Consider the following 56067-nt stretch of genomic DNA (forward strand, 5'->3'; position numbering starts at 1 on the left):
TTCCGGTGAAGCCATCGCTGGTGCATTCGGGAGCCCACGCATCGACGCCGCGTGGATTGCGAAGGGGAATACGCCAGTTCCGTTCGGTACCCGAAGCCGCACTGTAGCCCCAGTAGAAGCGGATCACAGGCGAATGTCCGCGCTTTGTCGGATCGAGCTGGCGTGGAATGGGGCGACCTTCGGAGTCCGCAGTGATATACGCATTTGCCTTTAGCTTCGTTTCTTCTGTTCGGTGCAGACGATCATTCAGTCCGGCACACAACGCCTGTTCCGCCGCGTCATACCACTCGCCGGTGGAATTGACGCCATGCACGAAGATGATGACGCCCGGCATGTGCGGCGGTATCCGGCACTCGGCGCGCACCTCGAAGCTCGACGGCGTGTGATAGGACTCCCAGTACGGCCGCCCCAGGTGATCGCGTTGCATCGGCACGACGCGCGTGGCGATTGAATGCCGGTAGGGCTTCGGCGCATCGGCACTGTCTGCCGCGCTATCGGGCGAATTGGTCTTGTCGTTCATGAATCAGACTTCCTTGTGGTTCGGCAAGGTCAGCTTGAGTCCCTGGGCAACGTCCTTGCGGCTCAGCGAGGTCTCGCCCTGTTCGCCAGTCATGCCCTCAACGATCTGCCCATCGGCAAGCTCGATCCGGTAAGGGCGGTTCGCGACAGGGCGGCCCGTGATGCCGTCGCTCAGGATGAAACGCTCGTCGTTTGCGATATCCATCCGCCCCAACTTCGGCACCGGCAGCGACAGAGCCCCCGGCCCCTGCTTGCTGATGTCCGGCACCTTCAGGATCAGGCTGCCCGCCCCGCCGATCTCCACGTGGTCGCCGTGCACCTTGATATAAGCCGTGCCGCCGCCGCTCAACACCACACCATTGGCCGCATTGACCGTAGCCGTGCCATCCGCACTCGTGATCTGCACGTTTTTCTGCGCCACCAGTTCCATCGCATCGGACTGCGCCTGTATCTGCACCTTCCCGCGCGCCGCGAAGATCCTGATGCCGTGCCGGTGCGCGAACAACGACAGCACCTCGCCCGCCGCAACCGCCACGTTGCGCAGCGCCGTGACGTTGAATCGTGAATCGCTACGCGACAGGTCGTGCCGGGGATGGGTGAACTGGATCGTGTACTTCGTCGGCTCGCCGATGCCGCGCTCGCCGTCGAACGCGTAAACGTCCGCGAGCGCTGCGGCTGGTGTGCCCTTCAGGTCCAGGCTGTAGAACGGGTGGATGTTGATGCCCGCGCGTGCGGCGGCATCGGAATACGCTGTTGCAGGAGTCAACGGTGCTCTCCCTGTCCGGCAGGAAATGAATGACAGATCAGCTGTCAGTCATACCGGAGCAGGTGCGGGGGTGTCTATGGCCGCTAACCATCTTTGACAAAGACGGTGCCCGTTGCATCGGACGGCGCGCCATCGGGACGCATGGTCCGTTCGCGGGGAAAGGCGGAAGACGGCCTGGGCTCCCTCGCAGCCCCATGCGTCAGCGCGGGGCCTCGCGGTCAGCCAGGTCGCAGGCCAGCCGTATCAGGTCCGCGCGTGCCGCCTGAATCTGCTCATGCAGTTCATCCGTTGAGAGGGAGGCCCCGTCAGGCGCAGCCGGACTGGCCGGAATGCCGGGGATGGGTAGTCCCCTCTTTGATTTGTATTGGTCGTAACCGAGTCGCTTCGCGAAGCGACGGCGGCGCCGAGCGTTCGGCCCCACGTCGCGGCTCAAGTTAACGATCGATTCGTCTGAGGCTTTAATCAACCTAATCAACCGCCAAAGCCTGGGAGGCCCACCCTGCTCACATCTGCCAGAACGCGGCCCCCATCAGCCGCGTTCCACGCACCATCCGCCGTCCTGCACATACTCAGCGACTGCCCGCCGCCTCCGCGTCATACCGCACGACCAGCACCGGCCTGTCCACGGTCCGCAGCACCGCCTCGGCCACGCTGCCCAGCAGCAGGCGCCGCAAGCCGTGCAGCCCGCGCGTGCCCATCACGATCAGGTCCGCCTCGGTTTCATCCGCGGCGCGGCGCAGCACCGTGGCCACGTCTTCGCCGTAGGCGTCCACGGCGCGTGCCGTGCCCTGCACCTTCTGCTGGCGGAAGCGTTCTTCGGCGTCCTCGAGCGCGGCCGTTGCCGAGCCCCCGCGTGTGTCCGCCGGCACGTCCTCGGCGAACGGCGTGTTGACGTCCACGAGTTGCGCGTGGTGTTCCGCCACATAGACGGCCGCCACCACGGCCCCGCTCGCCTGAGCAATCTTCACGGCCTCGTCCAGCGCCCGCCGCGCGCTGCGGCTGCCGTCGATCGCTACCAGAATCCGCTTGTACATCTTGCCTCCCGGGCCAGGCCCTTGACGTTGAATGCAGAGGGCGCGTCGCATCTCCCATCACGACGCGATGATGCGCAGTGCGCTTAACGAGCAGTCTGGCGATGGGGCCGGCCGCGTCGTTGACGAGGATCAAGCGGCAAGAGGGGTCAAGGCCCTCGCGTGCGGCCCGCAACGAACCAGAACAGAAATGCGGCAGAAATGCATTCCCTATGCATCCGCTTTCCGGCAGACCGCCGGCGCGCGCCCCGCGCAAAGCGCGCAAGAAGCCTGCGAAAAGCCGCCCGATCTCCCGCTGACCGGCGCAGGGCGGCCTTCGGACTGGCGCAAGCCGTGTAAAACAGTCACAATTCGCTCACAATTTCCTTGATCGAAGTGGGTATTGCATTCGCAAACCCGCGAAGACGTACATTCACACCGCATCCAGACATGAGACTGCGTCCCTATGAGCTCGATACGGCGGGAATCACATGACCGCTAGTCCCCAATCCGCCGGCCCCGCGGCGGCCAGAAACGGCCCGCGGTTGTCGCGGCAACCCATGCTGGCAGCCACCGTGGCACTCGTGGCGGGGCTGCTCGCTACGCTCGCAACCTTGTGGGTCGTGCAGCAGGAACTCTCGCATGCCGGAGAAACGCGCTTCGAGCAGCGCACGACGCGCGTCACCGCAGTCCTTCAGCAGAAACTCGCAGCCAGCGCCGCCGTGCTGAACGGCGCACGCGGGCTGATGGGTGCCGTCCCCGCGCCCACGTCGGCGGCATGGCGCGAATATGTCAACCGGCTCGATCTCGAGGGCGGCCGCTCGCCCGTACGCGTGCTGGGCTACGCCGACGTGCGCGGCCGCACCTTCCCCGGCGCCGCGTCCGAAGCATCCGTGCCCCTCACGGCGACGCTCGTCGCCCCCGCGGCCGAAGACGCCCCGGCTTTCGCGCTGCCCAATACGCCGGACAGCCGCGTCGCGCTTTCGCGCGCGGTGGAATCGGCGCAGGTAGCGCTGGCCGCGCCTGGCCCCGGCCAAGGTCCGCAGGACAACGCCGACGAGCGCCCTCCGCTGTGGCTCTATCTGGCGGTGTACGGCACCCCGGCCACGCCGGCAACGGCCACGGACCGGCAGGCCAACCTCGCCGGCATCCTGTTCGCCCGGCTCGACCCCGACCGCCTGTTCGACCCCGCCCGCTTCGGCGAGCGCGGCCTCGACCTGCAGGTCTACACGGGCCAGGCGTCCGCGCCCGTCTTCGCGACCGCGAGCGGCGACGAAGAGAACACGTCGTCCACGAATGCGCTGCATCGCTCCACCGTGCTCTCGTTCGGCGGCACGACGTTTACGCTGGCCTGGTCGGCGGCCGGCAGTGCGGCTGCGGCCGCCAACGCCAGCGTGGAGACGACGGTAGCGGTAGCCGGCGTGGTCGCTTCGCTCGTGCTCGCAGCGCTCGTCCTCGTGCTCGCGCGCCTCTACGCCGACTCGCGCAAGGTGGCGGGCGAATCGCGCACCCAGTCGACGCTCAACGAGGCCCGCATGATGGGCATCATTCGCTCGTCGATGGAAGCCATCATCACTATCGACGAATCGCAGCGCATAGTGATCTTCAATCCCGCGGCGGAACGCGTGTTTGGTTGTTCCGCGATGGACGCCATCGGCGCCCCGCTGGCGCGCTTTCTGCCCGAGCGGTTCCGCGAAGGCCATGCGCGGCACGTCGAGCAGTTCGGCGTGACAGGCGTCTCCGACCGTCAGATGGGCCGCCAGCGCGTGCTGTATGGCCTGCGCGCGAACGGCGAGGAATTCCCCATCGAAGCCTCGATCTCGCAGATTCGCGACGCCACCGGCAAGCTCTATACGGTGATGCTGCGCGACGTGACCGAGCGCGTGCGCGCTGAAAACGATCTCAAGCAGTCGCGCGAGGAATTGCGCGAACTCTCCGCCAACCTCCAAAACGTGCGCGAAGAGGAAAAGACCCGCATCGCGCGCGAGTTGCACGACGATCTGGGCCAGCAGCTCACCGCCCTGAAAATGGATCTCTCCGCGCTGGAACACATGGTGGGGCCCGATTCGGGCGCAAGCACCGACACGCTGGAGCAGCTTCGCAGCATGCGGCGGCTCATCGACGCCACCGTGGCTTCCGTACGCCGCATTGCCGCCGACCTGCGTCCGGTGATGCTCGACGACCTGGGCCTGTTGCCCGCCATCGACTGGCTCGCGGGCGATTTCACGCACCGCTACGGCATCGAGGTGGACCGGCGCATCGCCCCCGGCGACACGAATTTCTCGCGCACGAGCGCGACCACGCTCTTTCGCATCGTCCAGGAAGCCCTCACCAATGTCGCCAAGCATGCCGAGGCCACGCGCGTGGAACTCATGCTGCGCGTGGAGGGCAACTTCTGCGTGCTGCGCGTGAGCGATAACGGACGCGGCAGCCACCCTGCCGGCGCAGACGGCGCCAACGCCCCGGGCAGTACCCACTTTGCGAATGGGACGAACGGTCGCGCCGGCAAGTCGTTCGGTATCATCGGCATTCGCGAGCGCGCCCATATGCTGGGCGGCTCGGTTGCGATCGACACGGCCGACGGCAAGGGCTTCGCCCTCACCGTCACCTTCCCTCGCGAGGCCGTGCAACAGGAAGAGACACTTTCATGATCAAGGTACTGATCGCCGACGACCATACGCTGGTACGCGACGGGCTGCGCCATATCCTGCAGAACGCCAGCGGCTTCGAGGTGGCCGGCGAAGCGTGGGACGGCGCGACGACGATTGCGCTCACACGCTCCACCGAAGCGCAGGTGCTCGTGCTCGACCTTTCCATGCCAGGGCGCAACGGCGTCGAACTGATCCGGCAGATCAAGGACGAGAAACCGAATCTGCGCATTCTCGTGCTCACCATGCATGCCGAGCAGCAATACGCGGTGCGTGCGTTTAAGGCGGGTGCGTCGGGCTATCTCACGAAGGAAAGTGCCAGCACGGAGCTTGTTTCCGCGGTGACGAAGGTGGCCGCGGGCGGTGTCTACGTGAGCCTTGCCATGGCCGAGCGCTTCGCGCAGAGCCTCAACGAGCCCGCGGACACGCTGCCGCACCAGCGCCTCTCCGACCGCGAGTTCGACGTGTTCCGCCGCATCGCGGCGGGCCAGAGCATCTCCGAAATCGCGCAGGAGCTATGCGTGAGCGCGAAGACCGTGAGCACCTACAAAACGCGCATTCTCGAAAAGATGCAGATGCCGCACGAAGCCGCGCTGGTGCGCTATGCGATGCGGCACAAGCTGTTCGACGATAACGACGAAGTCTGACGAAAACCGCAAGGCGCGAAGGTATGTCCTGCGTCGTCGCTTTGCGTTCCGCTGCCCACTCTCCTGCCGTTGCGCGGGCAACCTGTTCCGGTTCGTTTCACGCTCGCCTGCGCAACACTCCTCAAGGCGCTCATAAAAGCGCTGATTAAAAGACCGACTAGAAAGACCGACTAAAAAGATCAACCAAAGCGCTGATGAATCGCGCATGAAGCGCAGTAAAGCGCGAGCCAGCCGAACGGCGGCATATCGCCGCATTCAAGGCCTCACAGGGCACACCGGCCGCCCGGCAAACACCCCGCCCGCTGTAGGAATCGACCTACACGCATTCCTTCCGCCCTACTGAAAGTTCAACCGTCGCCGATTTAAATTCCGTGAATCGCAGACCATACTTGCACCCATGAAATCAGAACGGTCCGCCAAGCTGAAAGTCTTCCTCGCGGAAGACTCGGTACCGGTGAGGCGAAGAATCTCGCTCTCGCTCGGCAGGATCGACGGAGTGTGCGTGGTGGGAGAAGCGGAAGACGTATCCGCCGCGCTCGAAGGAATTGCAACATCCTGCCCGGATCTCGTGATCGCCGATCTACGGCTCGCGCAAGGCAACGGCCTCGAACTGATTGAAGCCGTTACCGCAGCGAACCAGCCTGTGGTCACGATGATGTTGACGAATCACGCAGGTCCGGCATTTCGCGAAGCAAGCCTCGCGGCGGGAGCGCAGTACTTCTTCGACAAGACAGCCGAATTCGAAGAAGCCCGCAGCGCCGTTGAAGCAATTGCCCGCACGCATCGCACGCGTGCTGTCGCCTAGGAGATTGACATGTATTCGAGTACCGCCTGCGACGTAGCTGTTTCGTCTGGCTCGCCCCACACCGGCTATCAGACGTACCCGATTGCCCCTGTCGACGCACCGGCCGATACGCGTGCCGACACCGCCAAGCGCGCCGTGACGCGCTGCTCCACCTGCTCGATGCGCGCCATCTGCCTGCCGCCCAGCCTGACCACGGCGGAGCTCGAACGGCTCGACTCGATCATCTGCACCACGCGCAACGTGCGCCGCGGCGAAGCGCTGTATCGCGGCAACGATGCGTTCCAGAGCATCTACGCGGTGCGCGTCGGTTCGTTCAAGACCGTGGTGATTCATCGCGATGGCCGCGAGCAGGTAACGGGCTTCCAGATTGCCGGCGATGCGATGGGCCTCGACGGTGTCTACGCGGGCCGCCACAGCTGCGACGCCGTCGCGCTGGAAGACAGCCAGGTCTGCATCATTCCGTTCGGCCTGCTCGAAGTGGTGTGCCGCGAAGTGAAGTCGATGCAGCATCACGTGCACCAGATGATGAGCGGCGAGATCGTCCGCGAGTCGGGTCTCATGATGCTGCTGGGCACGATGAGCGCGGAGCAGCGCCTCGCCACGTTCCTGCTGAATCTGTCGAGCCGCTTCAAGTCCCGTGGCTACTCGGCCTCCGAATTCCACCTGCGCATGACGCGCGAAGAAATTGGCTGCTACCTGGGCATGAAGCTCGAAACGGTCAGCCGGATGTTCTCGAAGTTCCAGCGCGAGAAGCTCGTCGATACGCACGGCAAGCAGATCCGCATCACGAATATGGAAGGATTGGCTCGCGTGTGAGCGTTGCACGCGGCAGTACGCAGCATGTCTGTTGGCCGCGCATGACAGTGCGGCCAATGTTGAGGACGTAAGGTTAGCCGGATGGTTCCGGCGAATGAGTGGGTGCAAGTGCCTCGAAAGAGGTGTGTGCTTTGACGGCGCAGCAATGCGCCGTCTTTTTTTTGGGCTGTTGATGTCGACGGAGATTCTCGTAGCTCTTGATCGCCGGCCAAGGTCTCAACTCGCGCCGGCAAGCGCATCGAGTTCGACTTCCAGCTCCTCGAGTTCGAGCCAATGCGTGCGATCGTGGTCGAGTAGTTCTCGCACGAGTTCTTCGAGCGTCATTCTTCGTACGCCGTCGCGCAATCCGCAGCGAACAAGCTCCGCAGGCTTGAGCTTCCTGACCGAGTCGCACAGGCGCTGACGTGAGAGAACGAAAGTCGCCTCGGCCTCGCGCAGATTCGCGGCCAGATAATTCCTTTCCTCGGCGAGCGCCGTGCCATCCACCGATTCGATGCGTGGCAACGCTCTTGTGCGCACAGCGCGGATTCTCTCGGCAAATACTGCATCGAGGTCGCGAAGATGGCATACGTGTTCGACGAGCGAAAAGCCCGTTCCGCGCGGCCGAAGCGTCCAGCACATTTCCGGTACGCGCGAAACGAAGCCAGATAGCTTCTGTGGCATGACCGCCAGCGCGTCGACCACTTCCGCGAACGGCAGCGTCACGGGCCGCTGACTGAACACGGCGCCGTAGCTGAAAAGCGGTTGCCCGACGCGCCCTCTCGCCTGAACCACTTCATGGCCGTGGCGCCGCATCACCTCGGCCACCATCGCCCCGCAAAACTGCCGCGCGGTGGTGTCCTCCTCTATCTCGGGAAATTTCTCGGCGAGTTCGTCCGCGATTGCGGCGATGGCGGCCATTCCAACGCGGGAAAGCGCTGCGAACTCGATATAGCGGTCGGGTGACTCGATTAGCGCTTCGAGTTGTATCCCGATTGGGGTGGCGCGAAAGCGGTCAAAGCGTGAATGCATGGGAGGCAGCCCGGCTTAATAACGTCGCATAACGATACGTTACAAAAAGCCACGGGTCAAGAAACCCCATTAGGAAGGGCCGTCGATGAACGCGGCACGGGCGCGCTCACGTGCAATAACCGACCTACCGGCCATTCGCCCATCACCGCCCGCCCAATCACTCGCCGCTTGCCGCGTGAAACCCGAGGTATTCGTGCAGGTCGGGCAAGGCGTCCGGTGCGCGTGCTTCTGCATCGACGGAAGCCAACGTGTCACGTGTGCTGCGACGGTTCGAAATCAAGGTCCACGATGCCGGGTTCGCATCTTCGCCAACGACTTCGTCCTCGCGCATTGCCGCAGCGATTGCATTCGCCATCGCCTCGCGCCCCGGCGCGATCACCACAAAGCCCTCGTTCGCCAACGCCGCCGTGCGCACGCCCAGCACGTCGCAGAGTTTGCGTTTAGCCCCGACGTCGTGGATATCGGCCTCGCGGAAAGCCTCGATAGTCGCCACGAGCGACGGGTCCGCATAACGCCCCGCCACTTCGAGCACGGGATGACGTTCATCCCATGCCTCGGGTGGACACAGTTTGGCGGCCGGCTGAAGCTCGATGAACGGATTGATCTCCGCCGGATAAATGCGACATACGCGCGGCCGGCGATCGTACGCACCGCAGCGCAGGTCGGCTTGCAGATGCGGGCACGGCCCGTCGAACGCGGCCACGACGGTCACGATTACGCGTAACGGCAGCGTGCCGCTCATCGCCGGGAAGGAACGCCTGAACTTGTAGGCCGCGAGGCGATCGTCGGCGGCCGGCTCGACGGGCCACGGAATCGCGTCGCAGAGCAACTGTGTTTCTCCGCCGTCGCGCAGCCAGCCCGCCGCTTCGGCAAGGCTCAACGGAAGACGTAGGTCCCGGCAGCAGCGGCCGCACATCGTGCAGGAGAAATGTGAGGGCATGGCGGTCCAATTCGGGAATGACAGGCGGGCAGGCTCTGGCGCGAAGCGTACTACGTGCGGCGTGATCGCGCCGCCGGCAGGACAAGGCCGTGCAAAACGCCAGACTGCTGCCATTCGGCTAGGGCTGATCTGGGGACAACTGGTGCTGTCTGGTGCTGTCTGGTGCCGCGCAGCATGGGGCCTGAGGCCCGGCCAGCTTCGGCTGGCCCCTGCCACCTTCACTCCTGCCGCACGATGCAGCCTAAACTACGGCATCCCGCCAGCCCACTGTCCGAAGAGTCCGAAGACGCATGCCCGCCCGATCAGACCGTCGTGCCGCCTCGCCAGCTTCGCGCCCTGCTTCGTGCCCCGCTTCGGCAACCGACGGCGCCCTCGAAGACCCCGCCCTGCTGCGCCGCCTGCTGCGCGCCAAAGACCGCATGGACGCCGCCTCGCACGAGGCTTGGCCCGTCAGGCGTCTTGCGCAGGTCAGCGGCGTCTCCGAGGCCCACTTCGCGCGCTCGTTCAAGCGTGCCTTCGGCGTGCCGCCGCACCGCTATCTGCTCACGCGTCGCATCGAGCAGGCCATCGCCCTGCTGCGCGACACCGAACTGAGTGTCACCGAGATCGCCTTCGCCACGGGCTGGGAGAGCCTCGGCACGTTCGGACGCGTGTTTCGCGACGTCACGGGCCAAAGCCCCGGCACCCTGCGCGCCGCGACACGCACGGAGCAGGCCGGCACGCGCGAACTGGAGCGCATCCCCGCCTGCGTGCTGAAGGCCGCGCAGCGTCCCGACCTCACCATCGCAGTTTTGGAGAAGCGCCGCCGCGCGGCCGGCGCTACATTCGCGCCATCTACCCAGGAGGAGGCGTCATGAATCAGGGCATCAACGTGGTGGGCCTTTACGTCGACAACCAGGACGAAGCGCTCGCGTTCTACGTCGACAAACTCGGCTTTCGCGTGCATACGGACGTAAGCAACGGCCCGTACCGCTGGCTGACGGTGCAGCACCCCGACCAGCCGTCGTTCCAGCTGGGTCTGTTTCTGCCTGGGCCGCCCATCCACGACGCCGCCACCGCGCAAACCTTGCTCGCCATGGTGGCCAAGGGCGCCATGCCGCCGCTCGTGCTTTCCGTCGACGACTGTCGGGCCAGCTACGCCCAACTCAGAGAACGCGGCGTGGAGTTCACCCAGGAACCGGTAGACCGCTTCGGCAGCGTGGACGCCGGCTTTCGCGACCCCGCCGGCAACGGCTGGAAGATGATTCAGGCGGCAAAAAGCACCGCCTGAGCGTGGGCCGGGCCGATGTGGCCCGCAGTGCCGGGCCCGACCAGGCCAGGCCACGCCACGCCGTGTGGCGCTGCGCTGCGCCAGGCCAGGCGCCAGGCCGCACCGGGCCATGCCGCCCGCCCACGGGGCCCTACCGCGCCAGCTACAGGCCTGACGCGCCGCGGCGGAACAAGCCTTGCTGCCTTCGTCGGGGTATCTACACCGCGGAGGACGCCATGCACGCACGCCTCTCGCAGCCCGCGGCGCTGAGCGGTCACGCATCGCTCGTCGCGGCCGCCGTGCTGCTCGGCACGCTCTATGCCGGCAGTACCCTCGTCACGCCGCTCTACCCGCTTTATCAGCGCGCATTCGGCTTGTCCGACCTGACCATCACGCTCGTCTATGCGACGTATGTGGTGGGCAATCTGGGCGCGCTGCTCGCAATGGGACGCGTGTCCGACCAGGCCGGCCGGCGGCCCGTGAGCCTGCTGGTGCTCGCCGTGGGCGGCACGAGTGCGCTGCTGTTCCTGCTGGCCATCCATCCCGCGCTGCTTTTCATCGCGCGGGCCGCGAGCGGCCTCGCCATCGGCGTGGGCGCGGCGACGGCAACCGCGTGGATCGCCGACCTGCACTCGGCCAAAGACAAGGCGCCCGCGAGCCGGCTCGCCGCAGCCGTCAACCTGGCCGGTCTCGCCGGTGGCGTGGCGGTGGCGGGCCTGCTCGCGCAATTCGCGCCGTGGCCGCTGCGCACCGTCTACGTGGTCTACCTGCTGATCCTGTTCGTGACCGCCGCGCTCACTCTGCGCACGCGCGAGACCGTCGAGCACTCGACGCACGCCAGCCAGCCTCTGTCTTTCAGGCCCCGTATCGGCGTGCCTGGACAAGCGCGCGCCGCGTTCGTGGCGCCCGCTGTCACGGCGTTCGCCACCTTCGCGCTGCTCGGTTTCTACGCCGCGCTGCTGCCCAACCTGCTCGCGAACAGCATGCACGTGCATAGCCCCGCGCTCAGCGGCGCCGTGGTGGCCGAACTGTTTGCAGTGGGCGCGGCCACAGTCGTCCTGACGCCCACGCTCACGGCCCGTGCCACGATGTTCGCCGGCTTGTGGCTGCTCCCGCCGAGCCTCGCGCTGCTGCTGTGGGCGCAGGTGGCCGGATCGATCGCGGTGCTGATCGGGGCGACCGCCCTATGCGGGATCGCCTCCGCCTACGGATTTCGCGGCAGCCTCCAGGAGGTCAACCGCATCGCGCCGCCGGAGCATCGCGCTGAACTGCTGTCGGCGTATCTGTTGTGCTGCTATAGCGGCAATTCGCTGCCGGCTGTGGGCGTGGCGGTGCTGTCGAGGTACGTAGGGCACCTCTGGGCGGACGGGATTTTTGCGGCGGTTTCGGTGGGGCTGGTCGGGGTGGCGTTGGGGGTGGGCAGGCGCAGGTGAGACGAGGCGCAGTTCGTGCGGCGGCCTGATGGCGAAACTGCGTAGAATCCCGATCCATCACGTTCGACGCACACAACGAGACCATCGATGGACCCCGCACAATCGAATCTGCCCTCGGGCGCCGACCGATACCAGACGGCGGTCTCGCTTTATTCCAGCGGCAACGTAGCCGCGGCGTTGAGCGCACTCGAGCCGGTGCTCGAAGCGGGTGTGCCCGATGGCGCTGAGCGGGCGCAGGCGTTGAATCTGGCCGCGGCTTGCGCATTGCATCTGGATCACAAGCTCGATGCCGAACGCTATTGGCGGATGGCGATCGAAGCCGACCCGCACTGCGCTCAAGCGCATTACAACCTGGGCGTGCTGCTGCATGGTCTCGATCGATCTGCCGAGGCGCAGACGTGCTACCGCGCGGCGCTGGCGGTGCGCCCCGACTACCTCGAGGCGCACCACAATCTGTGTGCCTTGCTGAAGACGTGCGGCCGCTTGCCGGATGCCGAGGCCGCCTGCCGCCAGGCACTTTCGCTGTTTCCCGATCATCCGGTTCTGCTTCACAGTCTCGGGACGGTGCTCGTCGAACTGGAGCGCTTGCAGGAAGCGGAAGCCACCTACCGGAAAGCGCTCGCAATCGACCCCCACTACGCCGACGCCCGGTGCAAGCTCGGCGCGCTGCTGTTGAGCCTCGGCCGGTTCGAAGAAGGCTGGCCGCTGTTCGAAGCCCGCTACGACGCCGCTTTGACGGACCGGACCGCGGCGCCTCCCGGCGTTGCCTACGCGCAATGGCAGGGGCAATCGCTGCAAGGCAAGGCCGTGCTCGTCTGGCAGGAACAGGGCTTCGGCGACATGATCCAGTTCGGGCGCTATCTCTCGTTGCTGAAAGCGCGCGGCGCGGCGTGGATCACGCTCGCCTGCGCGCCGGCGCTGCACCGGTTGTTCCGCAGCCTGCCGGGGATCGACGCAGTGGTCGATGGCCATTCCGATCTTGCGCGCGCCCCGCACGACTACTGGACGTTGCCGCTCAGCATCGCGCACCTTGCCGGTACCACGCTCGGGTCCATTCCCCCCGCCGCGTACCTGCAGCCGGATGGGGCGCTCGTCGAGACGTGGCGGGCTCGGGTGGCGCCGCTGAAGGGACTCAAAATCGGCCTCGTCTGGAAAGGCCATGCCGGTCACGGCAATGATCGCAACCGGTCCCTGCCCTCGCTCGAAACGTTGCGGCCGTTGCTGAACGTGCCGGGCGTCAGCTTCGTGAGTTTGCAGAAGGGGCAAGCGGAAGCCGAGGTGAGCGCGCTCGAGGGCGGCCCCTTCGTGCTCGATGCCGCACCGGACATCACCGATTTCGCCGATAGTGCGGCGCTCATCGCGCAGCTCGATCTGGTGATCAGCGTAGACACCGCGGTCGCGCATCTTGCCGGTTCGTTGGGCAAGCCGTGCTGGGTCATGCTTCCGGCGCTGGGGCTCGACTGGCGATGGGTGCGCGGGCGAATGGATTCGCCCTGGTATCCGGCAACGATGCGCTTGTTCCGGCAAGCGGAGCCGGGACAGTGGGCGCCCGTGGTCGAACAGATCGCCGCGGCGTGCCTGGATGCTGCCGCGGGGTATGCGGCGGCGTCCCATCCCCAGGGCGTTTGACTGCAAGTTCAGGGCGGTCCCCGGCCCATCGAGCTTGCCGCGGCTATCGAGCTTTTAAGCGAAGCAGGCCGCGCCTGCCACGCTCACCTCATCACCAGCACCGCCGCTCCCGAAACGCGCCCCGCTCTCAAATCGTCCAGCGCCCGGTTTGCGTCCGTTAGCGCGTACGGCGTTGTCTCGATGGCGAGCGGCACTGCGCCGGCAATGCGCATGAAGGCCTGGCCGTCTTCGCGCGTGAGATTCGCCACCGACACCACACGCCGCTCGCCCCACAGGAACGCGTAGGGAAACGACGGGATGTCGCTCATATGGATGCCGCCGCAGACCACCGTGCCGCCCTTCACCACCGCTTGCAACGCGAGCGGGACGAGTGCGCCCACGGGCGCGAAAATCAGCGCGGCGTCGAGCGGCGCGGGGGGCATCTCGTCGCTGCCACCCGTCCATACGGCCCCCAGACGCTGCGCGAGCCCCTGGGCGGCAGCGTCGCCGCTGCGCGTGAACGCATAGACTTCGCGGCCTTGATGGCGCACCACCTGCGCAACGATGTGCGCCGCCGCGCCGAAGCCGTAGATGCCGATACGTTGCGCGTCGCCCGCCATACTCAACGTGCGGTAGCCGATCAGTCCCGCGCAGAGAAGCGGCGCGGCTTCAACGTCGCTGTAACGCTCGGGGAGATGGAAACAGTAGCGGCTGTCGGCGACGGTGCGCTCGGCATAGCCGCCGTCGAGCGTATAGCCCGTGAAGCGCGGATCGTCGCAGAGGTTCTCGCGGTGCGCGAGGCAATAGCGGCAATGTCCGCAGGTGTGCCCAACCCACGGCACGCCCACGCGGTCGCCCACGGCGAAGCCCGTTACGCCCTCGCCCAACGCGGCCACGGTGCCCACGATTTCGTGGCCCGGAATGACGGGCCGTTTCGGTTCGGTGAGCTCGCCATCGACAACGTGCAGGTCGGTACGGCACACGCCGCACGCGTGGATGTCGATCAGCAGTTGCCCGGCTTCGGGCACCGGGTCGGGCAACGACATTTCCTTGAGATACGGTCCTGAGCCGTCGAATACCATCGCGCGCACGCTGTCTCTCCTTCGCTGACCTGCATCAACTCCGCCCCCACCGCGCGCTGCGACGATAAATCGAATGGCGGCGCGGTGCCTGCATGCGGCGGCTTCGCATTCCGCTCGTTGCACTCATTGCGAAGATGCCGCACGTTCCGCTCATCTTCCGTATCAGCCGAGGGAGGCCGCAAGATGGACCATGTTACGCGTTCCGCCGCGTGGGATGTCGACGAACAACGGCTCGCACCGTCCGCCAGCGTCGAAGAAAAGTTGCGCTTCGCGCTCCAGTACGCGGTGCTCGCGCCGTCGAGCCACAACACGCAGCCCTGGCGCTTCATCGTGGACCGCGACGCGGTGACGCTATGCGCCGACCGCCTGCGCGCGCTACCCGTCGTGGATCCCTTCGACCGCGAACTCATCATCAGTTGCGGCGCGGCACTCTTCAATCTGCGCGTGGCGCTGCAGCACTTCGGCCTCGCTTACGCGATCACGGTGTTTCCGTCGCATGCCGACCCCGACGTGCTGGCCCACGTGCGCATCGTGCCCGGCGGCCATCGCGATGCCTCGCTCGAGGCGCTCTTTCCCGCCATCGTGCGACGCATGACGACGCGCGCCGCGTTCGCCGACGAACCGGTCCCGCCCGCCGCGCAGCGCCGCTTGATCGAAGCCGGCGCGGCCGAGGGTGCGGACGTCGCGTGCATCGACGCCCCCGCGCAGCGCGAGCGCATTGCCGAACTCATCGCCGATGCCGACCGCGTTCAGTTCGCGGACGCGCGCTTTCGCCGCGAACTGGCGAGCTGGGTGCATCCGCGCCGCAGCGACGACGGCATGCCGGCCTACGCGGCGGGCGTGCCCGCGCTGCTCGACGTCGCGGCGCCGCTCCTGACCTCGGTGATTCGCACCTTCGACGTGGGCGGCGGCATGGCCGCGGCGCATCACCGGCTCGTGGAAGGCTCGCCGCTCCTCGTAGCCCTCTCCACCGGCGCCGACAACGCCGAAGCGTGGCTCGCCACGGGCCAGGCGCTCGAACGCCTGCTGCTGACCGCGGTCCACGAGGGCTACACCGCGTCGTATCTGAACCAGCCCATCGAAACGCCGGAGCTGCGCGAGCGGCTGCGGGCGGCGCTCGGCACGACGTCCACGCCGCAGCTGTTGCTGCGCATCGGCCGCGGCCCCGATGCCATGCACGCACCGAGGCGACCGCTTGCCGACGTGGTGTCGTGAGGGCATCGCGCAACGTCGCGGCTTGCCGGCTCAGTGTCGGCTCAATGCCGGCTCGATGTCGGATTGAGGGCGGCGCCAGGCCGCTTCAGGGCAACTTCAGGGCAACTTCAGGGCAACTTCAGGGCACTTTCAGGGCACCTTCAGGCCGGCTCCAACGCGCGCCTTCGCCGCGCCACAGCCACCTTGACGCGCATCAATGACTGAACCGGCGTCCCTTTTAGACTGGATCCGGAATCGAGCGTCATTGAGGAGCATGAGACATGAAGGCCACATACAAGAACATGGGCGCTTGCGCGGCGTTGCTCGCGGGCTTTGCGGGTCTGGCAGGGCTCGCCGGCAGCGGCGCGGCGCACGCGCAGCAAACGAAGCGGATGGCCGAACCCACTGAGCTGGTCGATCAGCAGCACTGCATGTTCTGCCATACGTCGGACTCGCCGTTTCTCGCGCCTTCGTTTCATCAGATCGCCGAACGCTATCGCAAGGTGCCCGACGCCACCGTGATGCTCGAACAGAAGCTGCGCCTGGGCGGCCGCGCCCATTGGGGCGACACGCCGATGCCGCTGCCGCCCGAGCGCGGCGGTCCGCTTTCGCCCGAGGACGCCCATACGCTGATCCAATGGGTCATGACGCAGTAGGCGCACTGCACTGCACGCCCCACCACTGGAGAGAACGCCATGCGCATCACCATCCATCTCGACACGTTCGACAGCACCGATCCCGCGGTCTACGCGATCCTCTGGCTCGACAACGAGGCGCGCAAGTGGTCGCGCGAAGGGCACGCCGGCATGCATCTTCCCGAGTGGGGGAACCTGGCCACGACAGACGGCACCACGCGCATCGCAGACCCTGCGACAGAGCGCGTGCTCTGCGAACTCGAAGGGCTCGATCTGGGCGCGGCGAATGGTCCGTTCGAAGGCGAAACCGGGCGCGTGCTGTGGCACCGGCATTCGCATCACCCGGCCGTGAGCGGCCACTGGCACGTGCAATGCGTCGACGAGATGAAGACAGCGCCGGAAAGCGGCCTGTTCGCAGGGCCGGTCTAACTGTCGCTACCGTTCACCTCCTGTCGTTACTCCTGTTGTTACATCAAGCGGCGAACCGGATGGAGAGGGGCTAACCGCCCCTTCGCGTTGCCGCTCTGTCGCGCGCCGGCGCGGCGCTATCGCTTCCCCGACTCCAACTCCAACTGCTCCAGCTGCTTCTCGGCTTCGTCGAAAGCCTGCCTGACCGCCGTATTGGGATCGTCGCTCGTGCAATGGCGCACGGGCTTCAGTTCGTGAGAAGGCGTGATCAGATCGAGCCGCGCGTCGTAGCGTGGATGATCGCGATCGCCGTTCGAACGCATGAGTTCGATGGCGAGGTGGCAGCCCGCAAGCCCGCTCGCAAAGCGAAAAAGGCGCACGAGCTGGGCACCGGCCTCTGCTTCTATCTGTGCCGATCCAGCAAAGCCGAGATAGACGATCTGCATGCCGATTCCCATGGTTACCTCCCGCCATCCGATGCGGCGCTCTGTTGCTGCTCATGAAGACTGCTCACGAAGGCCGTTCAAGCATTGGATCGAACGGTTGAGCGTTGTAGACATCATTGCCGCTTACGCCCTTTTCCCGTTGATATGCGTCAAGCAGGCTAATGCGCGCAGGGAACGTCCGCAGCGTCATGCGTGCGCGCAGCACGCGCGCCCACGTGCATGCGGTGAGCCCTTGACGACGATCAATCGCGCGCAACGGATGCCTCGTATCGTGGAATTCGCCGCCGGCATCGGCGCCGGCCACGAACCTTGAAAAGCTCATGTTGAAGAAGCGCCTTAGTTCAGCGCCCGCTGCGTCCAACCGGCGTGCGACGAGTGCAGTAGATGCCCACGCGCTGCCGCTCGGGCTGCCGGCGCGCGTGCGCCGGCTCGTGACGAGCCCCACGTATCTGCAAGCCGACGAAGACGCCGCCTTCCTGCAAAGCCCCGAAATGTGCGGCGTGCGGTTGCAGCTCGACTACTGGAAGACCGAGCAGCGCCTCCAGCAGCAGGCCATCGAGCACACGGTCGTGGTGTACGGCAGCACGCGCATTGCGGCACCCGCCGTCGCGCGGCGCCGGCTTGCCGAGGCGCGCGCGGCGGCGTCGGCGCAACCGGATGACGCCGAACAGGCGCGCGCCGTGAAAGTCGCCGAGCGCCTGCTCGCTCGCAGCCACTACTACGACGTGGCGCGCGAACTGGGCGAACTCGTGGGCAGCACCGCGGGCAGTTCGGTGCTGCCCAAGCTCGCCATCATCACGGGCGGCGGGCCCGGCATCATGGAAGCCGCCAATCGCGGCGCCTTCGAGCAGCACGCGCCCAGCATCGGCCTCAACATCTCGCTGCCGAGGGAGCAATACCCCAACCCCTACGTCACGCCGGATCTGTGCTTTCGCTTCCACTACTTCGCGATCCGCAAGCTGCATCTGCTCGAGCGCGCGAAGGCGGGCGTCTTTTTCCCCGGCGGCTACGGCACCTGCGACGAACTCTTCGAAGTGCTCACGCTGCTGCAGACCGGCAAGATCCAGCCGCTGCCCGTCGTGCTCGTGGGCGAGGCGTACTGGCGTAGCGTCGTCAACTTCGACTTCCTCGTGGACGAAGGCATGATCTCGGAGGCCGACACAAAGCTGTTCGTCTTCTGCGAAACAGCCGCCGACATCTGGGCCGCCATCATGCGCTGGCACGAGGCGGCAACGTGAAGCGGCGGCACGAACAGGCGGCATAAAGCGGCCACATAAAGCGGCCACATGAAGCGACCGCATGAAGGGGTGCACGCGCATGGTCCACGTGACTTGCCCATGCGAGCGCCAACACCACAAGGAGGCTGCGATGGACGAGGTCCCGGCTCCATCACGACAATCGCCCGGCGCAGCGACTGAAGCGCCGCGGCGCTCACCTCAGCTTGCACCGCAGTTCTCACAGCTAGCCGACGTAATCGACCAGCTTGCCGGCGAACTGCGCGGCGAAGCTCACGTGCGAGGCCGCATTCGCCTCGATACGCAGTTCGAACGCGACCTCGGCTTCGACAGCCTCGCGCGCGCCGAACTGCTCACGCGCATCGAACAGACCTTCAATACGCCGCTGCCGGTGGAGACGTTCGCGTCGGCGCTCACGCCTGCCGACGTACTGCGTGCCCTGCAAGCGGCGAGCGCAGCCATAGCCACACCCACAACCGCAGCACCGAACGTCGCCACGCAGGCAACACCCGCTGAACCGCATATCGTCGCCGTTGCACCCGCCACGCCGCAGATCACCCCGGCGAAGCCCGCTCTCGACGAACCCGCCGACGCCCTCACCCTCACCGCCGCCCTCGCCTGGCACGCCGGGCGTCACCCCGAGCGCACGCACCTGATCGTGCTCGAAGACGGCCTCACGGAAACGCCGCTCACCTACGGCGAACTCGACCGCCGGGCGCGCGACATGGCAGGCGGCCTGCGCGCGCTCGGCGTCGATCCCGGCGACACCGTTGCGCTGATGCTCGCCACCGGCTGCGACTACTTCGTCTCGTTCATGGCCGTGCTGATGTGCGGCGCGATTCCCGTGCCTGTCTATCCGCCCGCGAGCCTCGCGCAGATCGAAGAGCATGTGCAGCGGCACGCCGCGATCCTCGCCAACGCCCAGGTCAAGGTGTTGATCGCATTCGAAGAGGTCGCCACCGTCGCACGGCTGCTGCGCATTCGCGTAGCAACGCTTCAGCACGTCGTCACGCCCGCGCAGATCGTGCCGCGGCCGTTCGAAGCGCCGGCCGCCGCCTCGCCCGACGACATCGCGCTGCTCCAGTACACCTCTGGCAGCACGGGCGACCCGAAGGGCGTCGTGCTCACGCACGCGAACCTGCTCGCCAACCTCCGCGCCATGGGCACGCGCATGCGCGTGGACGCCGACGACGTGCTCGTGAGCTGGTTGCCGCTCTATCACGACATGGGACTGATCGGCGCGTGGATGGCGCCGCTCTACTACGGCCTGCCGTTCATCGTGACCTCGCCGCTCACGTTCCTCGCGCGGCCTCAGCGATGGCTCGCGATGATTGCGCGCTATCGCGGCACGATCACCGCCGCACCGAACTTCGCCTACGAGCGCTGCGCGCATCAACTGCCTGAGCGCGACCTGGAAGGGCTCGACCTCTCGTCACTGCGCTATGCATTCTGCGGCGCGGAGCCCGTGAGTCCGGCCACCATGCGCGCCTTCGCCGAGCGTCTCGCTCCATTCGGGTTGCGCGAGACCACCATCACGCCCGTCTACGGACTTGCCGAAAACACCCTCGGCCTGACCTTCCCGCAGCCGGGGCGCGGCTTGAGTGTGGACCGGATCGAGCGCGAGCCGCTCAACGCTCGGGGCATCGCGGTGCCCTCCCGCTCCGCAGATGCGAATGCGCTCGAACTCGTGAGCTGCGGCACGGTGCTCGACGGAACGGCGTTGCGCATCGTCGGCGACGACGGGCTCGAACTGCCCGAGCGGCGCGTAGGGCGCATCGAGTTTCGCGGCACGTCGGCTACGCGCGGCTACTATCGCAACCCGGCGCAGACGGCACGGCTGATCCGCGACGGCTGGCTCGATACGGGCGACCTCGGCTACCTGGCCCACGCGGAGCTTTTCATCACGGGTCGCGTGAAGGACATGATCATTCGCGGCGGACGCCACTTCTTTCCCTACGAACTGGAAGACGCGATCGGCCGGCTGCCCGGCGTCGTGCCGGGCGGCGTGGCCGTCTGCGGCAGCACGGATACGCGCAGCGGCACCGAACGCGTGGTCATCGTCGTGGAGACCGCAGCACCTTCGCCTGCCGATACCGCTACGGGAACCGATCACGCCGCGCTGCAGGCGCGGATCAACGCCGCGGCCATCGCGCTATACGGCGCGCCGCCGGAGGAAATCGGTTTCGTCGCGCCGCACAGCATCTTGAAGACGCCGGGCGGCAAGATTCGCCACGCGGCGACGCTGGAATGCTACGAGCGGCACGGCAAACGGCTGCCCGAACACCGCGTGTGGCGGCAACTCGCGGATATCGCCGCAGCCAGCCTCGCGCCGCTCTGGCATCGCGCGGTGCAACGCGTTGCGCGCACCGCACGCGGCCTCTACTGCTGGATCGCCTTCGCGCTGCTCGCGCCGCCCGTCTGGTTCGCCATCGCGTTCAGCCGGAACGTGCCGCGCAACTGGCGTATCGCCTCGGGCGCCTGCCGGCTGTTCCTGCGCGTAGCGGGTCTCGATGTGAGCGTTAAGGTGATGAACATCAAGGGCGAACCCGAAAGCGAACTTCATGCAGGCGGCGCGAAAACCACAGCGGTTCGTCCTATTCTCGCGGCCAATCACGCAAGCTATCTCGATGCCGTGGTGCTGCTCGCCGTGCTGCCCACTGTGTTGCCCCCGCCCGTGAACTTCGTGGCCAAACGCGAGTTCGCGACGCGCCCCTTCGCGGGACGCCTGCTGCGCGCGCTCGGCACATGCTTCGTGGAACGGACAGACTACCGGCGCAGCCTGGAAGACGAGGCGAAGCTCGTCGAAAGCGCAACCGCACCGGGGCACGACGCGCTGCTGTTCTTTCCCGAAGGCACCTTCACGCGCGCAGCGGGCTTGCGCGAGTTTCATCTGGGCGCGTTTCGCGCCGCGTGCCTCGCGCAGCGGCCCGTGGTGCCCGTCGCGCTCAACGGCATGCGTGCTGCGATGCGCGACGGCGAATGGATTCCGCGCGCCGGGTCCGTCACCGTCACGGTGATGCCGCCCATCTGGCCCGAAGGCCGCGACTTTGCCGCCATGACGCAACTACGCGACAGCACGCGCGCCGCCATTCTTTTGCACTGCGGCGAACCGGCGCTCGCCGTTGGCGCGCCGCAGACGCCGCCCGCCGTGTAGGGAAATGCTGAAGGCGTCGGCGATCCCTTACGCGAAGTTCAGCACGGTCTGATTTCGGTGGCGCACGCGCTATCCGATACTGGGTTCATGGAAAGAACGTTTTCGCCGCACCGCCTGCAACGCCTCCAATGCTCCTCGCTCCATTGACGTTGCCCGGCGTTCCCCTACGCGGCCAAGGAGACCTGCCATGTCCTACGCCATGTCCGTTGCCCGCTACAGCGATGCCGGCGCTGTCTATCCCGAACCGGAGCGCCGCGGTACGCCATACGCTGGCGAGCCGCGCACGCAGGAACGTGCCCAGCCGCAGCCTTCAGGCGCCGATGTCTGCTCGGAGGCCGACACGCTGCTCGCGCTTGCTCGCGAAGCGGGCATGCTCGTCACGCTCGACGGACAGATCGGCCGCGAGAAGTATCAGAGCGTGGCCGGGTCCGTGGCTTCGTTGCAGCGGTTTGCCGCTGCGTTGCGCGACATGCTGGTGGAGCAGGCGCCGGCCTGAAAGCGGTTGGGCGCAATGCTGCGCCTGCTCGCCGCCTCTTCCGCCTCGTCCGCCTCTTCCTCCTCGCGCGACACAAAAGCACCATAAAAAAGGCATCTAAATGCACACGGCATGTCTCGTACACCGCCGTGCGCAATAGCTCCGCAGTGGTTCATCACGCCGCATCCCGAATCGGTCATCCCGACTAACCCTGACTGATCCACATCAAACGCCGCCCCGGTTTCGCATGACTTAATGAGACGTCTCCCCACTGGAGTACCTCTCATGAAACCCCTGGCTCGTCACCTGCATGGCACGCCGCCTGGCGCGGCGCCCGTGCCGCCTGTTTCTTCAAGCACAACGTCCCCCCAACGTCTCAAACTCGGTCTGCTGACCGCGCTTGTCGTGGGTTCGATGATCGGCAGCGGCGTGTTCTCGCTGCCTCAAAACATGGCGTCGGGCGCGGGCGCCGGCGCCGTGCTGATCGGCTGGCTCATCACCGGCGCCGGCATGCTGATGCTCGCCTTCGTCTACCAGACGCTCGCGCTGCGCAAGCCTCAGCTCGACAACGGCATCTATGCGTATGCGCGCGCCAGCGCCGGCGACTTCGTCGGCTTCAACTCCGCGTGGGGCTACTGGGTCAGCGCGTGGATAGGCAATGTCGGCTACCTCGTGATCGTGTTCGGTACGCTCGGCTACTTCTTTCCGATCTTCGGCGAGGGCAATACGCGCGCGGCCATCGTGGGTGCCTCGGTCGCGTTGTGGATCATGCACTTCGTGATCCTGCGCGGCGTGCGCAGCGCAGCCGTGCTCAACGCCGTGACCACCGTCACGAAGATCGTGCCGCTCGTGCTCTTCATCGCCATTGCGGCTGCGGCGTTTCACGCGCAGGAGTTTTCCGCGGGCTTCTGGGGTAACCCGAAGCTGCCCGGCGTGCTCGATCAGGTGAAGAGCACGATGCTCATTACCGTGTGGGTGTTCATCGGCATTGAAGGCGCGAGCGTGTATTCGGCGCGCGCGCAGCAGCGCTCGGACGTGGGCCGCGCGACCGTGCTGGGTTTTGTGGTCGTGCTGGCGCTGCTGATGGGCGTTTCGCTGCTCTCGCTCGGCATCGTCTCGCAGCCCGAGCTGGCGGGCATGAAGAACCCCTCGATGGCCGGCGTGCTTCAGAAGGTGGTGGGTACCTGGGGCGCTGTGCTCGTCAACATCGGCCTGCTGGTTTCGGTGGGCGGCGCGCTGCTCGCCTGGACGCTGCTGGCTGCCGAAACGCTGTTCACCCCCGCAGGCGGCGGCGTGATGCCCGCGTTCCTCAAGCGCGAGAACGAGCACGGCGTGCCCGCAAACGCGCTGTGGGTCACCAACGGGCTCGTGCAGCTGTTCCTCATCGTCACGCTGGTTTCCAACGCGACGTACCTCGCGCTGATCTCGCTCGCCACGTCGATGATCCTCGTGCCGTATCTGTTCTCCGCCGTCTATGCAGCGCTGATCGCGGTGAAGGGCGACGGCTACACCGCGGGCGAAAGCGCGCGGTATCGCGACATCGGAATCGGAGCGCTGGCCGTGGTGTATTGCTGCTGGCTGCTCTATGCGGCGGGCCTCAAATACCTGCTGCTGAGCGCGCTGCTTTATGCGCCGGGCGTGGTGCTCTATGCGTGGGCCAAGCGCGAGCAGAAAGCGCGCATCTTCCAGCCGTTCGAAGCGGTGATTCTCGCTGCCATCGTCGGTCTCGCCATTGCCGCCGCGTGGCTGCTCGCCACCGGCAGCCTCAGTCTGTAACGCGGAGAACACATCGTGATATCTGGCGTCTATTCCGAAACCGGCAGGCTGCGCAAGGTGATCGTCTGCCGTCCGGGCCTGGCCCAGGCCCGGCTCACCCCGGCCAACTGCCGTGACCTGCTGTTCGACGACGTGCTGTGGGTCACCCAGGCCAAGAACGACCACTACGCATTCGTGAGCGCGATGCAGGAGCGCGGCGTCGAAGTGTTCGACACACACGACCTGCTCGCCGACGTGGTACGCAACCCCGAGGCGCGCGAATGGATTCTGTCGCGCAAGCTCGCGGCGGGGCAGATGGACGGCGAACTCGCGGCGCAACTGCGCCCCTGGCTCGACGAGATGAAGGCCGATGAACTCGCCACGCGTCTGATTGGCGGCATCGTAAAGGCCGAGCTGCCGTTCCGCCCCGCCGGCATCACCGCGGAGTGTCTGGATCACGCGGGCTTCGTGGTGCTGCCGCTGCCCAACGCGCTCTTCACGCGCGACAACAGCTGCTGGATCAACAACGGCGTCGTGCTGGGCTCCATGTACTGGCCCGCGCGCCGCCAGGAAACGCTGCTCACCACCGCGATCTACCGCTTCCATCCGCTCTTCGAAGGCGGCCCGCGCGTCTGGTGGGGCGACCCCGACGTGGACCACGGCGGCGCCACGATAGAAGGCGGCGACGTGATGCCGCTCTCGCCCGAAGTGGTGGCCATCGGCATGGGCGAGCGCAGTTCGCCGCAAGGCGTGGCGCAGCTTGCGCGCGCCCTCTTCGCGCAGCAGGGCGTAAAGCGCGTGATCGCGGCACAACTGCCGCGCTCGCGCGGCGCCATGCATCTGGACACCGTGTTCACGTTCTGCGACCACGATCTCGTCACGATCTTCCCGGAAGTGGTGAACAGCATTCACACCATCAGCCTGCGCCCCGGCGACCGCGAAGGCGAACTCGACGTGCGCGCCGAAACGGCGCCCTTCCTCGACGTGGTGGCCGGTGCCATCGGCGTGCCGAAGCTGCGCACGGTGGCCACGGGCGGCGACGAATGGGAAGCCGAGCGCGAGCAATGGGACGACGGCAACAACGTGATTGCGCTCGCACCCGGCGTGGTGGTGGCCTACAACCGCAACGTCTACACCAACACGCTGCTGCGCAAGGCCGGCGTGGAAGTCATCACCATTCCGAGCGGCGAACTGGGCCGCGGGCGCGGCGGCGGCCATTGCATGACCTGCCCCATCGAGCGCGACCCCATCTGACTTCACGCGGCCGGCGCACGGTTCACGTCGCACCTCGCACGTCACCTCGCACGTTCGTTGCCGTTCGTTACGGAAACGTTGTGCGCCGGCCTCTTCAAGACGCCCCAACAGGCTCAAGGAAACCGACACCATGGCATTCAATCTTCGCAATCGAAGCCTGCTCAACATGCAGGACTTCAGCCCACGCGACATCCGTTTTCTGCTCGACCTCGCCGCTGAACTCAAGCGCGCGAAGTACGCGGGCAACGAAGTGCCGCGCCTGAACGGCAAGAACATCGCGCTCATCTTCGAGAAGACCTCCACGCGCACGCGCTGCGCGTTCGAAGTCGCGGTGCACGACCAGGGCGGTCACGTCACGTATATCGATTCGGCCGGCTCGCAACTGGGCCGCAAGGAATCGCTGAAGGACACGGCGCGCGTGCTGGGCCGCCTTTACGACGGCATCGAATACCGCGGCTTCCATCAAACCGCGGTGGAAGACCTCGCGCAGTATTCGCACGTGCCGGTATGGAACGGCCTCACCGACGAATTCCACCCCACCCAGGTGCTGGCCGATCTGCTCACCATGGAAGAGTTCGGCGAACGTCCGCTCGATACGATGTCGTTCTGCTATCTGGGCGACGCCCGCTTCAACATGGGCAACTCGCTCCTGATCGGCGGCGTGCAGATGGGCATGGACGTGCGTATCGCCGCGCCGCGCGCCCTCTGGCCCGAAGAGCATCTCGTCGCACAGATGCGCGAGCTGGCCCAAACCACGGGCGCGCGCGTGCAACTGCTCGAAGATCCGGCCGAAGCGGTCAAGGGTACGGATTTCGTCTACACGGACGTGTGGGTCTCCATGGGCGAACCCGTGGATGCCTGGGGCGAGCGCATCGCGCTGCTCAAGCCCTATCAGGTGAACTCGGCTTTGATGCGTGCCACCGGCAAGCCGCGTGCGCGCTTCATGCACTGCCTGCCGTCGTATCACAACCTCGAAACGGAAACGGCGCGCCAGGTCCACGAAAAGTACGGCCTCACGGAACTCGAAGTGACCGACGAGGTGTTCGAGTCCGAAGCTTCCATCGTGTTTTCGCAGGCGGAAAACCGCATGCATACGATCAAGGCCGTGCTCGTCGCCACCCTCGCCTAGCACGGCGCCGGCGTGCCACGCGAAGGCGCGGCGCGCCGGCGAGCACAAGCCAACGAAGGAATCCTCATGCGAATTCTCGTCGCCCTTGGCGGCAACGCGCTGCTCAAACGCTCGGAGCCGCTCACCATTCCGAACCAGATCGCCAATACGCGGCGCGCGGCGTCGCAGATCGCGAAGCTCGCCGCCGGCAATCAGCTGGTGGTCGCGCACGGCAACGGGCCGCAGGTCGGCATGCTCGCGCTGCAGTCGGCAGCGGGCGGCAACGCCTCGGCCACGCCGCTCGACGTGCTCGATGCCGAGTCTGAAGGCATGATCGGCTATCTGCTCGAACAGGAGCTGGCGAATGCGCTGCCGCGCGAGCGCGCGGTGGCCACGCTGCTCACGCGCGTGGAGGTGGACCCCGAAGACCCGGCGTTCGGCCATCCCACCAAGCCGATCGGCCCCGTGTACCCGAAGGAGGACGCCGAACGGCTCGCCATTCGCAACCGCTGGTCCATTGCGCCGGACGGCGCCGGCTTCAGACGCGTGGTGGCGTCGCCGAAACCGCAGCGCATCGTGGAGATCGACCCGATTCGCTGGCTGCTCGCGCACGACACGGTAGTGATCGCCGCGGGCGGCGGCGGCATTCCGGTGGCCACCGCGCCGGACGGCAAGGGGCTCACGGGTGTGGAAGCGGTGATCGACAAGGACCTGTGCAGCAGCCTGCTCGCCCAGCAGCTCGAAGCCGACCTGCTGCTGATCGCCACGGACGTGGACGCCGTCTACCTCGACTGGCACACGCCGCGCGAGCGTGCGCTGCGCGAGGTCGCGGCGTCGGAGCTGCGCAAGATGCCGTTCGCGGCGGGATCGATGGGACCGAAGGTGGAAGCGGCCTGCGCGTTCGCCACGCAGACGGGGCGCCCTGCGGTGATCGGCGCGCTGGATCGGATCGAAGAGATGGCGAAGGGCACGGCGGGCACGCGGGTCACGGGGTAACGTTCAGGGCTTGATGCAGGGCGTGGCGGGGCGCGGCGCGGCGCTCCGTATCTCGCCACGCATCTCTGTCTCGCATGTCCGCCTCGAATCTCCGCGTCGCAACTCGCCGCCTAAAACCCTCAAGTACGGTGCTTTTCCTCGAAGTGCGATTGCCGGCCTGTCACGAGCCATAGCTCGGAGAGAAATCCCGAGGCCGCTTCGAGCAGGTCGTCGAACGCGACGATGCCGATCAGTTCGTCCGCGTCGCCCAGTACCGGCAGGCGCCGAACGCCATGCAGCCGCATACGGCGCAGCAGTTGCCACTCGTCTTCCCATTCGTATGCCGATACGACGGGCGTAGACATCATCTCGCTCACAAAGAGCTTCGCGGGATCGACCTCTTTCGCGACGACGGAAAGCACGATGTCGCGGTCCGTAATCACGCCGAGCGGAATGCGGCCCGACGCCGACTCCTCCACCACGATCAGATCGCCCACGTGGTGATTGCGCATGAGCCGCGCCGCTTCGAGCACCGTGGTGTCCTGACGGCACGTGACGACATCGCGGGTACAGATGGTTGCTGCATTCACTTCACGCCTCCTGGATACGTTTTGCCCGCTTGATGCCGGGCTTTCGTGCGACCTTTCGTGCAACTTTTCGTGCGCCCTCGCGCCCGGTCTTGCTTTCGTGTGCGTGCACACCAATGGGTTGAGTTCCATCAACAGCCACCGCGGCTCGCTTCGTAAATTGAAGCTATTGCGACGCTTTCCACGCATCCCAGACCTTCCGTCATGCGGCGTCGCTCACTCGAGGAGAGCAACATGGTTGCCGGTGTTCTGCTATGGATTGCCCTTGCGGCATTCGTCCCTTACGTCCTGACGCCCGGTGTCGAACACGCCATTCGACAGGACGGCAAACCCGCGGCTTCGATGCCGCAAAACGCGCCGGGCAGTTCGCCCGCCGATGCGTCGCCCGCGGTGTCGCCTGGTGCGACGGTGCCTGGGCCATTGCCTTCCGCATTGCCTGCGGCCTCGCCTTCCTCATTGACCAGGTCCGCTACCGCAACCCGCTTGCCTGCCCCGGCGCGCAACGAGGGCTGACGCGATTCCCGCGAAGCGCGCGGCGCTTGCAGCCCGCTTGTAGCCCGCTTGCCGCGCGCTCGCCTCTCGAACGCGTCTTCTCACATGTCGAACGCGTTCGCCATCTTCAGTTCGATCCACGTCATCCCTTCGCGCAGGCCCTCCAGCACCGCCTCGCGCTCGCTCGCGAACGTGCGGGCGTGACGGAAGCGGTGCTCGAACAGCTTGTCGCCGGCCCGCTCGTGCGTCACACAGATCTCGCACACGTAGCCGTGCGAACCGTCTGCGCCATGCACCTCATGCGCGCCATGCACCCCGGGCGCGCCGCCCGGCGCCGGCGCCGTCTCCACCGCCACGGACCAGTGCCCTTCGTGTACGTTGCCGAGGATGGTCATGGTTGGCCTCTGCGGCAGGCGCGCCGCTGCGTCACCACACTCACCGCATGCACTGCACGCATCGCATGCATCGCACTGGCCGTGCCGGTTGCTTCAGTGGCATCGCGAGTTGCGTGGCGAGGTGCGCAATGCGTTGCATGATTCATGTCGATCCGCTGCACGGCGCATCACTCCACGACGAGGTTGTCGATCACGGCGCGCACGCCCGGCGCGGACCACGCCGCGCCGCGGGCCACCTGCCGCTCCGCGTACGAGCCCACCTTGCCCGAGAGCGTCACCGTGCCGTCCTGCACCTTGATCTGGATGTGCTTCGTCTCGCGTTCCGCGTGCCGCTGCATCGCCTTGGCAATGTTCGTACCGATGTCTTCGGAATCCACGTCGCCGCGCACGTCGATGCGGTTCGACACACCCGTGACGCCGCGCATCTGCGAAACCGCGCGATTCGCAATGTGGCTCTGATACGCCCACTCCACCTCGCCGCTCAACGTGACCCAGCCCTTCTCGACCTGCACCTTCACGTCGTCCTCGCGCAGGCCCACGGTCCAGCGCAGCACGGAACGCACGGCGTTGGCGATATCTTCGTCGGTGCGCACGTCGTCGCCGAGCAGCCGCACGTGCATCTCCACCACCACGGCCTTCACGCCGGCCACGCGATGCGCGGCCTTCTCGGCCGCCACCTTTTCCGCGTAGCTCGACGGATGCCCCGAGAGCGTCACGATGCGGTCCGACACTTCCACGCCGATGTCCGTCGCCTTCACGGCCGGGTCCCACTCCAGTTCGTCTTCCACGTCCTGCTTCAATTGCGCGTCCGTCTTCATCGCCTTCTCCTCGCTGCCGCCGCAGTTGCAAGATGAGTTGCCAAATGAGCGAGCCAGATAAGTGCACCCGTTCACCCGGGCTGTCTGCCTGCGAAATCCAGGCACGCAGGCTCGCCCATGCAGACCCAGCTTTGCATGCGGGTGGGGGCCTGTTTCTGATGCAGGTCAACGGCGCCCCCAGCGCCTCATTTCGGCCTTCTGGCGACAACTGGCCCATCACGCGACGCACGCAAAACGCGATGCGCACGCGCGGTCGCAACCGGCTCGAATCGAGGCGACACCCGCCCCCTCTGCGGCGCGGGTGCTTCGATGGAAAGGTCTTTTACGCCACCGGGCGGTTGACTGAAATCAAGCGCGCCGGGGCGCCAACCCGCTATCGTGAAAAGGCAGCGCGCGGCGCTCGCGCGCACCAATATCCACCGTCACGCACAACGGAGTGGGACATGAGCCAGAAGCAACTCCTGACATACAAGCCGGCGCCTGCCACGCAGCCGCCGAAGCCGCAAGGCGAAACCCCGCCGGTCATCGAGCTGCCGCAACCCGACCTGCGCTCGGGCCTGCCGCTCATGACGGCGCTTTCGTTTCGCACGAGCACGCGCGAGTTCGCGCCCACGTCGCTCTCGCCCGCCATACTCGGCGAACTGCTCTGGGCCGCGGACGGCGTGAACCGGCCGCTCACGGGCGGGCGCACCGCACCCTCGGCGCACGCATTCAACGAGGTCGACATCTACGCGGCGCTGCCCAACGGCGTGTACCGCTACGACGCGCCGCAACACCGGCTGGTGCTCAAGCACGCCGTGGACGCGCGCAACATGACGGGCTATCAGGACTTCGTGGGCGCGGCGCCGCTCGATCTCGTCTACGTAATCCGTATGTCGGCGCTGCTCAGCATGCCGCAGTCGCAGCGCGAAACGTTCGCCGCCGTGGCCGCGGGCGCCATCGCGCAGAACGTGTCGCTGTATTGCGCATCGGCGGGGCTCGCCACGGTGGTGCGGGGCTGGATCAACCATCGCGTGCTGTCCGATGCGTTGAGCCTCAACGAAGACGAGTTGCCCATCCTCGCGCAGACAGTGGGCCTGCCTGCGGTGCAGGCAGCGCGTTGAGGTGTCGCAGGTGAAATGCCGCAGATGAAATGCCGGAGGTAGCGCGGGGCCGAGTGACCGAAGCGGCTCAAGCGGGACTCCGGCGAAACCCCGGTGAGATCAACGCGAAACCCAGGCGGGACTCAGACGCGGCTGCGGACGCAGTTCAAACCCGGTCCAAGCCAGCTTCAAGCGGGGACTCAGGCGGAATTCAAGCGCGCGTCAAACCGGCTCGGCTTGCTTCACGTCACGTTTCAGGCGGCCTCGAACACATGCCGGAACATCTGCACGAATTCGTCGAAGCGCTCGCGCGCGAGCCTGTTGATGCCGCCCGCGGCCATGCGTCCGCCGCCTGTCGCGAAGCTGCGGCACAGCCGGTCCGCGCCGTAGGGCAAGCCGACGGGCGCGCGCACGCTCACGGTGAAATCGCCGCACTGCGTCGCGGAAAGCACCGCATGTGCCCGCTGCGGCTCCGCGTTCGCCAGCGCATTCGCGAACGCACCGCGCACGCGGCGCGACCACGCCGCGTCGGGCAGCACATAGACGCTGCCGCACGTCAGTTCCGCGGCGGGCCGCTGCTGATGCGCAAGCGCCATGTCGCGCCGACGGCTGTCGGCAAGCTGCTCCACGAGCGAGGTGGTCGCAATGAATTCGAACGGGTCCGCGTAGGGCCGTACGGCGCGATAGAGCGCGGCGGGCGGCACGATGAGATCGGCCTCGCTGTCGCCGTAGGCGTTGTAGTTCATGGCCTCGCCGAGTTCGCGCAACTGCTGCTCGTCGCGCTCGGCAAGCCTCGCCTGCACGGCCAGTGCATGCGCCGGTCCCATGAGGTTGTCGCCGAACGCGCCCGCAATGGCCCACAGGCGGTGCTTGCCGCGCAGGTGTCGGTCCACGATCAGACTGGTGCAAACGTCCGGGGCCGGATCGATATGGGCCGCAAGCAATGCGTGCACCGGCACGGCGCCGGCATAGTGATGATCGAAGAACTCGACGTCCACGCCCCGGTCGAGCAGCGCGACGAGCGGCGCGTGGTTCGTCTCGAGCGAAACGTCGAGCACGGTGACGGAGTCTCCCGCCGCGGCCACGGCTTCGACGCGCTGCAGCAGCGCCACGTCACGCTTCGCGCCGGTGACGAGCGTAGCCTCCATGGGCTGCTCGAGCCGCAGCTGATGGAGAGCGCAGATACCGTCGGCATCGCCGTTGAATACATCGAAGTGCTTCATGAACAGGAACGCGTCAATGCAGTGAGCGCAGCAAGCGCAGGCAGGCCAATCGAAGCGAGGCAATCTTCATGATGGACCAGACGGACCTGAAATTGTTCGCGCTCGGTGCGACGCGCGAGTTCGGCGCGCGCATCGCCGCGCAGCTGGGCATCGCATTGAGCGAACACGAAGAGCGCGCATTCGAAGACGGCGAGCACAAGACGCGCCCCCTCGTGAACGTGCGCGGCAGCGATGTCTATGTGGTCCATTCCCTCTACGGCGACGCGCACGAAACCGTGAACGACAAGCTGTGCCGCCTGCTGTTCTTTCTCGGCGCATTGAAAGACGCTTCGGCCGCGCGCGTCTGCGTGGTCGTGCCCTATCTCGCCTACGCGCGCAAAGACCGCAAGTCGCAGCCGCGCGACCCCGTCACCACGCGTTACGTCGCCCAGCTGTTCGAAGCGGTGGGCACGGACCGCATCGTCACGCTCGACGTGCACAACCTCGCCGCCTGGCAGAACGCGTTTCGCAGCTGCCGCACCGAGCATCTGGAGGCCAATGGCCCCTTCGCCGCATGGTTCGCATCGCGTCTTGCGAACGAGGACGTCGTGGTGGTCTCGCCCGACGCGGGCGGCATCCGGCGCGCCGAAGACTTCCGGCTGCGGCTCGCGGCACACCTCGGCCGGCCCGTGGAGGCCGCCTTCGCGGGCAAGCTGCGGGCGGGCGGCGTGGTCACGGGCAAGCCGATCGTGGGCGACGTGAACGGGCGCTGCGCCGTGATCGTGGACGACCTGATCGGCACCGGCACCACACTTGCGCACGTCGCCGCGGACTGCCGCGCATTGGGCGCGCGGACGGTGTACGCCGCGGCCACGCACGGGCTCTTCATTGGCGCGGCGGCGCAGGTGCTGGGCACGGGCGTGCGGGCTGGCTCGCAGGATGGCGCGCGCTCGCAGAGCACCGCGGCGCCGGTTCACGGTGCCGCCTCCACCGAACCGGCGCCCACTCGCAGCTCCGCCTCCACCTCCGCCGAACCGACGCCCGCTCGCGACACCCCCTGCGCACAACCGGCGTTCGAACAGGTCGTGATTACCGATACCGTGCCGCCGTGGCGCGTGCCACCCGGCGCGCTTCTCGACAAGCTCACCGTACTCGATACCGCGCCGCTCTTCGCCGAGGCCATCGCGCGCATTCACACGGGCGGCTCGATCGTGGAGTTGTTGCAGCACTGAGGCGTCTCGGCGAACGCGCGCGCGCCGCGCTGCGCGTGCAGTTGCGCGAGTGCCAGGTATTGCGCCGCGCGCTCGCGCCAATGCACGACCGCCTGCGACCCCGACCGGAACGCGCGCTCGCGCAGGTGCCACGCGGCAAGCCGCGCGCGCACCGCCCCGCGGTAGCTCTGATAAAAGTTCACGAGCGCCGCATCGACGCGCGCCCCGCCCGCCTCCCCATAAGCCTCGCCGTACGCCTTGAGCAACGCCCGCGCGAAAACGGGCGCGCCCAGCCGCTCGCATTCCAGCGCGAGGTAGCCAATTTCGTCGAGCACGTCGAGCGTTCGCAGGCTCTGCGAAAACTCAAGGCAATCGATCACGGCAACCGGCGGCGCAAGGCACACGTGTTCGGGCCTTAAGTCGCCGTGCCCTTCCACCACCCAGCCGCCGTGCACGCGCTCGTCGAAGCACGCGGCGTGGTTGGCCAGCATTGCGCGCTGCTGCGCGCAGAGCGCGGCCACCTCGTTAGCGGGCAGGCCGAACGCCGGCTTGCAGAGTTCGCGCTCGTTTTCGTCGATGCCTTCGCGCAGCGTGCTTCGGTAGGTCTCAGGCGTCCATGGCGCGGCGGCGAGCGAGCGATGAAACGCGGCGAGGCGCTCCGCGATGTTTCGCGCGTCGCGTGCCGTGGCGGTCTGGTGGGCGAGCGCCCAGTCGAGCATCTGATCCGCGCGCAGGCGTTTCATCTTCACGAGCCAGTCCACCACGGTGCCTTCGCCGCCGGGACGCAGCACGCCCTCGGCGTCGAGCGTGAGCGGCACCACGCGCTGATAGACGCCGTTCGCGAGCCGCCGGTTGAGCCGCAACTCTTCCTCGCAGAAGTGGCGGCGGGCCTCCAGCGTGCGGAAATCCAGCTGTTCGTAGCGCACCGGCTTCTTGAGCTTCCACGCGTGACCGTTGGTGAGAAAGACCCACGACATATGGGTTTCGATGCATTGCACGGCCTGCGGCCGCTCGGGCCAGGCGGCCGGATCGCGCAGCCGTTCGACCTTCGCGTCGAGCGTCAGGGTGGCGGGGGCGCGGGGCTTTCGCGGTCTCGTCATGATGGGCGGCGGGTCATGTCAGACGATGCGGACGATGCGGACAACGCACGCGGTGAAAGTACACGGCGCCTGCCGGCCTCACGAAACGGCAGCGCGGCATGCGGACCACGTCAGCTCCGCGTGACAGGGAGGGGTCCGCGAGCGCCTTGCGGCACGGCGGCGGCGTGACCAGCCGACCTGGCGCCGGCGTCCGCGGATGCGCCATGCCCGCGCCCCTTGCCCATCGTGCGTGCGAGAAGCGGCCGCAACTGTGCGAGCGTGCGCGTGTTGAGCACGTCGCGCTTCGTCAGCCAGCCGCGCCGTGCCTGGCCGATGCCGGTATCGAGATGGCGAAGGTCGTCGGTGCTGTGCGCGTCGCTGTTCACCGAAACGAGCACGCCCGCCTGCGCGGCCTCGCGGCACGCAACGTCTTCCAGGTCGAGCCGCTGCGGCTGGGCGTTGAGTTCCAGGTAGCAGCCGCGTTCGTGCGCGTGCGCGATCACGCGCGCAAGGTCGAGATCGTAGGCGTCGCGTTCGCCGATCAACCGCCCCGTGGGGTGCGCGAGGATCGTGAAGTGCAGGTGGTCCATGGCGCGCAGCACGCGTGCGGTCTGGGCCTCGCGCGAAAGGTTGAAGTGGCTGTGCACGGCGCCCACCACGAGGTCGAGCCGCGCGAGCACGTCGTCGGGCAGATCGAGCCGGCCGTCTTCGAGAATGTCCACCTCGATGCCTTTCAACAGCACGATGCCGCCGAGTGTTTCGTTCAGGCGGTCGATCTCGTCGATCTGCTGCGCGAGGCGCGCGGCGTCGAGCCCGTGCGCCACGCCGAGGCGCTGCGAGTGGTCGGTGATGGCGAGATAGTCGAGGCCGCGTTCGCGCGCCGCGAGCGCCATCTCGCGCAGGCTGTTGCGGCCGTCCGTGGCGTTGGTGTGCGCGTGCAGGTCGCCGTGTAGATCCTTGCGCTCCACCAGCGCGGGCAGCCGGTCTTCGCGCGCCGCGTCGATCTCGCCGCGGTCTTCGCGCAGTTCGGGCGGCACCCATGCCAGCCCGATCGCGGCATACACCGATTCTTCCGTCGTACCCGCGATGCGGTGCTCGCCGCGAAACACGCCGTACTCGTTGATCTTCAGATCGCGGTCTTGCGCCATGCGGCGCATCGCGATGTTGTGCGCCTTCGACCCCGTGAAGTACACGAGCGCGGCGCCGAAGCACTCCGGCACCACCACGCGCAGATCCACCTGGAGCCCGCACTTGAGCACGATGCTGGCGCGCGTCTCGCCACTCGCGAGCACCTGCGCCACCTCGTCGTAATGCGTGAAGCGCGCCGTGACGGCGGCGGGCTGATGCGCGGTCACAAGAATGTCCAGATCGCCCACGGTTTCGCGCATGCGCCGGAAGCTGCCGGCTGCCACGGCCTGCACGACGCCGGGCGTCGCGCGCAGGTACGCGAGCAGCGGCTCCAGATATTGCGCCGCGAACGGCAACAGGAACCGCCGCTCGCGATGCTGGAGCCTCTTGCTGAGCGCTTCGCCGATATGCGCCTCGGTCTTCTCGCCGAAGCCGGGCAGCTTGCGGATGGCGCCCGACTGCGCGACTTCGCGAAGCTGCTCGAGCGTATCCACATGCAACGCGTCGTGGAGCATGCGCACGCGTTTGGGGCCAAGGCCCGGCACGTCGAGCAACTCCACGATGGCGGGCGGCAATTCCTTGCGCAGCCGCTGAAGCAGCGCGCACGAGCCGGTGGCGGCAATCTCGCGCAGCTTTGCGGCGAGGTCGGTGCCGATGGCTGGGATGTCGTCCAGCGCCTCGCCCTTGGCGATCATCTGCGCCACGTCGCGCCCGTAGCCGCCCACGGTGCGCGCCGCGTTGCGGTAAGCCCGCACGCGAAACGGATTCGCGGCTTCGATTTCGAGCAGGTCCGCGATCTCGGAAAACACCGCGGCGAAATCGGCGTTATGGACCGGCATGGTGAGGCTCGTTCGGGGAACTGGCCATGGCCGGTTCGGGCGCGGCCCCGGAGGCTGGCTCAGCGGGCGATGCGCTTGCCGGTTCCGCGTAAGGTTGGGCGCCGGATTGAGCGCCGGGTTGGGCCGCACGCGCCGCGGCGGGCGGCGTCGCGGTGGCAGTGGCGCCAGCGGGGTCGGCGACCTCGCCTTCGCTCTCGCCCGCTTTCGCGTCTTCACCCGCAATCAACCGCAACAACGTCTCGTGATCGAGCACTTCCTGTTCGAGCAGCCGCTGTGCGATTCGCTCCAACGCGTCGCGGCGCGCCATCAGCGTGCGCATCACACGCTCGTGCGACTCGGCGAGCAGCCGTCGCACTTCCTCGTCGATCAATTGCGCCGTGCTCTCGCTGCAACGCTCGCCCGAAGCGCCCGGCGCGAACGGGAACGGCGCATTGCCGTCGGCGTCGCCGAACGTGGCGAGGCCAATGCGCTCGCTCATGCCGTAGCGCGCCACCATGTGCCGCGCCATCGCGGTGGCGCGCTCCAGATCGTTCTCGGCGCCCGTGGAGACGTCGCCGAACGCGATTTCTTCAGCCACGCGGCCGCCCAGGAGCGCGTCGAGCCGGTCGAGCAGTTCGCTTCGGCGCAGCACGTAGCGATCTTCCGTAGGCACCTGCTGCGTGTAGCCGAGCGCCGCCACGCCGCGCGGAATGATGGACACCTTCTTCACGGGGTCGCAATGCTCGCGGCTCTGCGCCACCAGCGCGTGGCCTGCTTCGTGGTGCGCAATGATGATCTTCTCGTGCTCGTTCATCACGCGGCTCTTGCGTTCCATGCCGGCCATGGCGCGGTCGATGGCTTCGTCGAAGTCCGCCATCTCCACGGCCGGCTTTTCGAGTTCGGCGGCGTGCAGCGCGGCCTCGTTCACCACGTTCGCGAGGTCGGCGCCAACGAATCCCGGCGTGCGCGCCGCGAGTTCGCCCAGATCGACGTCCGCCGCCAGCTTCACGTGCTTCACGTGCACCGCGAGAATCTGGCGGCGCCCGGTCACGTCCGGGCGGTCGATGGCGATGTGACGGTCGAACCGGCCCGGACGCAGCAGCGCCGGGTCGAGTATCTCGGGTCGGTTGGTGGCGGCCATGATGATGACGCCCGAGTTCGGCTGGAAGCCGTCCATCTCCACGAGCAACTGGTTGAGCGTCTGCTCGCGCTCGTCGTTGCCCGAGGTCACGCCCGCGCCGCGCACCTTGCCGAGCGCGTCGAGTTCGTCGATGAAGACGATGCAGGGCGCCTTCTGCTGCGCCTGCTCGAAGAGGTCGCGCACGCGCGCGGCGCCCACGCCCACGAACATCTCCACGAACGCCGAGCCGCTGATCGAGAAAAACGGCACCGCCGCCTCGCCCGCCACGGCCTTGGCGAGCAGCGTCTTGCCCGTGCCCGGCGCGCCCACGATCAGCACGCCCTTCGGAATCTTGCCGCCGAGGCGCCGGTAGCGCTCCGGGTTGCAGAGGAACGCGACGATCTGCTGAAGCTCGGCCTTGGCCTCGTCGATGCCGGCGATGTCGTCGAAGGTGATGCCGGTTTCCTTCTGCACGTAGACGCGCGGCTTGCTCTTGCCAATGCCCGTGAAGTCCTGCAGACCGCCTGGCCGGCGCATGAGCAGCGTCCAGAACAGGAAAAAGCCCACGAGCGGCAGCACCCACGAGAGCAGCGAGCCGAGCCACGTGCTCTCCGCCACGCCGCGATAGCGGATGCCCGCCGCGGTGAGGTTGTCGATCAGGTGGTCGTCGGGCACGCGCGTGGTGGAAAAGCGCCACGGCGCGCCGCCTTCCTTGACCGCGGCGGCGTCGGATGCAGGCAATGCGGCTGCCGCGTCCGGCATGCGCAAGGTGCCCGCGATCGTCGTCGGACCGATTTCAAGGTCTTGCACCTGAGCGGACGCCACGAGCCGGTGAAAGTCGCTGTAGGCGATGGTGGTGCTCGTCGTCTTCAGCATCAGCAGTTGCACGATGACGATCGCGACGAACGTCATCGTGATGAGCACGCCCGTGTAGTCGCTTTTCTTTTCCATGGACCTCTGCCGTTTTCCGCCTCGTTGCGGTGGTCTCGTCGCGATGCCTATTTACCCGTCGCGCCGCGCGACCACGCGCCGCGCAACAGGGCTTCGTTCTCGCCGTAGCTGATGGTGAGTTCGCCCTGGTGGGCTCTGAGCATCGCTTCGCCCAGCCGGCGCACGAGATGCGGGCCCGTGGTGCGCACCACCACCTGGCCGTCGGCGGAATCGATCGCCATGATGCGTTCGAGCGGATGCTCCTTTTCCTCGCCCGCGGCCTGGTTGCGCAAGAGGCCGAGCACGTCGTCGACGTGAGCCTGCAGGTAGTCGCCCGAGAGCACGAGTTCGCCCGCGGGCGCGCCTTCCAGAATGCGGCGGCACGCGGGGCAGACGATCTGGCGCGCGTCGTCCGCCGCGGCGCGCCAGGTCCAGCGGCCGTTTTCACAGGTCGCGCCGCACTGGCTGCAAGTGGTTCCGCCTGCCTCACGCTTCGGCTGACGGTAGCTGTCGTCGGTACGGGCGCCGGGTTGATGGTCGCGGCGCATTTTCGTGCCGCCGGGTTCAGTGGAACGGGTCATGATGTGTGTCCTCTTCCTCTATATCTGCTTCGACTATCTGCTTTGGCATCGGCCTGCGTATCTGCCTGTGCATGCGCTTCGGTACCGGCTTCGATACCGGCTTTGATGCCCTCTTTGACCAGCCGCGCAACGGCGGACCGGTGAAACTGCTGACGGCTCAATGCCGCGCCCGCGTCACGCCACGTTGAGATGGTCCACCACGGAGCGCACGCCTCTTGCCGACCACGCCGCCCCGCACGCCGCGCGCTTCTCGGCGAGCGAACTCACGGTGCCGGTGAGCGTGACGATGCCGTCGCGCGCGTCGATGGCAATGCCCGCGAATTCGCGTTGCGCGCGCCGCGCAAGTGCCGCGGCAATCTGCGTGCCGACGTCCGCGGCGGCTTCGTTCGCGCGCACCGCGATCTGGTTCATCACGCCCACCACGCCGCGCATGCGCGAGACGAGCATTTCGGCCGCGTGGCGCTGGTAGCCCCAGTCGACCTCGCCCGAGAGCGTGACGCAGCCGCGCTCCACCTCGACCTGGATGGACTCTTCGTCGAGCCCCTCCTGCCACTTCAGTGCGGAGACGATGGCCTGCGCCAGTTCCTCGTCGGAACGTGCGCCCGGCGGCGGCTCGGGCACGTCGAGTTCGAGCACGAGCGCGCGGCAGCCGCCCACGCGTTGCGCGGCCTTCTGGGCCGCGATCTTCTGCGCGCAGCTCGACACCGAGCCGCGCAGCGTGACGATGCGGTCGTGGACCGCCACTTCGATGCTGCGCGCGTCGAGCGCGGGGTCCCAGTACAGCTCCTGTTCGATGTCCTGCTTGAGTGTTGCATCGGACTTCATGAGGCGTCTCCTGCGCGGTGAAGTGCACGTGAATGGAAGAGCAAGGCGCGAGAAATGCGTGAGCAACGAATGCGTGAGCAACGCGCGAGATTCGGCCTCCAGCATCGCGCACACGCCCTGGCAAATGTTGATACCGATCAAGCGGGCGCCACCCTGCTCAAACGGCCGCGAAACGCGAATAACGGGGATGCGGTGCTGCGCGCGCCGCCGCTGCGGGGCGCGCACGGCCAAAGGCGGCTTCTCGTGGGCGCGTAACCGTTTTCACGGGGGCGGACCCGCTTGACTCAGATCAAGCCAGCAAGGGCGCTCGACGGGTCGAATACGTCCAACGCGGCGAAATGCGGCCTCGTGCCGCTTGCCCGATAGCGATTGACCGAAGCGGCAATGAACCGGCGATTCGGGCGCGCAACCGCCGCGCGGGTGCGCACAAGCGCGCCATGGCAATGAGACATCGACGAAACGTCGGCAGAACGCGGTAACTGGCATACCCAGGCACACCGAGGCACACAGCAAGGCACAGAGCAAGGCACACAGCAAGGCACACAGCGGGCAAAGAACAGGCAGAGGCTTGAATGCAACAATTTTTCGGACGGGGGTGGCGTATGTTTGCGGCAGGTATTGGCTGGACGACCTGCATGGCCTGGGCCGGCGGCGCGGGTGGCGCGCCGGTGGGTAGCGCACCGGACCCGCAGGGCACACGGGAAGTCGCGATTCTCGTTTATCACCGCTTCGCCGAAACGGCGGAAGATTCGATGACGGTGCGCACACAAACCTTCGAGGCGCAGCTGCGCTTCCTGCGCGAGCACGGCTATCAGTTCGTGCCGCTGCGCGACGTGGTGACGTGGCTGCGCGCGCAGCAGGACGAGGCGAAACGTGCGCCCGCGAATGCATCTGCTGGCGGGCCGGCCAGCACACCCGTCACGCTGCCGCTCAAGGCCGTGGCCCTCACCGTGGACGATGGGCACCGTTCCGTCTACGACGTGATGCTGCCCATCGTGCAGCGCGAGCATTTGCCCGTCACGCTGTTCGTCTATCCGAGCGCCGTTTCCAACGCGCCTTATGCGCTGACGTGGAACCAGCTGCGCACGCTGCACGACACCGGACTCTTCGACGTGCAGTCACACACGTGGTGGCATCCGAACTTCAACATCGAACGCCGCCGCCAGGCACCGGACGAGTTCCGGCGCTTCGTGCTCACGCAGTTCAAACATTCGCGCGAGCGGATAGAAGCCGAGGTCGGCACGGACGTGGACATGCTCGCGTGGCCGTTCGGCGTCTACGACGAGGAACTCGTCACGCTTGCGAGCGAAGCGGGTTACAAGGCGGCCTTCACGCTCGAGGCGCACAAGGTGACGCCTCGCGCGCGGCTCCTCGCCATGCCGCGCTTCCTGATGGTGGATGCCTGCACGCCCGCCGTGCTCGCGCGGCTGCTGGGCGAAACGGTGACGCCGGCAGTGTCGTCCGGGGAGTCCGCACGATGAGGGCCAAACCTGGCAGAAGGGGGAGGCCTTTGCGGGCGAGCGTGTTGGCCTGGGTTCGTGGCGTGCTCGACAGGGGCTTCGCCGGCGGTCGTGCCGGGTCTCGCATCAACGCCCGTGCGGGCGCGAGGCCCGGCGCGCTCCCCGCCACCCTGGCGGCCGCGCTTGCGGCCAGAATCACAGCCGGGTTCGCAGCCAGAATCACAGCCAGCTTCGCAGCCACCGTCGCAGCCGCTTTCATCGCGGTCTTTGTCGCCGCACTCACGCCGTCCCTCGCACTCGCCGCGACTGCCGCCATCAGCGGCGTCGTGATCGACGCCTCCACGCACGCGCCCGTGCCCGGTGCGACGGTCACCGTGGGCGGGGTTTCGCAGCACACGGACGCCAACGGCGCGTTTTCCAGCACGCTCGCCGCGCCCATCGTCGAAGCGCGTGCGCCTGGGTATCTGCGCGGCCAGGCCACCTCGGCCGGCGGCGAACCGGTGACGGTCGCGCTCACGCCGTTCCGGCCGCGCGCGGTCTATCTCTCGGTGTACGGCGTGAACAACGAAACGCTGCGCGAGGGCGCCGTGCGGCTCAAGGAAAGCAACGGCATCAACGCACTCGTGATCGACATGAAAGGCGATCGCGGTCTCACGCCCTACCCGAGCGCCGCGCGCGACGCGATTGGCGCCACCGCGCAACTGACGGAGCACGCGCCCATCCGGCGCGACTTCGCCGCACTCGTCGCTCAGCTGCACGAACAGGGCTTTTATCTGATCGCGCGCATCGTGGTGTTCAAGGACGATCCGCTCGCGAGCGCCCACCCCGAACTCGCCGTGCACGACGAAAGCGGCCACGTGTGGCGCGACCGCGAGCATCTGCAGTGGGTGGATCCGTCTTCGCACGCGGTGTGGGCGCACAACCTCGACGTGGCGGAGGAAGTCGCGCGGCTCGGCTTCGACGAAGTGCAGTTCGACTACGTGCGCTTTCCCGATGCGAGCGGCCTGCGTTTTGCCGAGCCCAACACGCAGGCGAACCGCACGGCGGCCATCGTCGGCTTCCTGCAGGCGGCGCGGGCCCGCCTTGCGCCCTACAACGTGTTCGTGGCCGCGGACATCTTCGGCTACGTCTGCTGGAATACCGACGACACCGCCATCGGCCAGCAGCTCGAACTGCTGGGCGGCCCGCTCGACTACATCTCGCCTATGCTCTACCCGTCCGGCTTCACGTGGGGCCTGCCTGGCTGCACGAAACCGACCACGGACCCGGGGCAGATCGTGCGGCGATCGCTGGCCGAAGCGAAGGCGCGCACCGGGCTGCCGGGCGTGCGGTTCCGGCCGTGGCTCCAGGCATTTCGCGACTACGCGTTCGACCACCGCGAGTTCGGCGCCGACGAAGTCCGCGCCCAGACCGACGCTGCCGACAGCGCGGACACCGACGGCTGGATGCTATGGAACCCGCGCAATCACTACGATCCGGCGCAGTTGCCGCATTGAGCGGGGTGCGCGTGCGACGGGACACGGGCGCCACGCGAAGCCATGCGCGGCGACGCGTTGCTGCGATGGCGGCGGCGCTCGTGAAGTGCCTGGGGCTCGTGGCATTCGCCGCGCTGTGGATGTTGACGAGCGCGAGCCAGGCTGAAACGCAGGGTGAGACCCGGGCTGAAAACCAGGCTGAGACCCGGGCTGAGAACCAGGCCGATACCCAGCCCCAGCCCCAGACCGGGAACGCCGCGCCGCCCGCCACCACCGCCACCACCGCGACACCCGAAGCCGCCCCGCCCGCCCTTACCGCATCGGCTTCTTCCCCAGCCGACTTCGACGCCGCCACCCGCACCCAGCTTGCGCAGATCGTCGCGGGCCAGATCGCCGCGCATCGCCTGCCCGGCGCAGTGGTCGTAGCGGGGGATGCCACCCACATCGCGCTGCATGAAGCGTACGGCGACCGCATGGTCACGCCCGAGCGCGAGCCGATGACCGAAGACACCGTGTTCGACCTCGCCTCGCTCACCAAGGTCATCGCTACGACGACGGCGGTCATGCAGCTCGTGGAGCGCGGCCGGCTCGAACTCGATCAGCCCGTCGCGCATTACTGGCCCGCGTTCGCCGCGGGCGGCAAAGACGCCATCACCGTGCGGCAACTGCTCACGCATACCTCGGGGCTACCGCCCGACCCACCGCTGCCCGCGCCCGCCGCACCGGACGAAGCCCGCGCCGCGCTGCTGCGCGGCATCGCGGCGAGCACGCCCGCAACGCCGCCCGGCGAACGCGTGATCTATAGCGACATCAACTTCATCGTGCTCGGCGAACTGGTGGCGCGCGTGTCGGGCATGCCGCTCGACGCGTGGTGCCGCAAGCACGTCTTCGCCCCGCTCGGCATGCGCGACACGATGTTCCTGCCCGACGCGGCGCACATTGCCCGCACGGCACCTACGACGATGGACCATGGGAGCCTGCGGCGCGGACGCGTCCACGATCCCATCGCCGCGCGCGCAGGCGGCATGCTGGGCCACGCGGGCCTTTTTTCGACGGCTGCGGACCTCGCGCGCTTCGCGCAGATGCTGCTAAACGGCGGGCAGCTTGGCGGCGTACGCGTGCTCACGCCGCCAAGCGTGGCCGCGATGGCCACACCGGACACGCTGGACACCCTAGGCCGGGCCGGCTCGTGGCGCGGCCTCGGCTGGGAAACGGGCGCGCCGCTCGTCGCGAACCGCGACCGCCTGCCGGCGGTGGGCACGATGAGCCACACGGGCTACACGGGCACCGCGCTCTGGATCGATCTGGCCACGGGCCGTTTCGTCGTGATCCTGACCAACCGCGTGCATCCCGACGACAGCGGCGACGCCCGGCCGCTGCGCGACCAGATCACGTCGCTGTTCGCGAGCCGCCAGGCGCCGCTGTCCGCCGCGGCCCTCGCGCAACGCGCGCCATGGGCGGCCCCGGCGCTCGCGTTCGCGGCCGTGTTGCCGGCATCGTACGGACCCGTGGCAACCGGCATCGACGTACTCGAAGCCCAGCAATTCGCGCCGCTCGCGGGTTTCAACGTGGGGCTCGTCACGAACCGCACCGGCTTCGACGCGCAAGGCCACCGCACCGTCGACGTGCTGGCGCGCGCACCCGGCATGCGGCTCGTGGCCCTCTTCGCGCCCGAGCACGGCCTCACCACCGACGTGGACGAACGCGTAGCGGACACGCACGACGCCGCCACGGGGCTCGTCGTGCACAGCCTTTACGGACGCGGCCAGCGCTTCGCGCCGGAATCGCTCGACGGCGTGAGCGCGCTCGTCTTCGATCTGCAGGACGCGGGCGTGCGCTTCTTCACCTACGAGACCACGCTCGGCTACGCGCTGGAGGCCGCGGCCGCGCGCGGCATTCCGCTCTTCGTGCTGGACCGCCCGGACCCGCAGGGCGCGGACCGCTTCGGCGGCCCGGTGCTGGATGCCGGACGCGAGTCGTTCACGGGCTACTTTCCGCTGCCGCTGCTGCCGGGCCTGACCGTGGGCGAACTGGCCGCGCTCTTCAACGCGGAACGGCACATCGGCGCGGACCTGCGCGTGATTCCGATGGCAGGCTACGCGCGCGCCATGCGCCCTGCCGACACGGGACTCGGCTGGGTACCGCCGTCGCCGAATCTGCGCACGCCCGCGCAACTCGACCTGTACCCCGACGTGGCGCTGCTGGAAGGCGCGAACGTAAGCGTGGGGCGCGGCACGGCGCATCCGTTCGAATGGATCGGCGCGCCGTGGATGGATGGTGCGAAGCTGGCAGCCGCCTTGAATTCGGCGCAGACCGACGTCCGCTTCGAGCCCATCGACTTCGTGCCCACCGAATCGCGCTGGCACGGTGTGCTGTGCCACGGCGTGCGCGTGGTGAAGGCGAACCCGGCACGCGAGCCCGCGCGCGTGGGCCTCACGATGATCGCGACGCTTCACGCGCTCTGGCCCGACACCTTCGACCTGGCCGCGACGCGCGACGCAGTGGGCTCGACGCTCGTCTCCAACGCCCTGCGCGACGCCGCAGTGGACGCCGCGGTAGACACCGCCGCCGCCATCGCAGCCGCCGACAGCGCACGCTTTCGACGCGTGCGGGCACGCTATCTGCGCTACTGAACCGAGCCCCTGCCCATCATGACGATGCCACGCCGCCGCCCGCCTTTGCCTCATCCGTCTTTGGCTCGTTCAATGCACTCGCCTCATCGACGCACAGGCACGCGCTTCGTGCCACGCGAGGCGCGACACGAAGCGCGCGCCGTGGACGCCGCCCTGCGCCGCGCCGTGACGTACCGGCATCCGGCGGGACGCATCCGGCGCGTCGAAACGCACATCTCCGTGATCTACCTGGCCGGCCGTTTCGCCTACAAACGGATGAAACCCGTCAACTTCGGCTTCGTGGATTTCGGCTCGCTTGCCGACCGGCTGCGTTGCTGCGAGGCCGAGTTGAAGCTGAACCGGCCGCTCGCGGGGCCGCTCTATCGCGCGGTGGTGCCGGTGGTCCGCACGGGGCGTCGGTGTGCGTTGCCTGCTGCCGGCCACGACCGCGGCCGCACGGTCGACTACCTAGTGCAGATGCGCCGCTTCGACGAGTCGCAGCTGTTTTCGAAGCTCGTCGTACGAAACGCGCTGGCTGCCGTGGATATCGACCGCGCCGTGGACCGGCTCGCCGCCTGGCATCTGCGTGCGCCGCGCCGCTCGCCGCATCCCGGCTACGGCGGTGCTGAGCAGCTTCGCGCGCAGGTGCAAGCGGTGCTGCCACCACGTACCGACGAGCCGGGCGGCGCAGCGCTGCACGCGTGGATCGAGAGCCAGTTCGCGCGCCTTGCCCCGCTGCTGGAGGCGCGCCGCGCCGCGGGCTTCGTGCGCGCCTGTCACGGCGATCTGCACCTCGACAACGTCGTGCGCCGCGGCCACGACGCGCTGATGTTCGACTGCATCGAATTCAACGACGCCCTGCGCTGGAACGATGTCGCGAACGACCTCGCCTTCTTCCTGATGGACCTTGAAGCGCATGGCCGCGCCGATCTCGCACGGCGGGCGCTGGACCGCTGGCTTCAGGCCACGGGCGACTTCGCGGCGCTGGCCCCGATGCCGCTCTACCTCGCTTACCGGGCACTCGTGCGAGCGATGGTGGCGAGGCTGAAAGCGCAGACCGTGCGCGCGGCGCGCGGCGTACGGGGACAATCGCCGGGCGCGTCGGCCCCACCCGACTACGCGCAGGTGGCCATGCGCATGACGGCCCCGCGCCGGCCCTTTCTGCTGCTCTGCCACGGCTATTCGGGCTCGGGCAAGTCGGTGGCAAGCCGCGCGCTCGCACGGCAGAGCGGCGCGATCCGCGTGGCGAGCGACACGGAGCGCAAGCGCGCGCGCCCTCTGTCACCGGTAGTCGAACGGACGTTGCCGGCCAGCGCCTACACGCCCGCGGCCATCGACGCCGAATACGCGCATCTGCTCGACATCGCCGAACAGATTCTCGCGGCCGGCTACCCCGCGCTCGTGGATGCCACGTTCCTCAAGCAGGCGCACCGCGCACGCTTCGTCGCGCTGGCGCGCAAGCTCGGCGTGCCCGTGGTTCTGCTCGATTTCGACGCGAGCCGCACGTGTCTGGAAGCGCGCGTGACGACGCGCTCGGCAACGGGACGCGATGCATCCGATGCGGGCCTCGCCGTCCTCGCGGCCCAGCTTGCGCAGGCGGAACCGTTCACGGCGGACGAGGCAGCGCTCGTGGTGCGTTTCAACACGGAAGTGGCGCCGGCGTGCTTCGAGACGGCCGAATGGTGGGCGCCGCTCTTTGCGCGCCTGCGGGCGGTTGCGGGGGTGGCGCCACGTGCCGTTGGCGCGGGCGGTGTGCCGTCAGACTCGTCAATGCTGGACGGGGCCTGCGAATGACGGTCGTGCGCTGAGGTGCGCTCGCTTATCACCCGAGGCGGCCGAGGTCGGACGCTTTAGCTGGACGCTTCAACCCTGCGATTCGTAGAAGCGGAAATAGCCGCTATGCAGCAGCACGGGCTTCGCGCCCAATTCGCCGAGCAGCGTCCTTGCTGCCCGTTCGATTGCGGGCCGGTTCGCGTTGAACGCCTGGATCAGGTCTTCCTCGCGCGGGGACGCGGCGCCGAAGTGGTCTTCGAGCGCCTCGGCCGTGATCGTGCACTGCACGTAGGTGTCGTCCACGATGGCGGGGAACGTGAGAACGAGATCCCGGCCGTCGTACGCGGGGGGCTCGGGAGGAAAGGAAATCTGCATGATCGCGGCCTGTGGGTAGCGGGCTGTTCAGACGGGGTTGCCGGGATGGCGGGTCGTTCCGGCGAGGGTTCGTCGCATGCCGCGGCGCGCCTCGCACGCCGTGGCTCTGAAACCAGCATAGGGGGCGTGTGCGGCATGCGCTTGACCTGAGTCAAGCGCGGCGGAGTCGGTCGCGGCCCTTGCGGTTGTGCGCGAAGGCAGGCTCCGTGTGCGCGACGGCGTCGCCTTTCGTGCCACCTCTCGTGCCACCTTTCGTGCCACCTCTCGCATCGCCACGCCTGGGCGCCATCGCTTCCCTCCCCCGTCCTATCGCGCCTCGTTCCATCCGCCGCCCAGCGCCGCATAGAGCGCTACGGTGTCCTGAAGCCGCTGCGCGTTCGCCTGGAGCCAGGCAATGCGCGCCTGGTGGTACTGGCCGTCCGCGATGAGTATTTGCAGGTAATCGACGGTGCCCACCTCGTAACTCACCTTCAGGAGCCGCAGCGCCTCCGACGACGACTCCACCGCCCGCGTCTGCGCCGCGAGCGCCTCGGCGTCGTGCTGGAGCGCGCGCAGCGTGTCGGCCACCTGCTGGAACGCCGCCAGCACCACCTGCTGATACGCGGCGCGCGAAGCGTCGTAGGCGTCTTTCGCGGCTTCGCGCTGAAACCAGAGCGAGCCGCCGTGAAAAAGCGGCGTGGTGGCGTCGGCGCCCACCGTCCAGGCCTTGCCCGCGCTGCCGAAGAGCGTTGGCACGGTCGTGCCGTTGAAGCTGCCCGACGCCGAGAGCGTGACCGAAGGCAACAGCGCCGCCGTCGCCACGCCGATGTTCGCGCTCGCCACATGGAGCGCCGCTTCGGCCTGAAGAATGTCGGGCCGGCGCGCGACGAGCGCGGACGGCACGGTCTCGGGCAGCGTGGCGGGCAGCGCGATGTCGCTGAGCGACACCGGCGGTGCCTGCCAGTCCGCGGGCAGCCTGCCGGCGAGCGTGGCGAGCAGGTGTTCGGTCTGCGCGCGCTTCTGCGCGAGCGCGGGCAGCGAGGCCTGCAGCGTCGCGCGCTCGTTTTCGAGCGTGAGCACCGCCGTCCACGCCGCCGTGCCGGCCTCGTACTGCGCCTGGGTGAGCGCGATCTGTTCGTCCACGAGGCCGATCATTTCCTGGGTGGCCGTGATCTCGTCGCTGTAGGCCGCGCGCGCGATCATCGCGTTGACCACATTCGAAGTGAGGGTGAGCCACGTGGCGACGAGGGCGTAGCGGTCGGCATCGACCTGCGCCGCGAGCCCTTCCACGGCGCGCCGCTCGCCGCCCCAGATGTCGAGCGCGTAACTGATGCTCGCCGACAGCGTGAAGAGATTGAAGATCGTGGGCGCGGCGCCGCTGCCCAGACGCGCGCCGACGTAGCGCTCGCGCAGCGCGCTGGCGCCGGCATCCACCTGCGGGAAGAACACGCCTGCACCGGCGCGCAGTTCGTGCTCGCTGCGCCGCAGCGACGCCTGGGCGCCTGCGAGCGTCGCGTTGCCGGTGAGCGTCTCGTCGACGGCGGCGTCGATGGCCTTCGACTGGAACAGCGTCCACCAGTCGTCGCGCAGCGGCGCGCCGGGCGAAAACGTCTGCGCGGCGCCGGCCGCGGTGAGCGTGGCGGGCAGCGGTTCGCCGGGCAGATAGCGGTCCACGTGCGGCGTGCCGGGCTTCGAAAAATTCGGGCCCACCATGCAGCCCTGAAGCGCAAGCGCACCGAGACAGGCGGCGAGCGCAAAGCGCGCGCGCCTACTGGGCAGCAATGTACACATCGACGAGTTGTCCCGGATAAAGCCGCACGGCGTTCTGCGGCGCAACGCGGAAAATAACCGGCAGCACGCGCACGTCCACGCGCTCGGTGCGCTGGTCCGAAAGCTGGATCTTCGGCGTGACGTAAGGCTGGATGCGCACGAACTCGAGTGGCACGTCCACCTGGGTGCCGCGCACGAACATGCGCGCCTTCAGCTTGTGGGCCGCCGTGTTCGCATCGGGCAACCGGTTGATGAGAATCTCGTCCACGTAGCAGCGCACGTTGAGCCGGTTCGACGGCGTGCCGAGCACCACGACGGGCGCGTAGCCCTGCGAATAGGTCTCGTAGACGCCCTGCGACGAGACGTAACCGCCCGTCGCGGCATTGACGGCGAGCGCCACGCCGTCTGCCGGCGCACGCAGCGTGTAGCGGTCAAGCAGCGCGCCGGCCGACGCCGCGGCCTTGCGCAGCGCCACGACCTGGCGCTCCTGGTTGCGCACGTCGAACGTCCAGGCGCCCGCACGCGTGAGCTGGTATTGCCTCGTCACCACGTCCAGATTCGCGCGCGCCACCTTCACGCCGTTGGCGGCGTTGTCGAGCGCGTCGCGGCTGATGGCCTTCGGGTCGATGTCATGTGCGCGCTGCTGTTTCGCGTACTGGTCTTCGGCGGTCTTGAGCGTGGCGGCAGCGGCCGTGACCTGCGCGCTTGCCACATTGAGCGTTTCGGGACGCGGCTGCGCGTGCAGTTCGTCGAGCATGGCCTGGGCCGCGTCCGCCTGCGCCGCCAGTTGCTCGGCCGTGGCGCGCTGCACGGTGTCGTCGATGGTGAGCAGCACGTCGCCGGCTTTCACGGCGGCACCGTCGCGCACGAGAATGCGCGTCACGCGCCCCGAGACGTCCGGATACACGTTGACGTTCGCGCCCGCGGGCTGATCGCTCTCCACGATGCCCTCGGCGTACACGCCCTGCGCGTAGGGATTCGACGCCGGTTTGAAGACGGGCGGCTGCGGCTGCTGCTGGATGCCGTACACCCACGCCGCGATCATGGCGGCCACGAAGCCCACGAAAGCCGCCGCGAACAAGAGCTTCTGCCTCACTCCCCGCCTCCCATTTCAATGCCCTTGAGCTGGCCGTCCTCCATGCGCAGGATGCGGTCCGCGTAGTCGAAGATGCGGCTGTCGTGCGTGACGATCACGATGCAGCGCGTGTCGCTCAGCACCTGGTGCTTCACGAAGTCGATGATCGAGCGGCCCGTGTCGCCGTCGAGCGACGCCGTGGGCTCGTCGAAGATCAGGATGTCGGGCTGGCTCACCACGGCGCGCGCAATCGCCACGCGCTGTTGCTCGCCGCCCGACAGCTTCACGGGCGCAATGCCCGCGCGGTTGCCAAGGCCGACGATGTCGAGATACTTGCGCGCCTCGGTCATGGCTTCGTCCCAGGGGCGCCGCTTGAGGATCAGGGGAATCGCCACGTTTTCCGCGGTGGTGAGACGCGGGAACAGGTGGTAGTCCTGAAACACGAAGCCGATGCGGTTCAGGCGAAAGTCAGCGATTGCGTCGTTGGGCTGCTTCCAGAGGTCCACGCCGTCCACTACCACGTCGCCGCCATCGGGCCGCAGGATGCCGGAGATCACGCTCAGGAGCGTGGTCTTGCCGCTGCCCGACGGTCCCACGATCAGCAGCATCTCGCCGAAGCGCGCCTGCATGCTGACGTTCGCGAGCGCGCGCGTGCGCGCCTCGCCTTCGCCGAACCATTTGTCCACGCCGTGCGCGTCGATTGCGAGTTTCGTCATCGCCCGTACCTAGCCGCGGAAGATGTCGAACGGCTCAATGCGCAGCACGCGGCGCACGCCGAGGTAGCTCGACAGCGCGGCGATCACCACGACCATGCCGAACGCGAGCAACAGGTTGAAGTACGTGATGAGCGCCGCGTAGCCGGGAATGCGCAGCCGCACGAGGCTGATGAGCCCCACGCAGATCCCGACGCCGAGGCCGTAGCCCGTCAGCGCCGTGAAGGTGGCCTGAAACAGGATCATGCCCACCAGTTCGTGGCTCTTCGCGCCGATGGCCTTGAGCGCGCCGAATTTCTCGAGGTTTTCGAGAATGAACGTGTAGAACGTCTGCCCCGAAATGGAGAGCCCCACGATGAAGCTGATCACCGTCATCAGCAAGATGTTGGTGCCGAGCCCCGTCTCGTACTTGTAGAAGCGCGAGATGCGCTGCATGAACTCTTCCTTGGTGTAGGCCACGTAACCGAGCGACTTCACCACGGCCTGAATGTGGGCAATGTCCGCATCGGATTTCGGCTCCACGAGCACGTACGAGGTCGTGTAGCGCGCGGACGGAATGTATTCGACCGCCCGCGTGTACGTGGTGTAGAGCGTGGGCGTGCCGAAGAGGCCGCTGCTCGACACGGTGGCGATGCCCACGATCTTGCCGCGGTGGTCGTTCAGTTCGAAGTCCGTGCCGAGCGTGGGGTTGTTGAGCTTGACGAACTCGGCGTCGTCGATGGCGATGAAGCCGTTTTCCGCGTAGATGTCTTCGATGTGGCCCGTCTTCATGCGCGGCCAGCCGTAGAGGCTCGTGTCGTCGAGGCCGATCACCGTCACCGCCTGGTAGGTGCCGTCGCGCAGCTTGACGAGCGCGCCGCCCGAGTAGAGCGGCACGGCGTACTTCACACCGTCTATGCTGCGCACCGCGTCCAGCACGTAGTCGGGCATGCCGATGCTGTTGGCGATGGTCTTCACCGCCGGGTCCATCACCCAGACCTTCGCGCCCACGTTGATGACCGTGGCCGACGAGCGGTTCAGCACGCCCGAGAACAGCGAGGTCATCTGCACCATCAGGAACACGGCGAACGTGATGCCGACGATGAGCGCGGTGAACTTCGCGCTGTCGTTCACGAGCAGCTTGAACGCCAGCCGCAAGATTCCCTTCATGTCGTGGTGCTCCTGCGGCTTCGTTTCATCGCGTATGGCGTGTCAGGCGTCGTCCTTCGGCGTGGGGTTGAGCAGCATGACGAACCCCGCGATCCCCACCACGACGGCCGCCATGCCATAGCGAAACGACGCGCCGGCCTCGAACAGCAGCCCGTGAATGACGAAGCCGAGGCCGGCCAACGCTGTGAACACGGCAATCGCCGCGAGAACGATCCGATACTCCTTGCGCACCATGGCTGGCTCCCCGTGCTTCGCGCCGTCTTTGGGTCCGTTGAATAGCCGCTGTGCCTTACCGATGTAGCTCATGACTTCGCCGCCGCCTTTTCCACGTCGTCGCTGCGCACGAGCAGCACCGGGCAGGTCGAGAAGCGCAGAAACCGTTCGGCCACGCTGCCCAGCACCACGCGCCGCACGCCGCGCCGGCCGTGCGTGCCCATCACCACGAGTTCGGCGCCGTAACGCTGGGCGCAGCGCTGCAGGCAGGCCGCCACGTCGTCGCCGGCGCTTTCGGTTTCCACGAGTTCGGTGTCGCCCGCGAGGCCCGCGGCAGCTACCGCCTTGCCGGCGGCTTCGAGCGCTTCGGTGCCGTCGCGGCGAAACGCGTCGAGCAGCGCGACCGGGTCGTAGTAACCCGCGTAAGTGAAGAGCGCGGACTTGTCCACCACGTAGACGCAATGCACGCTGCCCTTGCCGAGCGACGCCATGCGGACCGCCTCGTTCAACGCGCGTTTGGACGATTCGCTACCGTCAACCGCCACCAGAATCTTTTGATACATGACTCACCTCTGTCTCTTTGTTGATGTGTGCGCCCGGCGCGCAGGACTGCTGGCACTACAGAAAAACGGTGGGCTGGACGGCCCTCGGGGCTTCACCCGGTATTTCAGCGGGCGACTCTGCTTCGGCTGCGCCGGCGGTGCTCGCGCGCGCTTCGACTGCATGCGCCTGCGCCACGCTCGTCGGCGGACACACCAGCACCGCGCAGGGCGTGTCGCGCAACGCGCGCGCGGCCACGTTGCCCGCCATCCAGTGGCCGGGACCGCGCCCGCCATGCGAGCCGATCACGACGAGGTCGGCGTGCCACTGCTTCGCCTCGCGCGTGATCGCGCTGGGCACGTCGTCGTCGGTCTCGCCGGTTTCGATGCTGCCGACCGGCGCCATGCGCCCGCAGCCGCCGATCAGCGCCGCAGCCGCCTTCAACGCGCGGCGCCCCTCTTCGTCCACGATGGCCTCGCGCCAGCGCCTCGGCATGCCGAGGGCGCGGTCCGCCACATGGATGGCGCGCAGTTCGGCTTGCGGCGGCGTCACCGCCAGGGCGATGCGCAGGGCGAGCAGCGACGTGTCGCTGCCGTCCACGGCCACGAGCACGCGCTCGAGCTTCAGGTCGTCGCCGGCCAGCCGTTGCGCGGGCACGTAAAGCACTGGGCAATGCGTGCCTGCGGCCACTTCTTCGGGGTCGAGCCGGCACGCCCAGCGGTGCCCGTGCGGATGCGCCGAGACGGCGACGAGGTCTGCGCCCCACGCCGCCGCGGCGTGACGCAACGCGTCGGGTGCATTCGTGCGGCCGGCCGACAGATCGATCAGATCGGCCTCGGGCACGACACCTCCGTGCGCGAACTCGCGGGCCGCATCGCAGAGCGCCGCGTGCGCCCCGTACACCATGGTCCGATGCGCGTCGTCCCAGTCGGGATAACTGAGCATCAGCGTCGGGAAAAGCGTGACGGGATTGCAGACCACGTCCGTGAGCCGCACGCGTGCATCCGCGGCGGCAAGCCGCAGCGCGAACCGCGTGAGCGGCCGCAGTCCGCTGCCGCCTTCTGTTGCGACCAGAAGCCGCCTGAAGGCGAACGGTGTTCCCCCATCGTGTGCTGAATCGTCCATGACTGACCTCGCGCCGTGAAGCTCGCTGCGCCTGCGCGCGTTCGATCTTTCGATGCAGGACACGCGCAGGCACACCACTCATGCGTTCATGATCGGTGCTGGCGGCCGGCCGGGGTTGACGTGGGTCAAGTTACCTTTTGGCGCGTGGCCGACGAGGACGGTGGGGTCGCGATACGTGGGTCGTCGAGGGGTAGCCGAAGGACCGAAGAGCCGAAGGGCCGAAGAGCCAAATGCGGGCCGCGCCCTGGCTCGGCTACACTGCTCCGCTCCTACAGCACGGCCGCAGCGCCACCGTTGCGCGGCACATTCCACCCATGAAAAACACGCCTCAATCGCGTATCCGCATCGGTATCGGCGGCTGGAATTACGAGCCGTGGCGCGGCGCCTTCTACCCCGAAGGACTCACCCAGAAGCGCGAACTCGAATATGCGAGCCGCGTGCTCACGTCCATCGAGATCAACAGCACCTACTACGGCTCGCAGCGCCCCGAGAGCTTCTTGAAGTGGCACGACGAAACGCCGGACAAGTTCGTGTTCGCCGTGAAGGCGCCGCGCTTCGCGACGAACCGGCGCGTGCTCGCCGAAGCGGGCGCCTCCATCGAGAAATTCTTCGCGAGCGGCGTGATGAATCTGAAGGCGAAACTGGGCCCCGTGAACTGGCAGTTCGCGCCTACCAGGGCCTTCGACCCCGACGACTTCGCGGCCTTCCTGGAACTGCTGCCTGCAAGCGTGGCGGGCCAGCCGGTGCGCCATGCGCTGGAGGTGCGCCACGAGAGCTTCCGCTCGCCGGCATTCATCGCGCTCGCGCGCGAGCACGGCGCGGCGGTGGTGATTGCAGGGGATTCGGACTATCCGCAGATCGCGGATCTGAGCGCGCCGTTCGTCTACGCCCGCATCATGGGCACCGCCGAAGGCGAGCCGGAAGGCTACACGGACAAGGCACTCGACCGCTGGGCCGAACGCGCCCGCACGTGGGCTGCGGGCGGCATGCCGGACGATCTCGCAACGGCGGGTGCGAAACCGCTGCCGGCGAAGCACCGCGACGTATATCTCTACGTGATCAGCGGACACAAGGTCCGTAATCCCGCTGCCGCCGCGGCGTTGATCAGGCGGCTGGCGTAGGCGCGCCGGGGTCGGGTGTCTTCTGCCCGCCCGAAGGCGCAGGCCACCGGCCGTCCTGCCGGAACAGGTAGCCCACCACGGCGCGCATCACGCGCTGCTCCAGCGCGGCGGCGGCGCTGTCTTCCTGGATGTCGTCCTGTTCGCCCGCGGCGTCGATCATGCCGCGCGTCATCGCGAGCACGTCGGCTGCGGCGGTAGCGGGGTCGGCCAATGAAGGCGCATCGGCGCGCGTGAACGCCTCCCGAAGAATCGCGACGATCGTGTCCGCCACGTGCTGTTCGCGCTCACCGAGCGGCAAACGGCGTTCCTCGAAGTCGATCAGGCGAGCCAGCACGGGCCGCCGCGTCTGGTGCCGCACCGCACCGCGGATCAACAGGCGCAGCGTACCTTCGCAGCTGGGCGCCTTGCCCGCTTCTTGCACGTCCGCCACGAGCGTGGCGGTTTCGCGATCGATCAGCGCGGCCGTGAGCGCGTCGCGATTCGGAAAGTACTGATACAGCGAACCGATGCTGACGCCCGCGCGCTCGGCCACGGCATTGGTCGTATAGCCTTCGAAGCCCGCCGTTTCCAGGATGCGCGCCGCCGCTTCCAGAATCGCCTCGACGGTCGCGGCCGAACGGCGCTGCGCGGGCCGCTTGCGCGGGGCCAGCGGATCGGCTCGACGGGACGCGGCAGCGGACGAAGAACGGTTCATGGCAAGGGGTGGCGAAGGGAGCGAACGGAAGACGCGAAGCCGCAAGCGGGCGGGTCTGAATACGAGCGAACGCTCGGATTTTATTCGGTTTCACGGCCAAAGCAGGCATCCGGCATGCGCGCCCATGCCTACGCGGACGCTTCTTTATTACCGCAAGGCATATTAATCAGGTACCAAATGCTTTGTGGAAATAACCGGTTTTTGCTACAGTCCGCTCCACCAGCGCGACCGCTGACATTGCAGAGGCCGGGCGCGCGGAACATTACTCATCACGGAGCCACGCAAACATGAAAATCATCCGCTCTCTTCTGTTGATCGGACTCCTGCAGGCAGCCGCGGTCACCGCCGCGTTCGCCGCCGACGACCTCGCCCAGATCAAGTCGGCCGGCGCCATCAAGATCGGCACGGAAGGCACCTACGCGCCGTTCACGTTTCACGATGCTTCGGGCCAGTTGACCGGCTTCGACGTGGAGATTGGACGCGCCGTGGCGCAGAAGCTCGGCGTCAAGGCCGACTTCGTGGAAGGCAAGTGGGACGGCCTCATCGCGGGCC

General features: G+C 67.4%; 52 protein-coding genes (1 of these 52 only partly in view). 26 read left to right on the forward strand and 26 right to left on the reverse strand.

What is annotated here, in order from left to right:
- The 3 genes from PKKP23_RS12270 to PKKP23_RS12280 all read right to left on the reverse strand — a co-directional run.
- On the reverse strand, positions 1-520 hold a 520-nt coding region (locus PKKP23_RS12270), incomplete at its 3' end, for a T6SS effector phospholipase Tle3 domain-containing protein (protein WP_420873220.1).
- A gap of 3 nt (positions 521-523) precedes the next feature.
- Positions 524-1285: a DUF2345 domain-containing protein gene (locus PKKP23_RS12275; protein ID WP_126877099.1), complete on the reverse strand. Its 762-nt coding sequence runs from the start codon at positions 1283-1285 to the stop codon at positions 524-526.
- Between the two features lie 569 nt (positions 1286-1854).
- Positions 1855-2319, reverse strand: coding sequence for a universal stress protein (locus PKKP23_RS12280; protein ID WP_017775737.1), 465 nt, complete (start codon positions 2317-2319; stop codon positions 1855-1857).
- Positions 2320-2855: 536 nt separating this feature from the next.
- Here PKKP23_RS12280 and PKKP23_RS12285 point away from each other — a divergent pair.
- From PKKP23_RS12285 to fnr, 4 genes are all read left to right on the forward strand, one after another.
- Positions 2856-4946 carry a PAS domain S-box protein gene (locus tag PKKP23_RS12285; protein WP_126877100.1) on the forward strand — a complete coding sequence of 697 codons (2091 nt, stop codon included), beginning with the start codon at positions 2856-2858 and terminating at the stop codon, positions 4944-4946.
- Positions 4943-5590 (forward strand): response regulator, encoded by a 648-nt coding sequence (locus PKKP23_RS12290; protein ID WP_017775735.1) that lies wholly within the window; start codon positions 4943-4945, stop codon positions 5588-5590. The genes PKKP23_RS12285 and PKKP23_RS12290 overlap by 4 nt, the downstream gene beginning before the upstream one ends.
- Before the next feature lie 397 nt (positions 5591-5987).
- Positions 5988-6395, forward strand: coding sequence for a response regulator (locus PKKP23_RS12295; protein ID WP_026121649.1), 408 nt, complete (start codon positions 5988-5990; stop codon positions 6393-6395).
- Positions 6396-6404: 9 nt separating this feature from the next.
- A complete protein-coding gene (gene fnr, locus PKKP23_RS12300) occupies positions 6405-7211 on the forward strand; it encodes a fumarate/nitrate reduction transcriptional regulator Fnr (protein ID WP_017775733.1) in 807 nt (268 codons plus the stop codon).
- 216 nt (positions 7212-7427) lie between these two features.
- On the opposite strand, the gene PKKP23_RS12305 is transcribed toward fnr, so the two are convergent.
- Both PKKP23_RS12305 and PKKP23_RS12310 read right to left on the reverse strand, forming a co-directional pair.
- Positions 7428-8222, reverse strand: a complete 795-nt coding sequence (locus PKKP23_RS12305; protein WP_126877101.1) for a DinB family protein — start codon at positions 8220-8222, stop codon at positions 7428-7430.
- A gap of 157 nt (positions 8223-8379) precedes the next feature.
- On the reverse strand, positions 8380-9162 hold the full coding sequence (locus PKKP23_RS12310; protein ID WP_168724563.1) for a YkgJ family cysteine cluster protein: 783 nt from the start codon (positions 9160-9162) through the stop codon (positions 8380-8382).
- A gap of 290 nt (positions 9163-9452) precedes the next feature.
- Between PKKP23_RS12310 and PKKP23_RS12315 the strand changes: the two genes are divergently transcribed.
- From PKKP23_RS12315 to PKKP23_RS12330, 4 genes are all read left to right on the forward strand, one after another.
- Positions 9453-10019 (forward strand): helix-turn-helix transcriptional regulator, encoded by a 567-nt coding sequence (locus tag PKKP23_RS12315; RefSeq protein WP_126877102.1) that lies wholly within the window; start codon positions 9453-9455, stop codon positions 10017-10019.
- Positions 10016-10432: a VOC family protein gene (locus PKKP23_RS12320; RefSeq protein ID WP_126877103.1), complete on the forward strand. Its 417-nt coding sequence runs from the start codon at positions 10016-10018 to the stop codon at positions 10430-10432. Before PKKP23_RS12315 ends, PKKP23_RS12320 begins: the two co-directional genes overlap by 4 nt.
- A gap of 215 nt (positions 10433-10647) precedes the next feature.
- On the forward strand, positions 10648-11844 hold the full coding sequence (locus PKKP23_RS12325; RefSeq protein ID WP_126877104.1) for an MFS transporter: 1197 nt from the start codon (positions 10648-10650) through the stop codon (positions 11842-11844).
- Positions 11845-11931: 87 nt separating this feature from the next.
- Positions 11932-13473: a tetratricopeptide repeat protein gene (locus tag PKKP23_RS12330; protein ID WP_126877105.1), complete on the forward strand. Its 1542-nt coding sequence runs from the start codon at positions 11932-11934 to the stop codon at positions 13471-13473.
- A gap of 83 nt (positions 13474-13556) precedes the next feature.
- Here the strand turns inward: PKKP23_RS12330 and PKKP23_RS12335 are convergent, their stop codons facing one another.
- Entirely contained in the window at positions 13557-14543 is a 987-nt protein-coding gene (locus PKKP23_RS12335) for a zinc-dependent alcohol dehydrogenase family protein (RefSeq protein ID WP_126877106.1), read from the reverse strand.
- 174 nt (positions 14544-14717) lie between these two features.
- Here PKKP23_RS12335 and PKKP23_RS12340 point away from each other — a divergent pair, with 174 nt between their 5' ends.
- The 3 genes from PKKP23_RS12340 to PKKP23_RS12350 all read left to right on the forward strand — a co-directional run bounded on the left by PKKP23_RS12340 (position 14718) and on the right by PKKP23_RS12350 (position 16792).
- Positions 14718-15749: an Acg family FMN-binding oxidoreductase gene (locus PKKP23_RS12340; RefSeq protein WP_126877107.1), complete on the forward strand. Its 1032-nt coding sequence runs from the start codon at positions 14718-14720 to the stop codon at positions 15747-15749.
- 260 nt (positions 15750-16009) lie between these two features.
- On the forward strand, positions 16010-16384 hold the full coding sequence (locus tag PKKP23_RS12345; protein WP_176048968.1) for a c-type cytochrome: 375 nt from the start codon (positions 16010-16012) through the stop codon (positions 16382-16384).
- A gap of 39 nt (positions 16385-16423) precedes the next feature.
- Positions 16424-16792 carry a DUF3564 domain-containing protein gene (locus tag PKKP23_RS12350; protein ID WP_017775725.1) on the forward strand — a complete coding sequence of 123 codons (369 nt, stop codon included), beginning with the start codon at positions 16424-16426 and terminating at the stop codon, positions 16790-16792.
- Positions 16793-16908: 116 nt separating this feature from the next.
- Here PKKP23_RS12350 and PKKP23_RS12355 read toward each other — a convergent pair whose 3' ends face one another.
- Both PKKP23_RS12355 and PKKP23_RS12360 read right to left on the reverse strand, forming a co-directional pair.
- Positions 16909-17229, reverse strand: coding sequence for a hypothetical protein (locus PKKP23_RS12355; RefSeq protein WP_126877108.1), 321 nt, complete (start codon positions 17227-17229; stop codon positions 16909-16911).
- A 52-nt stretch (positions 17230-17281) separates the two neighbouring features.
- Positions 17282-17521: a hypothetical protein gene (locus PKKP23_RS12360; RefSeq protein ID WP_126877109.1), complete on the reverse strand. Its 240-nt coding sequence runs from the start codon at positions 17519-17521 to the stop codon at positions 17282-17284.
- Between the two features lie 16 nt (positions 17522-17537).
- Here PKKP23_RS12360 and PKKP23_RS12365 point away from each other — a divergent pair, with 16 nt between their 5' ends.
- The 7 genes from PKKP23_RS12365 to arcC all read left to right on the forward strand — a co-directional run bounded on the left by PKKP23_RS12365 (position 17538) and on the right by arcC (position 27194).
- Positions 17538-18455: an LOG family protein gene (locus tag PKKP23_RS12365; protein WP_017775722.1), complete on the forward strand. Its 918-nt coding sequence runs from the start codon at positions 17538-17540 to the stop codon at positions 18453-18455.
- A 130-nt stretch (positions 18456-18585) separates the two neighbouring features.
- Positions 18586-21606 (forward strand): AMP-binding protein, encoded by a 3021-nt coding sequence (locus PKKP23_RS12370; RefSeq protein WP_126877110.1) that lies wholly within the window; start codon positions 18586-18588, stop codon positions 21604-21606.
- Between the two features lie 187 nt (positions 21607-21793).
- On the forward strand, positions 21794-22102 hold the full coding sequence (locus tag PKKP23_RS12375) for a hypothetical protein (RefSeq protein WP_240658959.1): 309 nt from the start codon (positions 21794-21796) through the stop codon (positions 22100-22102).
- 264 nt (positions 22103-22366) lie between these two features.
- Positions 22367-23857: an arginine-ornithine antiporter gene (arcD, locus tag PKKP23_RS12380; RefSeq protein ID WP_026121645.1), complete on the forward strand. Its 1491-nt coding sequence runs from the start codon at positions 22367-22369 to the stop codon at positions 23855-23857.
- Between the two features lie 15 nt (positions 23858-23872).
- Complete coding sequence (locus tag PKKP23_RS12385; RefSeq protein ID WP_126877112.1) at positions 23873-25090, forward strand: arginine deiminase; 1218 nt, start codon at positions 23873-23875, stop codon at positions 25088-25090.
- Positions 25091-25220: 130 nt separating this feature from the next.
- Positions 25221-26219 carry an ornithine carbamoyltransferase gene (argF, locus tag PKKP23_RS12390; RefSeq protein WP_017775717.1) on the forward strand — a complete coding sequence of 333 codons (999 nt, stop codon included), beginning with the start codon at positions 25221-25223 and terminating at the stop codon, positions 26217-26219.
- 66 nt (positions 26220-26285) lie between these two features.
- Positions 26286-27194, forward strand: a complete 909-nt coding sequence (gene arcC, locus PKKP23_RS12395) for a carbamate kinase (RefSeq protein WP_126877113.1) — start codon at positions 26286-26288, stop codon at positions 27192-27194.
- A 119-nt stretch (positions 27195-27313) separates the two neighbouring features.
- Here arcC and PKKP23_RS12400 read toward each other — a convergent pair whose 3' ends face one another.
- The 3 genes from PKKP23_RS12400 to PKKP23_RS12415 form a co-directional block, all read right to left on the reverse strand.
- Positions 27314-27763 (reverse strand): CBS domain-containing protein, encoded by a 450-nt coding sequence (locus PKKP23_RS12400; RefSeq protein WP_017775715.1) that lies wholly within the window; start codon positions 27761-27763, stop codon positions 27314-27316.
- A 590-nt stretch (positions 27764-28353) separates the two neighbouring features.
- Entirely contained in the window at positions 28354-28647 is a 294-nt protein-coding gene (locus tag PKKP23_RS12410; RefSeq protein ID WP_017775714.1) for a hypothetical protein, read from the reverse strand.
- 167 nt (positions 28648-28814) lie between these two features.
- Positions 28815-29465, reverse strand: coding sequence for a BON domain-containing protein (locus tag PKKP23_RS12415; RefSeq protein ID WP_017775713.1), 651 nt, complete (start codon positions 29463-29465; stop codon positions 28815-28817).
- A gap of 443 nt (positions 29466-29908) precedes the next feature.
- Here PKKP23_RS12415 and PKKP23_RS12420 point away from each other — a divergent pair, with 443 nt between their 5' ends.
- Complete coding sequence (locus PKKP23_RS12420; protein WP_017775712.1) at positions 29909-30568, forward strand: nitroreductase family protein; 660 nt, start codon at positions 29909-29911, stop codon at positions 30566-30568.
- A 233-nt stretch (positions 30569-30801) separates the two neighbouring features.
- On the opposite strand, the gene PKKP23_RS12425 is transcribed toward PKKP23_RS12420, so the two are convergent.
- Entirely contained in the window at positions 30802-31770 is a 969-nt protein-coding gene (locus tag PKKP23_RS12425; protein WP_126877115.1) for an acetyltransferase, read from the reverse strand.
- 71 nt (positions 31771-31841) lie between these two features.
- Between PKKP23_RS12425 and PKKP23_RS12430 the strand changes: the two genes are divergently transcribed.
- Positions 31842-32981 (forward strand): ribose-phosphate diphosphokinase, encoded by a 1140-nt coding sequence (locus PKKP23_RS12430; protein WP_240658985.1) that lies wholly within the window; start codon positions 31842-31844, stop codon positions 32979-32981.
- Here PKKP23_RS12430 and PKKP23_RS12435 read toward each other — a convergent pair.
- The 5 genes from PKKP23_RS12435 to PKKP23_RS12455 form a co-directional block, all read right to left on the reverse strand.
- A complete protein-coding gene (locus tag PKKP23_RS12435; protein WP_126877117.1) occupies positions 32942-34060 on the reverse strand; it encodes a hypothetical protein in 1119 nt (372 codons plus the stop codon). The two genes, PKKP23_RS12430 and PKKP23_RS12435, sit on opposite strands and share 40 nt — an antisense overlap.
- 110 nt (positions 34061-34170) lie before the next feature.
- The gene (polX, locus tag PKKP23_RS12440) at positions 34171-36006 is read right to left on the reverse strand and encodes a DNA polymerase/3'-5' exonuclease PolX (RefSeq protein WP_126877118.1); all 1836 of its coding nucleotides are present in this window, start codon (positions 36004-36006) and stop codon (positions 34171-34173) included.
- Entirely contained in the window at positions 35993-38017 is a 2025-nt protein-coding gene (gene ftsH, locus PKKP23_RS12445) for an ATP-dependent zinc metalloprotease FtsH (protein WP_420873222.1), read from the reverse strand. Before ftsH ends, polX begins: the two co-directional genes overlap by 14 nt.
- A gap of 86 nt (positions 38018-38103) precedes the next feature.
- Positions 38104-38616: a BCAM0308 family protein gene (locus tag PKKP23_RS12450; RefSeq protein ID WP_126877120.1), complete on the reverse strand. Its 513-nt coding sequence runs from the start codon at positions 38614-38616 to the stop codon at positions 38104-38106.
- A 174-nt stretch (positions 38617-38790) separates the two neighbouring features.
- Positions 38791-39441 (reverse strand): BON domain-containing protein, encoded by a 651-nt coding sequence (locus PKKP23_RS12455; RefSeq protein WP_026121643.1) that lies wholly within the window; start codon positions 39439-39441, stop codon positions 38791-38793.
- A gap of 635 nt (positions 39442-40076) precedes the next feature.
- Here PKKP23_RS12455 and PKKP23_RS12460 point away from each other — a divergent pair.
- From PKKP23_RS12460 to PKKP23_RS12475, 4 genes are all read left to right on the forward strand, one after another.
- Positions 40077-40922 carry a polysaccharide deacetylase family protein gene (locus tag PKKP23_RS12460; RefSeq protein ID WP_126877121.1) on the forward strand — a complete coding sequence of 282 codons (846 nt, stop codon included), beginning with the start codon at positions 40077-40079 and terminating at the stop codon, positions 40920-40922.
- 104 nt (positions 40923-41026) lie between these two features.
- A complete protein-coding gene (locus tag PKKP23_RS12465; protein ID WP_420873223.1) occupies positions 41027-42397 on the forward strand; it encodes a putative glycoside hydrolase in 1371 nt (456 codons plus the stop codon).
- 11 nt (positions 42398-42408) lie between these two features.
- Complete coding sequence (locus tag PKKP23_RS12470; RefSeq protein ID WP_240658961.1) at positions 42409-45009, forward strand: serine hydrolase; 2601 nt, start codon at positions 42409-42411, stop codon at positions 45007-45009.
- A 72-nt stretch (positions 45010-45081) separates the two neighbouring features.
- Entirely contained in the window at positions 45082-46782 is a 1701-nt protein-coding gene (locus PKKP23_RS12475) for a bifunctional aminoglycoside phosphotransferase/ATP-binding protein (RefSeq protein WP_126877123.1), read from the forward strand.
- Between the two features lie 69 nt (positions 46783-46851).
- On the opposite strand, the gene PKKP23_RS12480 is transcribed toward PKKP23_RS12475, so the two are convergent.
- The 8 genes from PKKP23_RS12480 to PKKP23_RS12515 all read right to left on the reverse strand — a co-directional run bounded on the left by PKKP23_RS12480 (position 46852) and on the right by PKKP23_RS12515 (position 53700).
- Positions 46852-47136, reverse strand: coding sequence for a DUF1488 family protein (locus PKKP23_RS12480; protein WP_017775698.1), 285 nt, complete (start codon positions 47134-47136; stop codon positions 46852-46854).
- A 306-nt stretch (positions 47137-47442) separates the two neighbouring features.
- Positions 47443-48906: an efflux transporter outer membrane subunit gene (locus PKKP23_RS12485; protein WP_126877124.1), complete on the reverse strand. Its 1464-nt coding sequence runs from the start codon at positions 48904-48906 to the stop codon at positions 47443-47445.
- Positions 48884-49981 carry an HlyD family secretion protein gene (locus PKKP23_RS12490; protein WP_126877125.1) on the reverse strand — a complete coding sequence of 366 codons (1098 nt, stop codon included), beginning with the start codon at positions 49979-49981 and terminating at the stop codon, positions 48884-48886. Before PKKP23_RS12490 ends, PKKP23_RS12485 begins: the two co-directional genes overlap by 23 nt.
- Complete coding sequence (locus PKKP23_RS12495; protein ID WP_126877126.1) at positions 49978-50676, reverse strand: ABC transporter ATP-binding protein; 699 nt, start codon at positions 50674-50676, stop codon at positions 49978-49980. The genes PKKP23_RS12490 and PKKP23_RS12495 overlap by 4 nt, the downstream gene beginning before the upstream one ends.
- Before the next feature lie 9 nt (positions 50677-50685).
- Positions 50686-51822, reverse strand: a complete 1137-nt coding sequence (locus PKKP23_RS12500) for an ABC transporter permease (RefSeq protein WP_017775694.1) — start codon at positions 51820-51822, stop codon at positions 50686-50688.
- Positions 51823-51864: 42 nt separating this feature from the next.
- Positions 51865-52056, reverse strand: a complete 192-nt coding sequence (locus tag PKKP23_RS12505; protein WP_026121641.1) for a DUF2964 family protein — start codon at positions 52054-52056, stop codon at positions 51865-51867.
- A 68-nt stretch (positions 52057-52124) separates the two neighbouring features.
- The gene (locus PKKP23_RS12510; protein ID WP_126877127.1) at positions 52125-52598 is read right to left on the reverse strand and encodes a universal stress protein; all 474 of its coding nucleotides are present in this window, start codon (positions 52596-52598) and stop codon (positions 52125-52127) included.
- A gap of 55 nt (positions 52599-52653) precedes the next feature.
- Positions 52654-53700 (reverse strand): universal stress protein, encoded by a 1047-nt coding sequence (locus tag PKKP23_RS12515; RefSeq protein WP_017775691.1) that lies wholly within the window; start codon positions 53698-53700, stop codon positions 52654-52656.
- 314 nt (positions 53701-54014) lie between these two features.
- Between PKKP23_RS12515 and PKKP23_RS12520 the strand changes: the two genes are divergently transcribed.
- Complete coding sequence (locus tag PKKP23_RS12520; RefSeq protein ID WP_176048967.1) at positions 54015-54821, forward strand: DUF72 domain-containing protein; 807 nt, start codon at positions 54015-54017, stop codon at positions 54819-54821.
- On the opposite strand, the gene PKKP23_RS12525 is transcribed toward PKKP23_RS12520, so the two are convergent.
- Positions 54805-55515 carry a TetR/AcrR family transcriptional regulator gene (locus PKKP23_RS12525; RefSeq protein ID WP_126877128.1) on the reverse strand — a complete coding sequence of 237 codons (711 nt, stop codon included), beginning with the start codon at positions 55513-55515 and terminating at the stop codon, positions 54805-54807. The two genes, PKKP23_RS12520 and PKKP23_RS12525, sit on opposite strands and share 17 nt — an antisense overlap.
- A 287-nt stretch (positions 55516-55802) precedes the next feature.
- Between PKKP23_RS12525 and PKKP23_RS12530 the strand changes: the two genes are divergently transcribed.
- Positions 55803-56067, forward strand: partial view of an amino acid ABC transporter substrate-binding protein gene (locus PKKP23_RS12530; RefSeq protein WP_017775688.1) — the 5' end (the start) only. Its footprint extends 515 nt past the window's final position; only the first 265 of its 780 coding nucleotides appear in the window; its start codon is at positions 55803-55805; the stop codon falls past the right edge of the window.

Source organism: Paraburkholderia kururiensis JCM 10599 = LMG 19447, assembly GCF_003986935.1.
GTDB lineage: Bacteria > Pseudomonadota > Gammaproteobacteria > Burkholderiales > Burkholderiaceae > Paraburkholderia > Paraburkholderia kururiensis.

Excerpts from the sequence above, each read along its gene's own strand:
- PKKP23_RS12280 (WP_017775737.1), bottom strand. The coding sequence starts at position 2,319 with ATGTACAAGCGGATTCTGGTAGCGATCGACGGCAGCCGCAGCGCGCGG.
- PKKP23_RS12325 (WP_126877104.1), top strand. The coding sequence starts at position 10,648 with ATGCACGCACGCCTCTCGCAGCCCGCGGCGCTGAGCGGTCACGCATCG.
- PKKP23_RS12370 (WP_126877110.1), top strand. The coding sequence starts at position 18,586 with ATGGACGAGGTCCCGGCTCCATCACGACAATCGCCCGGCGCAGCGACT.
- PKKP23_RS12510 (WP_126877127.1), bottom strand. The coding sequence starts at position 52,598 with ATGTATCAAAAGATTCTGGTGGCGGTTGACGGTAGCGAATCGTCCAAA.
- PKKP23_RS12450 (WP_126877120.1), bottom strand. The coding sequence starts at position 38,616 with ATGACCCGTTCCACTGAACCCGGCGGCACGAAAATGCGCCGCGACCAT.
- PKKP23_RS12305 (WP_126877101.1), bottom strand. The coding sequence starts at position 8,222 with ATGCATTCACGCTTTGACCGCTTTCGCGCCACCCCAATCGGGATACAA.
- arcC (WP_126877113.1), top strand. The coding sequence starts at position 26,286 with ATGCGAATTCTCGTCGCCCTTGGCGGCAACGCGCTGCTCAAACGCTCG.
- PKKP23_RS12330 (WP_126877105.1), top strand. The coding sequence starts at position 11,932 with ATGGACCCCGCACAATCGAATCTGCCCTCGGGCGCCGACCGATACCAG.
- PKKP23_RS12525 (WP_126877128.1), bottom strand. The coding sequence starts at position 55,515 with ATGAACCGTTCTTCGTCCGCTGCCGCGTCCCGTCGAGCCGATCCGCTG.
- PKKP23_RS12320 (WP_126877103.1), top strand. The coding sequence starts at position 10,016 with ATGAATCAGGGCATCAACGTGGTGGGCCTTTACGTCGACAACCAGGAC.
- PKKP23_RS12340 (WP_126877107.1), top strand. The coding sequence starts at position 14,718 with ATGGACCATGTTACGCGTTCCGCCGCGTGGGATGTCGACGAACAACGG.
- PKKP23_RS12485 (WP_126877124.1), bottom strand. The coding sequence starts at position 48,906 with ATGTGTACATTGCTGCCCAGTAGGCGCGCGCGCTTTGCGCTCGCCGCC.
- PKKP23_RS12415 (WP_017775713.1), bottom strand. The coding sequence starts at position 29,465 with ATGAAGACGGACGCGCAATTGAAGCAGGACGTGGAAGACGAACTGGAG.
- PKKP23_RS12285 (WP_126877100.1), top strand. The coding sequence starts at position 2,856 with ATGCTGGCAGCCACCGTGGCACTCGTGGCGGGGCTGCTCGCTACGCTC.
- ftsH (WP_420873222.1), bottom strand. The coding sequence starts at position 38,017 with ATGACGTTCGTCGCGATCGTCATCGTGCAACTGCTGATGCTGAAGACG.
- PKKP23_RS12345 (WP_176048968.1), top strand. The coding sequence starts at position 16,010 with ATGAAGGCCACATACAAGAACATGGGCGCTTGCGCGGCGTTGCTCGCG.
- PKKP23_RS12480 (WP_017775698.1), bottom strand. The coding sequence starts at position 47,136 with ATGCAGATTTCCTTTCCTCCCGAGCCCCCCGCGTACGACGGCCGGGAT.
- PKKP23_RS12495 (WP_126877126.1), bottom strand. The coding sequence starts at position 50,676 with ATGACGAAACTCGCAATCGACGCGCACGGCGTGGACAAATGGTTCGGC.
- PKKP23_RS12435 (WP_126877117.1), bottom strand. The coding sequence starts at position 34,060 with ATGACGAGACCGCGAAAGCCCCGCGCCCCCGCCACCCTGACGCTCGAC.
- PKKP23_RS12515 (WP_017775691.1), bottom strand. The coding sequence starts at position 53,700 with ATGGACGATTCAGCACACGATGGGGGAACACCGTTCGCCTTCAGGCGG.
- PKKP23_RS12505 (WP_026121641.1), bottom strand. The coding sequence starts at position 52,056 with ATGGTGCGCAAGGAGTATCGGATCGTTCTCGCGGCGATTGCCGTGTTC.
- PKKP23_RS12355 (WP_126877108.1), bottom strand. The coding sequence starts at position 17,229 with ATGGGAATCGGCATGCAGATCGTCTATCTCGGCTTTGCTGGATCGGCA.
- PKKP23_RS12410 (WP_017775714.1), bottom strand. The coding sequence starts at position 28,647 with ATGACCATCCTCGGCAACGTACACGAAGGGCACTGGTCCGTGGCGGTG.
- polX (WP_126877118.1), bottom strand. The coding sequence starts at position 36,006 with ATGCCGGTCCATAACGCCGATTTCGCCGCGGTGTTTTCCGAGATCGCG.
- PKKP23_RS12475 (WP_126877123.1), top strand. The coding sequence starts at position 45,082 with ATGCACTCGCCTCATCGACGCACAGGCACGCGCTTCGTGCCACGCGAG.
- PKKP23_RS12460 (WP_126877121.1), top strand. The coding sequence starts at position 40,077 with ATGGCCTGGGCCGGCGGCGCGGGTGGCGCGCCGGTGGGTAGCGCACCG.
- PKKP23_RS12420 (WP_017775712.1), top strand. The coding sequence starts at position 29,909 with ATGAGCCAGAAGCAACTCCTGACATACAAGCCGGCGCCTGCCACGCAG.
- PKKP23_RS12520 (WP_176048967.1), top strand. The coding sequence starts at position 54,015 with ATGAAAAACACGCCTCAATCGCGTATCCGCATCGGTATCGGCGGCTGG.
- arcD (WP_026121645.1), top strand. The coding sequence starts at position 22,367 with ATGAAACCCCTGGCTCGTCACCTGCATGGCACGCCGCCTGGCGCGGCG.
- PKKP23_RS12430 (WP_240658985.1), top strand. The coding sequence starts at position 31,842 with ATGGACCAGACGGACCTGAAATTGTTCGCGCTCGGTGCGACGCGCGAG.
- PKKP23_RS12315 (WP_126877102.1), top strand. The coding sequence starts at position 9,453 with ATGCCCGCCCGATCAGACCGTCGTGCCGCCTCGCCAGCTTCGCGCCCT.
- PKKP23_RS12310 (WP_168724563.1), bottom strand. The coding sequence starts at position 9,162 with ATGCCCTCACATTTCTCCTGCACGATGTGCGGCCGCTGCTGCCGGGAC.
- PKKP23_RS12365 (WP_017775722.1), top strand. The coding sequence starts at position 17,538 with ATGTTGAAGAAGCGCCTTAGTTCAGCGCCCGCTGCGTCCAACCGGCGT.
- PKKP23_RS12500 (WP_017775694.1), bottom strand. The coding sequence starts at position 51,822 with ATGAAGGGAATCTTGCGGCTGGCGTTCAAGCTGCTCGTGAACGACAGC.
- PKKP23_RS12425 (WP_126877115.1), bottom strand. The coding sequence starts at position 31,770 with ATGAAGCACTTCGATGTATTCAACGGCGATGCCGACGGTATCTGCGCT.
- PKKP23_RS12295 (WP_026121649.1), top strand. The coding sequence starts at position 5,988 with ATGAAATCAGAACGGTCCGCCAAGCTGAAAGTCTTCCTCGCGGAAGAC.
- argF (WP_017775717.1), top strand. The coding sequence starts at position 25,221 with ATGGCATTCAATCTTCGCAATCGAAGCCTGCTCAACATGCAGGACTTC.
- PKKP23_RS12375 (WP_240658959.1), top strand. The coding sequence starts at position 21,794 with ATGTCCTACGCCATGTCCGTTGCCCGCTACAGCGATGCCGGCGCTGTC.
- PKKP23_RS12350 (WP_017775725.1), top strand. The coding sequence starts at position 16,424 with ATGCGCATCACCATCCATCTCGACACGTTCGACAGCACCGATCCCGCG.
- fnr (WP_017775733.1), top strand. The coding sequence starts at position 6,405 with ATGTATTCGAGTACCGCCTGCGACGTAGCTGTTTCGTCTGGCTCGCCC.
- PKKP23_RS12455 (WP_026121643.1), bottom strand. The coding sequence starts at position 39,441 with ATGAAGTCCGATGCAACACTCAAGCAGGACATCGAACAGGAGCTGTAC.
- PKKP23_RS12290 (WP_017775735.1), top strand. The coding sequence starts at position 4,943 with ATGATCAAGGTACTGATCGCCGACGACCATACGCTGGTACGCGACGGG.